36 protein-coding genes (1 of these 36 running past the window's edge) are annotated in these 57,671 nt (G+C 35.7%); 33 read left to right on the top strand and 3 right to left on the bottom strand.

Annotation, left to right across the window (positions count from 1 at the left end):
* From EAH81_RS19375 to EAH81_RS19240, 29 genes are all read left to right on the top strand, one after another.
* Positions 1-364, top strand: the end of a protein-coding gene (locus tag EAH81_RS19375) for an FG-GAP-like repeat-containing protein (RefSeq protein WP_140510259.1). Its footprint begins 6,074 nt before the window's first position; the window shows 364 of its 6,438 coding nt (coding positions 6,075-6,438); its start codon lies off the left edge, out of view; its stop codon occupies positions 362-364.
* A gap of 6 nt (positions 365-370) precedes the next feature.
* Entirely contained in the window at positions 371-1,090 is a 720-nt protein-coding gene (locus EAH81_RS19370; protein WP_140510257.1) for a hypothetical protein, read from the top strand.
* Positions 1,091-1,196: 106 nt separating this feature from the next.
* Positions 1,197-1,766 carry a zinc ribbon domain-containing protein gene (locus tag EAH81_RS19365; protein WP_140510255.1) on the top strand — a complete coding sequence of 190 codons (570 nt, stop codon included), beginning with the start codon at positions 1,197-1,199 and terminating at the stop codon, positions 1,764-1,766.
* A 226-nt stretch (positions 1,767-1,992) separates the two neighbouring features.
* Positions 1,993-2,889, top strand: a complete 897-nt coding sequence (locus EAH81_RS19360; RefSeq protein WP_140510252.1) for a hypothetical protein — start codon at positions 1,993-1,995, stop codon at positions 2,887-2,889.
* Between the two features lie 200 nt (positions 2,890-3,089).
* Positions 3,090-3,461, top strand: coding sequence for a hypothetical protein (locus tag EAH81_RS19355; protein ID WP_140510250.1), 372 nt, complete (start codon positions 3,090-3,092; stop codon positions 3,459-3,461).
* Positions 3,462-3,691: 230 nt separating this feature from the next.
* Positions 3,692-3,877 carry a hypothetical protein gene (locus EAH81_RS19350; RefSeq protein ID WP_140510248.1) on the top strand — a complete coding sequence of 62 codons (186 nt, stop codon included), beginning with the start codon at positions 3,692-3,694 and terminating at the stop codon, positions 3,875-3,877.
* A gap of 500 nt (positions 3,878-4,377) precedes the next feature.
* Entirely contained in the window at positions 4,378-5,277 is a 900-nt protein-coding gene (locus EAH81_RS19345) for a hypothetical protein (protein WP_140510246.1), read from the top strand.
* A gap of 3 nt (positions 5,278-5,280) precedes the next feature.
* Positions 5,281-6,192 carry a hypothetical protein gene (locus tag EAH81_RS19340; protein WP_140510244.1) on the top strand — a complete coding sequence of 304 codons (912 nt, stop codon included), beginning with the start codon at positions 5,281-5,283 and terminating at the stop codon, positions 6,190-6,192.
* 87 nt (positions 6,193-6,279) lie between these two features.
* Entirely contained in the window at positions 6,280-7,272 is a 993-nt protein-coding gene (locus tag EAH81_RS19335; protein ID WP_140510241.1) for a hypothetical protein, read from the top strand.
* Positions 7,273-7,280: 8 nt separating this feature from the next.
* On the top strand, positions 7,281-8,057 hold the full coding sequence (locus EAH81_RS27705; protein ID WP_194150830.1) for a hypothetical protein: 777 nt from the start codon (positions 7,281-7,283) through the stop codon (positions 8,055-8,057).
* Between the two features lies 1 nt (position 8,058).
* A complete protein-coding gene (locus tag EAH81_RS19325) occupies positions 8,059-8,961 on the top strand; it encodes a hypothetical protein (RefSeq protein ID WP_140510239.1) in 903 nt (300 codons plus the stop codon).
* 303 nt (positions 8,962-9,264) lie between these two features.
* Complete coding sequence (locus EAH81_RS19320) at positions 9,265-12,108, top strand: TonB-dependent receptor (protein WP_140510237.1); 2,844 nt, start codon at positions 9,265-9,267, stop codon at positions 12,106-12,108.
* Between the two features lie 85 nt (positions 12,109-12,193).
* Complete coding sequence (locus tag EAH81_RS19315) at positions 12,194-13,723, top strand: SGNH/GDSL hydrolase family protein (RefSeq protein WP_140510234.1); 1,530 nt, start codon at positions 12,194-12,196, stop codon at positions 13,721-13,723.
* A gap of 234 nt (positions 13,724-13,957) precedes the next feature.
* Complete coding sequence (gene atpD / locus EAH81_RS19310) at positions 13,958-15,469, top strand: F0F1 ATP synthase subunit beta (RefSeq protein ID WP_140510232.1); 1,512 nt, start codon at positions 13,958-13,960, stop codon at positions 15,467-15,469.
* A gap of 70 nt (positions 15,470-15,539) precedes the next feature.
* Positions 15,540-15,821 carry a F0F1 ATP synthase subunit epsilon gene (locus tag EAH81_RS19305; RefSeq protein WP_140510230.1) on the top strand — a complete coding sequence of 94 codons (282 nt, stop codon included), beginning with the start codon at positions 15,540-15,542 and terminating at the stop codon, positions 15,819-15,821.
* A gap of 198 nt (positions 15,822-16,019) precedes the next feature.
* Entirely contained in the window at positions 16,020-16,304 is a 285-nt protein-coding gene (locus EAH81_RS19300; protein WP_140510227.1) for a hypothetical protein, read from the top strand.
* A 294-nt stretch (positions 16,305-16,598) separates the two neighbouring features.
* Positions 16,599-16,883, top strand: a complete 285-nt coding sequence (locus EAH81_RS19295; protein ID WP_140510225.1) for a hypothetical protein — start codon at positions 16,599-16,601, stop codon at positions 16,881-16,883.
* Positions 16,884-16,919: 36 nt separating this feature from the next.
* Positions 16,920-17,204 carry a hypothetical protein gene (locus tag EAH81_RS19290; protein WP_140510222.1) on the top strand — a complete coding sequence of 95 codons (285 nt, stop codon included), beginning with the start codon at positions 16,920-16,922 and terminating at the stop codon, positions 17,202-17,204.
* A 223-nt stretch (positions 17,205-17,427) separates the two neighbouring features.
* The gene (locus EAH81_RS19285; protein ID WP_140510220.1) at positions 17,428-18,066 is read left to right on the top strand and encodes an NAD(P)H-binding protein; all 639 of its coding nucleotides are present in this window, start codon (positions 17,428-17,430) and stop codon (positions 18,064-18,066) included.
* Between the two features lie 77 nt (positions 18,067-18,143).
* Complete coding sequence (locus tag EAH81_RS19280) at positions 18,144-19,280, top strand: aminotransferase class I/II-fold pyridoxal phosphate-dependent enzyme (RefSeq protein WP_140510217.1); 1,137 nt, start codon at positions 18,144-18,146, stop codon at positions 19,278-19,280.
* Positions 19,281-19,320: 40 nt separating this feature from the next.
* Positions 19,321-19,659, top strand: coding sequence for a GxxExxY protein (locus tag EAH81_RS19275; RefSeq protein WP_241676599.1), 339 nt, complete (start codon positions 19,321-19,323; stop codon positions 19,657-19,659).
* Complete coding sequence (locus EAH81_RS27880) at positions 19,604-19,726, top strand: hypothetical protein (RefSeq protein WP_241676598.1); 123 nt, start codon at positions 19,604-19,606, stop codon at positions 19,724-19,726. Before EAH81_RS19275 ends, EAH81_RS27880 begins: the two co-directional genes overlap by 56 nt.
* A 165-nt stretch (positions 19,727-19,891) precedes the next feature.
* Positions 19,892-20,089, top strand: coding sequence for a hypothetical protein (locus EAH81_RS19270; protein ID WP_140510214.1), 198 nt, complete (start codon positions 19,892-19,894; stop codon positions 20,087-20,089).
* A gap of 88 nt (positions 20,090-20,177) precedes the next feature.
* Positions 20,178-21,041 (top strand): TraB/GumN family protein, encoded by an 864-nt coding sequence (locus EAH81_RS19265; protein WP_140510212.1) that lies wholly within the window; start codon positions 20,178-20,180, stop codon positions 21,039-21,041.
* Between the two features lie 7 nt (positions 21,042-21,048).
* A complete protein-coding gene (locus tag EAH81_RS19260) occupies positions 21,049-21,552 on the top strand; it encodes an RNA polymerase sigma factor (RefSeq protein ID WP_140510210.1) in 504 nt (167 codons plus the stop codon).
* Entirely contained in the window at positions 21,542-22,156 is a 615-nt protein-coding gene (locus tag EAH81_RS19255) for a hypothetical protein (RefSeq protein WP_140510208.1), read from the top strand. Before EAH81_RS19260 ends, EAH81_RS19255 begins: the two co-directional genes overlap by 11 nt.
* A gap of 180 nt (positions 22,157-22,336) precedes the next feature.
* Positions 22,337-22,954 carry a dethiobiotin synthase gene (gene bioD, locus EAH81_RS19250; protein ID WP_140510206.1) on the top strand — a complete coding sequence of 206 codons (618 nt, stop codon included), beginning with the start codon at positions 22,337-22,339 and terminating at the stop codon, positions 22,952-22,954.
* Positions 22,955-22,988: 34 nt separating this feature from the next.
* Complete coding sequence (gene bioA, locus EAH81_RS19245; protein WP_140510204.1) at positions 22,989-24,260, top strand: adenosylmethionine--8-amino-7-oxononanoate transaminase; 1,272 nt, start codon at positions 22,989-22,991, stop codon at positions 24,258-24,260.
* Between the two features lie 120 nt (positions 24,261-24,380).
* The gene (locus tag EAH81_RS19240; RefSeq protein ID WP_140510202.1) at positions 24,381-25,550 is read left to right on the top strand and encodes a beta-ketoacyl synthase N-terminal-like domain-containing protein; all 1,170 of its coding nucleotides are present in this window, start codon (positions 24,381-24,383) and stop codon (positions 25,548-25,550) included.
* 98 nt (positions 25,551-25,648) lie between these two features.
* On the opposite strand, the gene EAH81_RS19235 is transcribed toward EAH81_RS19240, so the two are convergent.
* The 3 genes from EAH81_RS19235 to EAH81_RS19225 all read right to left on the bottom strand — a co-directional run bounded on the left by EAH81_RS19235 (position 25,649) and on the right by EAH81_RS19225 (position 34,071).
* Positions 25,649-28,744 carry a T9SS sorting signal type C domain-containing protein gene (locus EAH81_RS19235; protein ID WP_140510200.1) on the bottom strand — a complete coding sequence of 1,032 codons (3,096 nt, stop codon included), beginning with the start codon at positions 28,742-28,744 and terminating at the stop codon, positions 25,649-25,651.
* 175 nt (positions 28,745-28,919) lie between these two features.
* Positions 28,920-33,146 (bottom strand): Ig-like domain-containing protein, encoded by a 4,227-nt coding sequence (locus EAH81_RS19230; protein WP_140510197.1) that lies wholly within the window; start codon positions 33,144-33,146, stop codon positions 28,920-28,922.
* A gap of 451 nt (positions 33,147-33,597) precedes the next feature.
* Complete coding sequence (locus EAH81_RS19225; RefSeq protein WP_140510195.1) at positions 33,598-34,071, bottom strand: regulatory protein RecX; 474 nt, start codon at positions 34,069-34,071, stop codon at positions 33,598-33,600.
* 285 nt (positions 34,072-34,356) lie between these two features.
* Here EAH81_RS19225 and EAH81_RS19220 point away from each other — a divergent pair, with 285 nt between their 5' ends.
* The 4 genes from EAH81_RS19220 to EAH81_RS19205 form a co-directional block, all read left to right on the top strand.
* Entirely contained in the window at positions 34,357-42,828 is an 8,472-nt protein-coding gene (locus EAH81_RS19220) for a T9SS sorting signal type C domain-containing protein (protein WP_140510194.1), read from the top strand.
* A 182-nt stretch (positions 42,829-43,010) separates the two neighbouring features.
* Positions 43,011-46,874, top strand: coding sequence for a T9SS sorting signal type C domain-containing protein (locus tag EAH81_RS19215; protein ID WP_241676597.1), 3,864 nt, complete (start codon positions 43,011-43,013; stop codon positions 46,872-46,874).
* A 599-nt stretch (positions 46,875-47,473) separates the two neighbouring features.
* On the top strand, positions 47,474-52,873 hold the full coding sequence (locus EAH81_RS19210) for a T9SS sorting signal type C domain-containing protein (protein ID WP_140510192.1): 5,400 nt from the start codon (positions 47,474-47,476) through the stop codon (positions 52,871-52,873).
* A gap of 481 nt (positions 52,874-53,354) precedes the next feature.
* Positions 53,355-57,671: beta strand repeat-containing protein (locus EAH81_RS19205; RefSeq protein ID WP_410501112.1), on the top strand; the 4,317-nt coding region annotated here is incomplete at its 3' end.

The following is a 57,671-nucleotide window of genomic DNA, read 5'->3' as shown; positions in this document are numbered from 1 at the left end:
GACACAGCAGGAGCCAATTAATATGAGTAGCACGGCTGTGGCTGATGCTCCAATTGAATTTAAAACGTCATCTATATCAATGGCTCCAAGTAGAAATTATTCAATATTTGACGCTGAGGGGGAATTATTTAAATTTGGAGTTACAGATGCAAACTTTAACAGAATGAATCAGTCTTTAAAAATGGCTGGAGAAGGAGCTACTGCTAAATTCTCAGATGTATTACCAAAATTTCAGGCTCACATAAATGAAACTTATATGCGTAGTTTGCATTTTAATAGTACTAAAGTTTGGGATATAAATGGTATGAGATATCCATATCCTAGAAATTTTGACACAGGAGTAAGGATTAATCCTATAAAATAAATATAAATGAAAAAATTAGTAATAGAAAGAACATTACTTAGATTTAATGATGGTATTGATGCGATAAATTTATTAAATGATAGATTTAATTTTTTAGCCATATTATTAAATCGTTTATTAAGTGAAAAGTATAATGGTAAAAAAATAAAGTTTTTAAACATTTTCTTTTATGAGACTTCTGAAAAACTTTTGAAAGCTTATGGTAAAGAATATTTTTTGCATTATTATGGAGGGCAGTTTACATATAAAAAAGTTATCGACTATGATTATTTTTATAGTTTATCTTTTAATGATCAAAAAATCTTTATTTGGGAAAAAGCATGCGAGATGCTTCAATTTGCGGGAAAGGAACTTAAAAATGAAAGTTTGTTAATTTCAAGTGAATATGCTTATAATAAAGGACTAGAAATGAATTTAAATGCTGATTACAGAATGATTGAAAATGATGTTGTTTTATTTGAAGAAAATTACAAAGCGGCTGTTTGGGTTAATTTTTTAGATAATAAAATGGAAGCAAATTTTACTCTAGAAAAAGACAACAATATTGTTCTGAAAAAAATTATTGATCAAGTACCAAATGGTAATGTTTTTTTTCTAACAATGTTTAAAAAAATTGAGCAAAAAGATAGTGATACTATTATCATAAAAGGTTTAAAAGATGCGGACTATTTGCCATTGGAAATAAATTTTACAAAAGATAACGGAAAAATCATATCTAAAAATTAGTAAAAGCAATTTTTTTTCGCCTACCCTTTTGATTTGTTCTCATTAAAAGCCCGACAAATACTCAATTATCATTAAAAAGATTAAAATCTTAAATCAATTAAAAAACATGAAAACAAAATGTTCAAATTGCCAAACAGAAAATGAGAATACTTCTAAATATTGTTCTATTTGTGGGTATAGATTGCCAATTTTAGAAATTGAAAATAGCGTTTCAGAGATTGAATCAAAAAAAACGAATAAGCTTAAACGGGATTTTAACTTAAAAGCAACTTTAGGTTTTGTAATTAGTTTTGTTATAGTGTTTTTTGTGACACAATCTTTATTCAAGCCATCATTTTCATTAGATAAACAACTTGTAGATGCGGCAAATGAATTAAATAAAAATTGTCCTATGAATGTTGATGCAGATACAGTTTTAGAAAACACCGTTGCAGCACCAAATAAAACTTTTCAATATAACTATCTTTTAATAAGATTGACTAAAGCTGAAATAAAAATTGATACGATCAAAAAATATCTTTTTCCGAGTATTTTAGAAAATGTAAGGAGTAATCCACAAATGAAGTCATTTAGACATAACAAAGTTACCATCAATTATAGTTATAAGGATAAAAATGGAGTATTTGTATTCGATTATATTATTAAGCCTGAAATGTATAGTGACGTTAAGGATTAAATTTATGTTGCTGTCACCGCTCCCGCACGAATTCTTTCATGTGGTTATAGAATATGTTTATAGTAGTGCAATTGATTAGTCAGGTCAAAAAAACATATTGATGATGTACGAATTTTAGAATATTTGATGTTTTGCTGTTGTGTCTAGACAAAAAGGATTCGTGTGCTAGCACGGAAAAAAACTATAAAAAGACGGGAATCCAATATACCTTTAAAATAATAAAATCATGAAGCTTAAAATAGTATGCGCTTGGAGTGTTTTGTTTCTATCAACTTTTGTATTTGGTCAGGAAAGTGATGATTATGAAAAAAGACTAAAGGCAATAAATAATCAAACTATTGCTTTTTTTAATGTAGATGGAGTTGATTTTTCAAGTCAAACATTTAGCAACGAATTTTCCGAAAAAGAATTAAAAAAACTCTATCGAAAATATTCTATAAAAGATAGTGATCTAAAAACTAAAGGTGAAACACTAGGATTTAACTATATATATATCACTAAATCTGAAAAAGTGGGTGAGGATATAAGTCAAATTAGTTCTTATTATTTTGTAGAGAATAAGCAAAAAACGATTTCGATTATTCGCTTTGGTTATTACGATGAACTTGATAAAGACTTTGAGAGAAAATATGTCACCCGAATTTTAAATGATGAAATTCCGAAAGAAGTTTATGAATCATCAGTAATCGATAGTATTGATTTTGCAGGAAGAAAAATAAAACTGGGAAATAGCTGCTATTGGACTAATGTTAATACTGTTCAATGCCCATATTATGGGGAAATGAATTGGTCTGTTCATAAGACAATCGAAAGTGCAGAAAAATCAATCAATAATCAATTGAATGTGACAAGAAGTAAAAAAGGCGGAAAGATTATTTCTGAAGAAGATGTTGAAGTAGTTTTTGAAGGAAATGATGCAAAAGCAAAAAAGATTATATATGATTTTACAGGGATGAAATCTTTACTAACCAAAATGTCAGGAGGAAAATCGCTAACGATATATTATGTGGCTACTAAGGTTCGGGGAAATTATGTGAGTTGTTGTATGAGTTTCTGGAATAATGATACATTAACAGAAAGCGGGTTGGCTCCATTATTAGAAAAAGTAATGAAGCTTAAATGATAACTAGCCCCGCTCCTGCACGAATCCTTTCGTGTGATTATGGGTTAATTATCAACAATTAATTCTAGTAGAAATTGTAAATTTCATAATCTGAGGATTGTATTTTATCAGTTTAGTTGTTGTGCCCACATGAAAGGATCGTGCGGGAGCCGGGAGTTTATCTCCCATTTACCTTAAAATTTTTTAAAGATTAGCGTATTATGTTAGAACAAATAATTTTGAATTATAAAAAGTTTGCTGATTGTCTAATCAAAGAAGTTGATTATTTTAATTTCAAATCAAATGATGATCAACGTAGTATTGAAATTACCATGAGTTGTCTAAACTTTCAGAATGAAAACAAAAAGGAAATAATAAAAGTAATTTTTAAGGGTCTAAAATTGTTGAAATTCATTCGAGTAAATGACTATCCAAGTTTATTCTTAGATGAAGTTTATATTAGTAATGAAAATGGCTTAATAACCTTTGATTTTTTTCCAATAGGCTATGTTGATTATCTTGAGGAGAACCCTAATTCAACCTTTATTATTAGATGTAAAGAAGTATTGTATGAAGTTTTGTTAAGGGATTAGTTCACTGGCTCCCCTTCTGTACTCACCGCTTCGGCACGAATCCTTTCGTGTGATTATGCGTTAATTAGCAACAATTAATTCTAGCAGAAATTATAAATTTCATAATGTTGAGGATTGTATTTTATCAGTTTAGCTGTTGTGCCACACGAAAGGATTCGTGCGGGAGCGTGGGGAAAAACGAAATGGTATTTGAACCATGCAATTATTGAGAATTTAGAAATTAAAAAAACATGAAAAAGAATATAATAATTTTAATTGTATCTTCTTTAGCAGGTATATTTTGGGCAATATATTTACTTTATAATCAAAGAGGTGGTAATCTTGCTGTTAATGATTGGATGGCTCTTTGCATCACTTGTGTCTTTGTCGTCTGTCTCGGTTATTATTTTATAAATAAATGGAAAAAGAAGGGGTAGATATGATAATCCTTTCGTGTGGTTATTGGTTAATTAGCAACAATTAATTCTAGCAGAAATTATAAATTTCATTCTGAGGATTGTTATTTTACCAATTTAGCTCTTGTGTCCACACGAAAGGATTCGTGCGGGTTCGGGGAAACAAGATTAAAGAAGTATTTTCTAAATGTAAAAAAGCGAGATTCAATTCTCGCTTTTTTTATGCCTTTTTGTTTTTATTTAACTTTAAATTAAGTAAGATTAGGATTATAATTATATATTTGTAAGAAATATATTAAAATTGATATTTGTGAAAAAGATTGGCTTATTGATTTGTGTACTCGTTACTTAGAAAATGGAATGTTTTTTCTTTTGAGGCACACAAAAGAATTTTTATAAAGTCGGTAATATAAAAATATTAAAAGAGGATAACGAATTTTTTAAATCTATTCTTATAAATGATTTTGGTGTTAAGAATTAGATAAAGCAAAAGGAAGAATGAAAAAGAATAAAATAAAAATATGAAAACAAAAACTACACTATTATTAATATTTGCATTGTTTACATGTGGTATTTATAGTCAAAGTACCTTGCCAATTATAGGATTTAACGATGCAAGTAATTATACAATTGGAACATATGGAGTGACAGGTTCCTCTGGTTTAGATTTACACTGGTATGGAGGAATACGCTTTGGAGACAAAACCAGTCGTAATGTAATGGAGGTTACCAACGGAAAAGTTGAGATTACAAGCACAGCAATCGTAGGTGGAGAAACATTGTTAAAATTAAGTGTAAGCGATGCTTCTCAAGATTATCTGAAAATTGTTAATAGCACAGGTTCTAATGGGCAGTTCATACCAGCTTTACAGGGATATCATGTTAGTGATAATAGAACAGCGCTTTATTTGACAGGGAGTGTTGAGTTAGCAAATGATATAGGTGCAGATCCTATCATGGTCTTTGATTCCAGATTAAGTGATTCTTCGATAAAAAACAGGCCCCTATTTTCATGGGATTCTTACGGAAATAGAAAAATGATATTAACTTCAAATGGGAGTTTAGGTATTGGAACTACAACTACTGGAACCCATAAACTGGCAGTCGAAGGATCAATTGGAGCACGGGAAATAAAAGTACAGACTACAGGCTGGTCAGATTTTGTTTTTAAAAAAGAATATAATTTACCAACCCTTGAAGCAGTTGAAAAACATATTGCAGAAAAAGGGCATTTAAAAAACATTCCAAGTGAAGAAGAAATTTTGAAGAACGGAATTAATTTGGGAGAAATGAATGCTAAGTTGTTGCAGAAAATTGAAGAATTGACCCTTTATATGATTGAGCAGAATAAACGTATGAATAAAATAGAAATAGAGAATCAGGATTTGAAAAATAAAATGGATTCAATTATAAAATTTTAAATTATGAAAAAGATTTTAATACTGATTGTATTTGCTACACAGGCCTGTTTTGCCCAAAGTGTTTTTCCCATTAATGGAGGGAATGTTGGTATAGGAACAATAACTCCGAATTCAAAATTAAGCATTAGGTCTGGTAGGGCAGGTGTCAGTATTCATCCTGGCTCGGGCACAAATTCTTATTATGGATCTATAGCTTTTAATAGAGAATGTGTAACTGGAGAAATATTTGATAATAGTGCTTATGCGTTTCAAATAAATAATGGGGGTAATATATATGATAAGAATCTTCATTTTCAAATTTACAATGGCAATGGAGTGCAAGTAACTGGCGACGCCTTGGTAATTAATGGGGCTAGTGGAGGAAACATTGGAGTTGGAACATCAGAACCATCGGCTTTATTAGATATTTATTCACCATTACCGATCGTTGGTAGTTATGATACTCAAAAATGGTCAACAAGTAATGCGGGATATAATCTAAAACTTCAAACTATTTGGAATACTAGTGGTATTAATCAGGAGTTTATTCAACGATTTAATGGTGTTGATTATAGATCTCTTGTCTTTTATCAAGGGAATGTCGGTATTGGCACTTCAAACCCAACCAACAAGCTTGATGTAAACGGGACTATCCATTCACAAGAAGTAAAAGTAGATATGAATGGCTGGTCTGATTTTGTATTTAAAAAAGAATATAATTTACCAACCCTTGAAGAAGTAGAGAAATATATTGCAGAAAAAGGGCATTTAGAAAACATTCCAAGTGAAGAAGAAATTTTGAAGAACGGAATTAATGTGGGAGAAATGAATGCTAAGTTGTTACAGAAAATTGAAGAATTGACTTTGTATATGATTGATATGAAAAAGGAAAATGAAGAAATGAAAAGAGATATTTTAAAATTGAAACATAACTAGTTTCTGCGAAGTTTTATAGCGATAATGCTTGACGGAGTAGGTTTTAAGAAGACTTAGGACAAAAATAAAAAATAAAAATATATCATTATGAAAACAAAATTAGTGCTTTTGAGCAGCGTCTTTTTTATAACAATTAATATTTTTTCTCAGCAAGTTGGGGATGGGTATGCTCCCGTTATAAATGATTTTTCGGCACCACTTAAATCTGGAGTTTATAACGGGTTGAGTCCTTCTACAGTTGGTATGACAGCTGACAATAGTAATTTATGGCAACATTTGTTTGTAATAAGACATTCAAATACAAGTAGTAATTATCAACTTCAATTGGCGTCTTCTTTTGCTGTTAATGATCGGGTGTTTTTTAGAAAAATTACTTCCGCTACTTTGTCGTCTGTTAATGCAAATTGGGTAGAATTAGCAACTCGGGGGAAAAACAATTTTGTTGGCGATCAAAGTATCAGCGGAAATGTTGCTATCAATTCACTATCTCCATTAAATACATTTGAAGTAAAAGTACCAACAAGCACTGGTGCGTCTAGTTCAGATGGTATTGCTATACATGATGGTGCAGTTTATAGATTAGGTATTAACATTGGAGTAAATACAGATAAGGAATATTCTTATATTCAGGCTGTTAAAGGTGGCATTGGTTCGAAAAACATTATCATTAATCCCATTGGTGGGAACGTAGGTATTGGTATTACAAACCCAACAAACAAACTGGATGTAAAAGGGACTATCCATTCACAAGAGGTAAAAGTTGACATGAATAACTGGTCAGATTTTGTTTTTAAAAAAGAATACAATTTACCCACTCTTGAAGAAGTTGAAAATCATATTGCCGAAAAAGGACATTTAGAAAATATTCCAAGTGAAGAAGAAGTTTTGAAGAATGGAATTAATCTGGGAGAAATGAATGCTAAATTGTTGCAGAAAATAGAAGAATTGACTTTGTATGCGATTGAACAGTCAAAAAGAAATAATAAGCAGTCTGTACGAATTGAAAAATTGGAAAAAGAAAATGAAACTTTTAAAGATGTCTTGAGAAGACTTTCTAAAATTGAAGAAAAATTAAAATAAAAACTATCATGAAAAAAACAATATTTTTATTTATTGTACTATTTAATTCATTTTCCTACAGTCAAACTTTTGATGGGAATTTGGGTTCTAAAAGTTTAAATTGGTCAACAGAGCAAAAAGATTTTAATAGTGCTCCCAGAACTGGTGTTACTCCTATGTCCATAAAATTATGGGATAATTATAATGGATCTGGTTCTCCATCTACTTATGGGTCTTTATTAGAAATATATGGGAAATCAGCTCATTTAATTTCGCAGTTGTATTTTGATAATACTTGGAATGGCGGCAGAATAATGTATAGAACTTCTTTTTATGGGCAAACTACATGGGAAACCTGGCGTTATCTTTTGGATTCAAAGAGTGATGTAGTATCTGTGGGTAATTTGAAAATAACGGGAACAACTAATAGTTATGTTTTAAATGGTAATTTCGGAATAGGAACCATAAATCCAAAAAACAAACTGGATGTAAATGGAACAATCCATTCACAAGAGGTAAAAGTTGACATGAATGGCTGGTCAGATTTTGTTTTTAAAAAAGAATACAATTTACCTACTCTTAAAGAAGTAGAAAATCATATTGCAGAAAAAGGACATTTAGAAAACATTCCAAGTGAAAAAGAAGTTTTGAAGAATGGAATTAATCTGGGAGAAATGAATGCTAAGTTGTTGCAGAAAATAGAAGAATTGACACTTTATATGATTGAAATGAAAAAGGTAAATGAAAAGCAAGATGAAAAAATAATGATTCTGGAGAGTAGGTTATTGTCTAAAACAAAAAAATAAAATGAAAATTAGTACTACTTTAATAACACTCGCAATTGGTTTATTTAGTACAATAAATATAAAAGCTCAGACTTTAAATCCAACTTTTACTATAACAACTCCTGGTTCAGCGGATACTTTCGTTGGCGGTTATACATTCTCATATGCAAAAGCAGGAACTCCATGGAATGGTGCATTGATTAGTTTTGGAGGTGCTGGAAATAGATATGATTGTCAAATTAGTTCTGATTATGGATTAAATCGTATTTCATTTCGAAATAAAAATGGAGATTATAACATTTGGAATCCATGGATTGAATTGGCAACCAAAGGAGCAAATTCATTTATTGGAGATCAAACAATACATGGAGGTTTATTGGTAAGAAATTTGGGAAGTACCACCGCTAGTTCTGCTATAATGATTGCCCATTCAATTGCAGAGGGTGATTATGTAACCTTTGGAACATCTATAAGGTCAATCACTGAAAGTGGAAGTTCGAATGTTTATGGAATGCAATTCTTTACCCAGGAATCGTATCTAACAAGTCAAACAGAAAAGCTTAGGATTCAGGGAAATGGCAATGTTGGTATTGGTACATCAAATCCAAAAAATAAATTAGATGTAAACGGGACAATCCATTCAAAAGAAGTCATAGTTGATATGAATAACTGGTCAGATTTTGTATTTAAAAAAGAATACAATTTACCCACTCTTAAAGAAGTTGAAAATCATATCGAAGATAAGGGACATTTAGAAAATATTCCTAGTGAAGAAGAAGTTTTGAAGAATGGAATTAATCTGGGAGAAATGAATGCTAAGTTGTTGCAGAAAATAGAAGAATTGACTTTGTATATGATAAATCAAAATAAGCAAATAATTGATTTACAATACAGATTAGAAAAAATGGAAGTAAATACAAAATAGCATAACGAATGCAAAAGTGTTAAAAAAGCAAGATTTACGTCTTGCTTTTTTTTATTGTCAAATTTTTTTTCTAACCCATGTATTTTTATTAAATCCTTATTTTTTTTCTTAAAAATTATATGTATGCATAGTAATTTGGGAGTTGTGTGTTTGATGTTTGATTTTAATTTAATAAAATGAACTGACGAATAGTTAAAATACTAACTAAAAACATGATAAATATTAATTTTTTTTAACGTTTTTTTATTAATATTAAAAATATTTGTATTTTGGCTATATAAACTAACCAAAAACAAACCTAACATGAGAGTGTATTTATTAATTATGTTGTTTTTCAGCGGAATATCTTTTGCGCAGAATACAATTACCGGTTCTGTTACTGATGGTAACAAACAAGCGATTTCTGGTGCCAACATTGTTATTGTAGGAGATCGTACTGGTGCTTCTACTGACTTTGACGGAACTTTTAAGCTAACTACTTCGACTAAGCCACCATTTACAATTAAAGTATCTGCGGTTGGATTTACTTCAAAAACAGTAAACGTAACATCGGCTAACCAAAAGATAGATGTGGTTTTGAAAGATGAAGAAAACAAACTGGATGAAATTGTAGTTTCTGCTTCAAGAACTCCAGAGCGCGTTTTGGAATCCCCGGTTACAATTGAAAGAATGGGAATTCAGGATATCAAAAAAACAGCGTCGCCATCTTTTTATGATGGTATGGAAAACATGAAAGAGGTACAGATGAATACGAGTAGTATGACTTTTAAATCTGTTAATACCAGAGGATTCGCTACTGTGGCAAATACTCGTTTTATGCAATTGGTTGACGGAATGGATAACTCATCTCCATTGTTGAATTTTGTACTTGGTAATATGATTGGGGTTTCTGAGATAGATGTGCAAAGTGTGGAACTTTTGCCTGGAGCATCATCTGCTTTATATGGAGCAAATGCTTTTAACGGAATTTTATTTATGAATAGTAAAAGTCCGTTTGTGTATCAAGGTATTTCGACCTACTTAAAAATGGGGCAAACTTCTCAGAATGCAGCCGGTAACAATATATATTATGATTTTGGAATTAGAATGGCACATGCTTTTAATAAATACATTGCCGTTAAAGCTAATTTTACTTATATGCAAGCTACGGATTGGTATGCAACGGATTATAATGATAAAACCACAGCGGGAATAGACAGAAGTAATCCAAATTATGATGGGATAAATGTTTATGGTGATGAGGTTTCGACAAATATAAAAGGTGTTGGGCAGTCTTTGGCAAGTTTGGGATTGATTCCTGCTGGAGCTGTAAACTTATTGCCGAATACTAATGTTAGCAGAACCGGATATAAAGAAACAGATCTTACAGATAATAAAGCCGGTAACACTAAAATTGACTTTTCATTTCATGGAAGACCTTTTGGGGATGAAAGACTGGAAATTATCTGGCAAAGTAAATTTGGTTTTGGTAATGCAGTTTACCAGGGAGCAAACAGATATTACCTGAATGACTTTGCAATGCAACAACATAAAATCGAAGTAAAAGGAAAAAATTTCTTCGTAAGAGGATATACAACATCAGAGGATGGAGGACATTCTTATGACATGGTATTTACAGGAATCAATGTAGATAGAAAGTGGAAAGATGATAAAACCTGGTTTGGTCAATATGCGGGAGCGTATATTCAGTCTACTTTAGGGGGTGCAACTCCGGAACAAGCACATGCGCTTGCAAGATCTACTGCTGATACAGGTCGTTTCTTGCCGGGATCGCAAGCGTTTAAAAATGCTTTTAATCAGGTAATTAATGACGAAAGTGTATTGACAGGTTCTAAACTGGTTGATAATTCAAGAATTTACCATTCAGATGCCAATTATAATTTTAGAGATATAATCAAATTTGCTGAAATTCAGGTTGGTGGATCTTTTAGATTATATGAATTGAATTCTCACGGAAGAATCTACACAGATGCAAATGGTCCAATTAATTATAATGAATATGGAGCGTATACACAATTGGCAAAAAAATTCATGGACGACAGAATGAAATTCACAGGATCTATTCGTTATGATAAATCAAAAAACTTTGACGGAAATTTTTCACCTAGATTAGCATTGGTTTATTCTGCAGGAGAAAAGAAGAATCATAATTTTAGAGGATCTTTTCAAACAGGTTTCAGAAATCCATCTACACAAGATCAGTACATTGGTTTCAATATTGGAAATGCAGTGTTGCTTGGATCTGCTCCTGATAACTTAGGAAGATTTAGTGAGACTTTTAATCTTAGTGCTGAAGGGCAATCTTATAGCGGACAAGCAACCAAAAATATGACAGGTTATGATGCTTATGATAACTCTTATATAGCAAGTTCAGTAACGGCATTTGCTGCAATGGCAGGAAGTAATCCATATGAAGCGGTTAAATTGTTGAAAAAAGCAAGAGCAAATTTGGTACAACCGGAAAAAGTAAAAGCGTTTGAATTAGGATATCGTTCTATTTTTGAAGGTACCTCAATAGATGTAAATGGATACTATAATATTTACAATGATTTTATTGGTAACCTTAATGTTATTTCTACCTATTATGGACAAGCTCAGGATAGTCCTAGTATAGGTGCGCCAGGTGGTCCTCTGCCAACAACAAATCCTGGTTTTCAATCAGTACGTGCAATTCAAAACGGAGAATACAGAGCATATCAATTATATACAAACTCAGATGTAGAAATTCATTCGCTTGGTTTTGGTATTGGACTTTCGAGAAAAATTATTGCTGATTTCGAATTGGGATTAAACTACAACTATGCTCAATTTGATTTTGATCAGGCAAAAGACCCAAGTTTTGAAGCAGGATTTAATACTCCAAAACACAGAATTAAAGCGTCTATTGGAAATGATAAATTATTTAAAAACTTCGGATTCAATGTAAGCGGAAGATGGAATAGTGAATACATGTGGCAATCTAGTTTTGCTGATGGTTTAATTAAATCAGCTACGGTAATTGATGCGCAAATTAATTATGCAGTTCCGGTAATGAAATCTGTATTCAAAATAGGAGCAGCAAATATTGGAGGAAAAGAATATATTCAGGTAATTGGTGCGGGAGCAATTGGTCAACAATATTTTGCTTCCTGGACAATTAATCCATAAGTGTACAATCTCAGATAAAACAAATAGGTTATTTACTTTTCCTTCAGAAGGATTTAGAAAGTGATAATTTTAAAATATATAAATTATGATAAAAAATTTCAAATGGCTATTATTGGTTTCGTTGACCTTTGCAGCCTGCAATAGTGATGATAATACTGCAGCAGTAGTAGATTCGTCTGATGGATTGCCTTTGACTTCCGGTTCTGCTAATTTTTCAAAATATGTTGCATTAGGAGATTCTTTTGCAGCAGGTTTTAGTGATAATGCTTTGTTTATTGCAGGGCAGGAAGGGGCTTATCCAAATGTTTTGGCACAACAATTTGCTTTAGTGGGAGGAGGAGAGTTTAAGACACCTTTTACAAATGATAATATAGGAGGATTGTTGTTGGGAGGAACTGTAATTAGCGGACCGCGTTTGTATCTAAAAGATAAGCCGATTCCTGTTACGGGAACACCAACAACCGAGGTTACAGCACACTTATCAGGGGCTTTTAATAACTTAGGAGTTCCCGGAGCCAAAAGCTATCATTTACTGGCACCTGGTTATGGTAATCCTGCCGGAGTAGTGGCGGGTACTGCAAATCCTTACTTTGCTCGTTTTGCTTCAAGTGCGACGACAACGGTTTTGGCAGATGCGCTAAGTCAAAACCCTACTTTTTTCTCTTTATGGATAGGAGGAAATGATGAGTTAGGATATGCAACATCTGGTGGAGATCCTGCAGTAAATCCATTAACGCCAACAGCAACTTTTAATGGAGCATATAATGCCTTGGTTACTCAACTTGTTGCCGGAGGTAGAAAAGGAGTTGTGGCTAATTTACCAATTGTAACCACACTTCCTTATTTCCACGTTATTGCCTATAATCAATTAACTCAGGCTGATTTGACTATTGGTGGAGTTAATTTGGTTAATACATTAAACGCTCAGCTATATGGTCCTATACATGGTGCATTGAATTTTTTAGGACAGGGTGATAGAATTAAACTTTTGTCTACGACAGGAAATAACCCCATGATTATGGTGGATGAAAATTTACAAGATCTTTCAGCAAGTTTGAAAGCGGTGTTAATGGGTGGAGGATTGGACGCTACCACTGCTACAGTATTGGGTCAGATTTTTGGAAAAGCAAGACAAACTGTGCCAACTGATTTAATTTGTTTAAGTGCTTCTGCCCGATTAGGGAAAGCGCCATCAGTTGCGATTGATGGAATTGCTTCACCATCGCCTTCTTTAGCACAATTAGGGATTACATTTCCTTTACCGGACAGATATGTTTTGTTACCTAGCGAAGTAGCAGAAATTGAAGCTGCGACTACAGCCTATAATTTAATTATAAAAACAGCTGCTGATGCGAATAATTTGGCAATTGTTGATGCTAAAACAATTATGGAGCAATTAGGAAAACCAGGCGGAATTGTTATGGATAATTTTACAATGACATCAACTTTTGTAACAGGAGGTACTTTTTCTTTAGATGGAGTTCATCCTTCGCCAAGAGGATATGCATTAATTGCAAATAAATTTATAGAAGCCATAAATTTAAAATATGGTTCGAATATAAAAGGAGTTAATCTAGGGAATTATAGAATTCTGTTTCCTGCAATATTACCGTAATGCCAATTTTTTTTAGTAAAAAAGTCACTCGTTTCTATAATGAAGTGGCTTTTTTTATTTTATAAAAAAAATGCTGTTTTCGGTATTTGAAGCCTGAGTTTTAGGAATCAAACAAAATCATAGCATTTTTTATAAAAAAAATATTGATTTTATATTTTAAAAAATTATCTTTGCGCTCTGAAAAAAGAGGTATTTTCGATAAACCTAAATAGCTATTTAATAAATACATAAGTAATGTCAAAAGTAATAGGAAAAGTTGCTCAAATCATTGGACCAGTAGTTGACGTAGTTTTCAACGGTAAGGATGTTGAACTTCCAAAAATTTATGATTCACTAGAAATCACTAAAAAAGACGGAACATTATTAGTTCTAGAAGTGCAATCTCACATTGGAGAAAACACTGTTCGTACCATTTCTATGGACTCTACAGACGGATTGTCAAGAGGATATGAAGTAGTTGGAACAGGAAATCCAATCCAAATGCCAATCGGTCCAGATGTATATGGAAGATTATTTAATGTAATTGGAGATGCAATTGATGGTTTAGGAAACTTGCCAAAAACAGGAGAAAACGGTTTGTCTATTCACAGACAAGCACCTAGATTTGAAGATTTATCAACTTCATCAGAAGTTTTATTCACAGGTATTAAAGTAATCGATTTGATTGAGCCTTATGCAAAAGGAGGTAAAATTGGATTGTTTGGTGGTGCAGGTGTTGGTAAAACAGTATTGATTCAGGAGTTGATCAACAATATCGCAAAAGGTCACGGTGGACTTTCAGTATTCGCAGGAGTAGGAGAAAGAACACGTGAAGGAAATGACTTACTTCGTGAGATGTTAGAGTCAGGAATTATTAAATACGGTGATGATTTCATGCACTCTATGGAAAATGGAGGATGGGATTTATCTAAAGTAGATATGCCAGGAATGAGAGAGTCTAAAGCTACTTTCGTTTTCGGACAAATGAATGAGCCTCCTGGAGCTCGTGCTCGTGTAGCACTTTCAGGATTATCTATCGCAGAGTATTTCCGTGATGGAGCAGGAACTGATCAGGGGAAAGACGTATTGTTTTTCGTTGATAACATCTTCCGTTTTACACAAGCAGGTTCTGAGGTATCAGCACTTTTAGGACGTATGCCTTCTGCAGTAGGATACCAACCAACTCTAGCAACAGAGATGGGAGCTATGCAAGAGCGTATTACATCTACAAACAAAGGATCTATTACATCTGTACAAGCGGTTTACGTACCTGCGGATGATTTAACGGATCCGGCACCGGCAACAACATTTGCTCACTTAGATGCAACAACAGTATTGTCTCGTAAAATTGCTGAGTTAGGTATTTATCCAGCGGTTGACCCGTTAGATTCTACTTCAAGAATTTTGACTCCTCAAATTTTAGGAGCTGAGCATTATGACTGTGCACAAAGAGTAAAAGAGATTCTTCAAAAATACAAACAATTGCAGGATATTATTGCGATCTTAGGTATGGAAGAATTATCTGAAGAAGATAAATTGTCAGTATCAAGAGCACGTCGTGTTCAACGTTTCTTATCTCAACCTTTCCACGTAGCGGAGCAATTTACAGGTATTCCTGGAGTTTTGGTTGATATTAAAGATACTATCAAAGGATTCAACATGATTATCGACGGTGAATTAGATCACCTTCCGGAAGCAGCTTTCAACTTGAAAGGTTCTATTCAGGATGCGATCGAAGCTGGAGAAAAAATGTTAGCTGAAGCATAATCTAGTTTTCAGTATTCTGTCGCGGTATTCAGTACTGAGACTGTTAACTGAGACTGTAAACTAAAAAAAGATGATTTTAGAAATAGTATCACCAGAAGCAAAATTATTTTCAGGACAAGTAACATCAGTTACATTACCCGGAGTTGATGGAAGCTTTCAAATATTGAATCACCATGCTCCTATTGTTTCTATTCTAGAAAAAGGAACTATTAAAATTGTGGCGCCAAGTTTCAATTTTTCTAAAGATATAGCGAGTAAATTCACGAAAGTAAACGACCAGACTTATACATTAGAGATCACGTCAGGTACTATCGAAATGAAAGACAATAAAATTATTGTTTTAGTTGACTAAGACAATTCTAAAATAGATTTAAAAGCCATTCGCTGCGGTGAATGGCTTTTTTTTATGCTTTAATGTTAATAGAAAAGCTTAAGTAAACTCCGGCGTAGGAAAATTAACAAAAAATGTACGAATCATACATAAATCAAACATTTTTTCTGATGTTAATCTGATATATTTGTAAGTATATTAACATTTAAAGAATTTATTATGAAAAAAGTTTTTTTTGGAATGCTGCTAATAGCATTAGGTTTTGGGACAATGTCTCTAACTACAAGTTCTGATTATGTTGCTAAAACTTCAATGCACAATCAAAAGGAAGTTGAGGTTGCAAAAGTTGTAGTAGGCCCTACGTTTACAATTCCTTGGAAAAGTTGTTGTGAATCACCGCTTACTCCTATTTATACCGACTTAGCTAAACGCGGGTATCCAAGTTCAACTAATTTTACTATTAATAGTACCACAAGTACTACTGTTACTTATACAATTTGGTAGTCGACCTATAGATAAACGTCTATGAAGTGAAAACTATTTTTTGTGAGTTTGATTTCTCAAATGTAAATTCATGATGATAAATAGACTATTACAATTTCAAAATAAAGTAAAAAGCCAAATGTTTCATTGTTTGGCTTTTTTTATGTTTTAATTTTGAATAGTAATAAGTTGATATTTAATGAACTATAAGTCAGAAAATTAACAAAAAACACATGTTTGGTATATAAATTGAACATTTTTTCTGATAATTATAAAATATATTTGTAAGTATATTAATATTTTAAATAATTTATTATGAAAAAAGTTTTTTTAGGAATGCTGCTAATGGCATTAGGTTTTGGGACAATGTCTCTAACTACAAGTTCTGATTATGTTGCTAAAACTTCAATAAATAATCAAAAAGAAGTTGAAGTTGCAAAAATTGCATTTGGTCCTACATACACCATTCCCTGGAATAGTTGCTGCGAGTCACCTATTTTTACTATTGAGCGTGATATTGTGGCACGTGGGCTGCCAACGACTACTAACTTTATAATTACAAGTACAACAAGTACTACTGTAACTTACAGAATTTTTTAATTTGCCCAAAGTATATTAACACTTAAAGAATTTACTATGAAAAAAGTTATTTTTGGAATGCTATTATTAGCATTAGGTTTTGGGACAATGTCCCTAACGACAAGTTCTGATTATGTTGCTAAAACTTCAATGAACAATCAAAAAGAAGTTGAAGTTTCAGATGTTGCATTTGGTCCTACGTACACCTGTTCCTGGAATAGCTGTTGCGAATCGCCAATTACTGCTGTTGAACGCGATCTCACCAGACGTGGACTTCCAGTTACAACTAATTACAATTTTAATAGTACAACAAGCACTTCTGTGACGTACACACTTTACTAATCTGTTTAGATATAAATAAAGTGTTTATTTCATCAAAATAAATTTAAAAGCTATTCGCTAAGGTGAATAGCTTTTTTTTATTTTATTCTTTTTACATTTGGACTATTAGAATCTCTTTATAAAATAGTAATCATTAAATAAAAGTTCAGTAAGCTTTTATTATTTCGTTTTATCGACCTGATAAAGCGCAATGTATCTATGTCAAATTTTATAAAGAATACAAATGAAAAATATAAATAAAGTAGCCGTTTTAGGCGGTGGTGGAAGAACTGGAAATTATCTTGTAAACCAGTTATTGAAAAAAGGATTTAGCATAAAACTTCTGCTACGAAATCCCGAAAATTTTACCATTCAAAGTTCACAAATCGAAATCATTAAAGGAGACGCACTTGATCTCGAATCCATAAAATTATTGCTTCAGGATTGTGAGGCGGTAATTAGCACAATTGGTCAAAGAAAAGAAGAACCTCTTGTAGCAAGTTTGGCAACACAGAATATATTGGAAGTAATGTATGATTTTCAAATTGAACGTTACGTTTTATTGGCCGGACTAAACATTGATACTCCATTTGATAAAAAAAGTACCAAAACGCAAATGGCTACCGATTGGATGAAAACCAATTTTCCGATAATTCAGGAAGATCGTCAAAAAGCTTATGATTTTTTGACGGCAAGTAATGTCAACTGGACTCAGGTTCGGGTTCCTTTTATTGAATTTACGGATCATAAAGCTGAGATTTCTGTTAGTGTCGAAGATTGTTTGGGCGAAAGAATTAGCGCGCACGATATTGCACGTTTTATGATTTCTGAAATGATTGATTCTAATTTCGGTAAACAATCACCATTTATAAGTACAATTTAAAGCTTTAATAAAGAACAGCGGGTGATATCAAACCCGCTGTTTATTTAATTTGACTTCAATTTCATAACTTTGCTTTTATGAAATTACCGGAAAACCTGATTCAAAAGCTCGAAAATAGAAAGCAAAATAACTCGTTAAGACAATTGCCAAGTTTTAATAATCTTGTCGATTTTTCTTCAAACGATTATATTGGATTTTCAAAATCTGAAGCTGTTTTCAAACAAGCACATCATTATCTAATCGAAAATGATATTATTCAAAATGGCGCAACAGGTTCGAGATTAATTTCGGGAAATCATTCTTTGTATCAAATTGCCGAAACTTTTATTGCGCAATTTCACGACGCTGAATCTGCTTTAATTTTTAATTCGGGTTATGATGCCAATGTTGGTTTTTTTAGCGCTTTACCGCAACGAAACGACGTTATTTTGTATGATGAATTGAGTCACGCTTCAATTCGGGACGGAATCGTAATGTCGAACGCAAAATCATATAAATTCAACCATAATGATTTTGAAGATTTAGAACGTCTTATTATAAAATTTCCAAACACAACCATTTATATTGTTACCGAAACTGTTTTTTCTATGGATGGAGATTGTCCAAATATGGAAGAATTAGTAGAATTGTCTGAAAAATACAATTGTTATTTAGTCGTTGACGAGGCGCATACTTTGGGAGTTTTTGGAGAAAAAGGAGAAGGTTTGACGCAATATTTACAATTGCATAATCGAATATTCGCAAGAATCATGACCTTCGGAAAAGGTTTGGGCTGTCATGGAGCAGCAGTTTTAGGAAGTTTAGAATTAAAACAATATTTAATAAACTTTGCCAGAAGTTTTATTTATACCACAGGATTATCTCCACACTCCGTTTCCACGATTTTAACAGCTTATCATCAGCTTGAAATTGAACGCGAAACGATCGAAAAACTGCGTCAGAATATTGTACTTTTTAATCAGCAGAAAAATTTATTAGGATTAAAGCCAATGTTCGTTCGAAGCAAATCGGCAATACAATCTGCCATTATTCCGGGTAACGAAAATGTAAAACGTTTAGCCCAGCAACTACAAGATAAAGGTTATGATGTAAAGGCAATACTTTCGCCTACAGTTCCGGAAGGACAAGAACGTTTGCGTTTTTGTATCCACAGTTATAACTCAAAAGAAGAAATTAATCAGATCTTAGAATTGTTAAGAGACTTTGTCTTTTAACCACCGATTGAACGGATTAAACGGGTTGATGCGGATGATTATGACTGATTTACTACATAAAGAAATATCGAAACCTATTTTGGAAATATTTTACGACGTTTATTATCAGCTTGGTTATGGGTTTCTTGAAAAAGTATATCAAAATGCAATGTATCTTGAACTGATTGAACAAGGTTATAAAGTAGAGGCGCAAAAACAAATAAAAGTTTATTATAAAAATAAATTAGTTGGTGAATTTTATGCTGACTTGTTAGTTGAAGACTCCATAATTCTAGAACTTAAAGCTTGTGAGTGTTTAGTAAAATACCCATGTTGCACAATTAATGAATTATTTAAAATCAACACAAATAGAAGTGGGATTGGTGTTGAATTTTGGTGAAACTCCGGATTTTAAAAGATTAGTTTATACAAATAACAGAAAGTTAAATATAAAAAATCTGCGTTGATCGGTTTAATCCGTTCGATCCGTGAGCCATATAAATATTATTTTCAAAAAAATTACAGCCGTTAAGCCCTTTGTTTTCTCACTTCTTTAAAAAATTTTAATTTTTTTTGTAACGTTTTGATTCTTTGATTACTTACGAGCCGTAATCAAATAAACCAAAATAATTATGAAAACAATTTCAACTTCAGTTATCGAAAAAATATTCAATTTTGTATTTGTCACTGTAGCTTGTGCAGGACTTGGATATTCTTTAATGAATCAATTTATTTTAAACCATCCTAACAAAGATTTGCTTCTCGTTATGATCTGTCTGTTTTTTGCTTCAATAGCTTCCTGGCAGAGAAAAAAATACAGCAAAGAATAATTTATAATCAATCATCAATCAAATTACAACAATCAATCAGAAATAAAAGTCAATCAAATTATCATCAATCAATTAATCAATCAACAAAATGAAAAATTTATTTACAGTAGCAATAGTAGCAATCGCATTCGTTTTTAGCAGCAAAACACAAGCGCAGACAAAATCTCCAAAACTTGAAAATTCACTTCTTTGGGAAGTATCAGGAAACGGATTATCGAAGCCTTCTTATTTATATGGAACGATTCATATGATTTGTGCAGGAGATTTTTTTCTTTCGGAAAAAACAAAAAAAGCATTTGATGTATCTGATAAATTAGTTCTGGAAATTAATTTTAATGATCCCAAAGAAATGACAGATATGCAGCAAATGGCAATGGGAAAAGTACCTTTGAGTAAAAGTTTAACTCCGGAACAATTGTCTAAATTAGATGCAATATTGAAAAAATCTGCAGGAATGACCATCCAACAAGTAGATGCTTTTAGTTTAGCGACCGTGATGAGTTTGATTTCGATGAAAACCTTTGGCTGTGCAGATTTGAAGTTTTATGAAATGGATTTTATTGAAAGCGCAAAAAAGCGTAATGAACAAGTTGGAGGATTAGAAACTGTAAAATCACAACTTAAAACTTTAGAAGATGCCTATTCAGATTCAGAGATGATCGCAATGTTAGAAGAATCTGATGCAGAAGAAACGAAACAATTGATTGTAGATTACAAACAGGAAAATTTAGAAAGTTTATATAAAAATACCACTGCCGAAAATGTAATGAATGAAAAGGCTAAGAAATATATGCTTGACGAAAGAAATGTAAATTGGGCAAAAGCTTTACCGGATATGATGAAAAAAGAAAGCTTGTTTGTAGCAGTTGGATCTGCACATTTGGCGGGTGATTTAGGAGTAATTAATTTATTGAGAAAAGCAGGATATACAGTAAAACCAATAATGAACTAGTATTGTTTTGAAAGAAAAAGAGCAGGAATTTTTAAATCGGATCGAAAAGCACAAAGGAATCTTGTATAAAGTTTCTAAGATGTATATGGATAATCATGATGATCAGCAAGATTTGTTTCAGGAGATTATTTGTCAGCTCTGGAAGTCGTATGATTCTTTTAGAAATGAAAGTCAGTTTTCGACCTGGATGTATCGCGTTGCCGTAAATACCGCCATAGTTTTCCTGAGGAAAGAAAAACGAAAGGTGGATAAATACGAAATCGCTTCAGAAAACATTAAGGAAGATGAAGGTGACTCGCATATAAAAGAAAGCCAGATTGATCACTTTTATAAAGCGGTTCAAAAGTTGGAAAAAATAGATAAAGCAATTATTTTTTATCAACTCGAAGGTTTCTCACATAAAGAAATAGGAGACAATCTTGGAATTTCTGAAGGAAACGCCAGAGTGAAATTGAATAGAGCAAAAGAAAAATTAAAAGAAATTATTAAAAATCAAGGATATGGATTTTAACGATATACAAAACGCATGGAATAACGAGGAGACTAACAATGTCGTTCTTCCCAACAATTTAGAAAAAATACAAGCAGCAAATACACCATTAGATAAGATTAGAAAAAATCTTAAAAAGGAATTTATTTATCAAATTTTTTCAATCATCTTCATGGGATTTATTCCAATGTTTTATGATTTTCCTCCAAAAATGACAACTTTGTATTATTTACTTTATAGTCTTTTTGTGGCAGTTTGCATTTATTATTTGGCAAAATTCTATTTCTTTTTCAAGAGATTGAGTTCAATAACCTTAAAAACAAAAGACAATTTATACGAAACTTACTTTGACATAAGACTTAATATGGAGTTATATAAAACCTTTGGATTTGCTTTAACGCCTTTTTTAATCCTTTATTTAATAGGTTTTCTGTACTTAAAGTTTTCTAATGCTCCGGGCTTTCTGTCAAATGATTTTACAAATTATCAATTAGGTGCACTATTTTCGATTGTGGTTTTTACGATGCTTTTTATGGGAATCGCACTAGAATGGTGGGTTCATAAATTTTATGGGAAGTTTGCCAGAGAAATCAAGAAAGTTATAGACGAATTAAAAGAAGAATAATAAAAAACAATAAACCCATCGTAATGATGGGTTTTGTTTTTATTGGTATTTTTGCATCATGGCTCGCAGATAAAACGAATACTAGAAATTTACGCGGATTATCAAGTCGCCATGTAAAATGAAAAATTAAAAAAATCCGCGATAATCGGTTTAATCCATGTTATCCGCGGTCTATTAATTATGAAATTATTTATAACAGGAATTTCTACCGATGTTGGTAAAACAATTACTTCTGCGATTGTCGTTGAAGCTCTGGAAGCTGATTATTGGAAACCTATTCAAGCTGGAGATTTAGACAATTCTGATAGTCACAAAATCAAATCTAAAATCTCCAATCTCCAATCTAAAATTTTCGAAAACGCTTACAAACTAAATACGCCTGCAAGTCCGCATTTAGCTGCAGAAATTGACGGAATTACAATTGATTTAAAACAAATTATTGAACCGGAAACTGATAATCATTTAGTAATCGAAGGCGCGGGAGGAATTTTTGTTCCGTTGAACGAAAGTGATACTATTATAGATTTGATCCAGCCGGATTATAAGGTAATTGTAGTTTCAAGGCATTATTTAGGAAGTATCAATCATACTTTATTGACGATTGAAGCAATTCGAAACCGTGGTTTTGAAGTTGCGGGAATTATCTTTAGCGGAAGCGAAAACAAATCAACAGAAAATTTAATTCTGAATAAAACTGGAATAAAATGCATTGGAAGAATTGACGAAGAACCGTATTTCGATCAAAATGTAATTCGTGAATACGCAGATTTATTTCGGGATAATCTTCTAGCATTATAAGAATCTAAAATCAGAAATCTACAATATATCTCAGATGACTTTAACAGAAAAAGACAGCCTATATTTATGGCATCCTTATACACAACACAAAACGTCACAAACTCCAATTGCAATTTCAAGAGGTGAAGGCGCATTACTTTGGGACGAAAATAACAAAGAATATATTGACGCGATTGCATCTTGGTGGGTAAATCCGTTTGGGCACAGTAATAAAATTATTGCCGATGCGATTTACAAACAATTAACCACTTTAGAGCATGTTTTGTTTGGAGGTTTTACACATGAACCTGCAATAAAAGTCGCCGAAAAATTGATTGAAATTTTGCCTAAGAATCAGCAAAAAATATTCTTTTCGGATAATGGTTCTACAGCTGTCGAAGTAGCACTAAAAGTAGCGCTGCAGTATTTTTTCAATAAAAATGAAAAGCGAACTACCATTATTGCTTTTGAAAATGCTTTTCATGGTGACACTTTTGCGGCTATGGCAGCAAGCGGAATCTCCTTTTATACGCAGGCTTTTCAGGGAATGTTTATTGATGTGGTTAGAATTCCGGTTCCGGTAAAAGGGCAGGAACAAGAAAGTTTTGAAGCGCTGCGAAATGTAATTCAAAATCATAATTGTGCCGGATTTATTTTTGAACCTTTGGTACAAGGAGCGGCTGGAATGGTAATGTATGAACCGGAAGCTTTAGCAAAACTAATCCAGATTTGTAAAGAACATAATGTTTTAACCATTGCCGATGAAGTAATGACAGGTTTTGGTAAAACAGGAAAAACCTTCGCAATGGATTATGTGACTGAAGTACCAGACATGATGTGTTTGTCTAAAGCCTTAACAGGAGGAACAATTCCAATGGCGATTACGACTTTCACGCAAGAGGTTTTTGATGCTTTTTATGATGATGATATTAATAAAGCATTATTTCACGGACATACGTTTACCGCAAATCCTACTGGTTGTGCGGCAGCTTTGGCAAGTATAGATTTATTGCAAACGCAGGAAATGCAAGCTAATATCGAAAGAATTCATAAAAGCCATTTGAACTTTCAAAAGAAAATTGAAAAGCACTCAAAGGTAATTACCGCAAGAACTTTGGGCGTTATTTTTGCAGTTGAAATAAAATCAGATTCTGAAGAAAGTTATTATGGATCAATGCGAACAAAACTCTATAATTTCTTTATTGACAAAGGGGTTATTTTGAGACCGGTTGGGAATATAGTTTACATTCTCCCACCGTATATCATGACAGACGAACAGCTTCAAAAAGTCTATAAAACAATTGAAGAAGCTATAGAAATGGTTTAATTTTGCTTTGCCCACGGATAATACGGATTAAACAGGTTTACACCGATTTTAATAATTATCAGCGAAAATCAGCTTAATCCGTGTCATCCGTGGTCTATTTTTTTTACTAAATAAAATATTTTGAATACACAAAAAATCTCGATAACGGCTTTTTCTTCTATTTCTCCTTTGGGAAATACTAAAGAAGAAGTTTGGGGAAAATATCTCGACAATAAACATTGTTTTTCTAAACGATTTTTAGATCAACAAGATACTTCCGTTGCTGCATTGGATGCTGATTCGAAGCAAATTATTGCTGAACTTAGGGAATCAGATCCTAAATATAAATTTTTAGATGATTCGGTTTTGTTTGCTTTGGCAGCTTCTCGAAAAGCTGTCGAACAAGCGGGATGGAAATCAAATGATGTTTTTGGAATTAATATTGGTTCTTCCCGAGGAGCTACAGATTTATTCGAGAAACATTATAAGGAATATATTGATACCGGAAAGGCACAGACTTTGGCATCGCCAACAACGACTTTAGGAAATATTTCGTCATGGATTGCGCACGATTTACAAAGTGTTGGCCCTGAGATTTCGCATTCGATTACTTGCTCAACGGCACTTCATGCTTTATTGAATGGATTTGCATGGTTGAAATCCGGAATGGCAGATAAGTTTTTGGTTGGTGGAAGTGAAGCTCCTTTAACAGATTTTACGATTGCGCAAATGCGTGCCTTAAAGATATATTCGCGGATTAATCAAACTGAAGAAGCATGGCCAAATCTGGCTTTTGATTTTGAGAAAACACAAAATACAATGATTCTGGGCGAAGGTGCCGCAGTTTGTTGTTTGGAAGCGGGTGAGAAAGAAAATGCAATTGCTTATATAACAGGTGTTGGATATGCAACAGAAATTCTGGAACACAATATCTCGATTTCAGCTGAAGCGGATTGTTTTCAGAAATCAATGAAAATGGCCTTGAAAGACGAAAATTTAGAGGATGTTGATGTGATCGTAATGCACGCTCCGGGAACGATAAAAGGCGATTTGACAGAATTACGCGCTATTCAAAAAGTCTTTGGTTCTAATGTGCCATTATTGACGACTAACAAATGGAAAATTGGACACACTTTTGGAGCTTCGGGAATATTGAGTTTGGAACTTGCTCTTTTGATGATGCAAAACGACACTTTTATTGGAGTGCCATTTGGAGAACAGCAAAATCAATCTAAACCGATTAAAAAAGTACTAATAAATGCTGTTGGATTTGGAGGAAATGCCGTGAGTATTTTAATCGAAAAAGCATAATTTATTTCGTCTTTAATAAAAAATAAAAAATCCATTCTGTGAAAAACGGAATGGATTTTTTATTTTGTAGAGATGCTTAATTGCGCAATCTTTTAGTACTATTGAAAAATTATTTTCTTAGTTACAACATAGTTATTGTCCAAAGTTACTTTTACCAATAATACCTGATTGCTCGATTGTAAGTTTGGTATTTGCAATTCGGCCACTCCAATTTTCTTTTTATTATAAAGAAGTTTTCCTGAGATATCATAAATAGTAACTTCTTTAATAGTTTCTGTAGTTGCTGTTACTTTTATGATTTTATCTTTTATCGAAATCAAAACATCGTCTTGCGTGCTTTCAAAATCTCCTGTTCCAAGGGTTTTCTTTGTGTAAGCAATTGTAAAACGATCCACAAAAGTTCCAATTGCAGTTGTAAACGTATAATTTGCTGCTCGTAAATCTGTTACAGTTCCGGTTGTTTTATCTTCTAAGTAAATCGCCTGATTGTCAAACAATCCATCAGCGTGATCGATGGCAATCGTGAAATCACCTGCAACTGTTGTTTTGTATCCTAACGGAATACGGTCAGAATCCTCAAACGGTAAAGCACGTCCCTGAATGCTTAATTTTTGAGAATCATTAATACTGTATAAATCTATAAAACTGTTACCATTCATCGTGGTGGCATCATAGTTAATATCCCAGGTATTCGTCGCGCCTTCGATATAACTTATCAAGGCTTGCTTGAAAGCTCCTTTAGCATTCGTAAGATTTAACCATAAACGATTTTTTTCTAATTCTTTTGAGTTTGTTGTTTTGAAAAACTGATTGTTGCTTCCGCTTATTCTCATGTCATTTGTAAACTTAACAGAGCCGGGCCCGGAAGCTTTCATAAAGAAAGATTGACAAGCCGCTATTTTTCCTGATGGTGGATCTTCGTGAGATCCGTCAGGTAGTTTTGCGCCTGTTGCAGTTGATCCAGATAAAGTGTACACCGCATAATCATTACTGGTATAATCATAAGTCCCACCAGCAGAAGGTGTACCACTTGGAGGAGAATTGTGTGTCCAAAAATATAACGCACCAACATCTACGGATGGCGAGGCAAGATGATTGATATTAATAAATTTATCAGCATCTATTGCTGATGGATAAGGATTTCCTATCAAACTCCATTTTGTAGCATAAATTTGAACAGAATAATCTCCGTTATTAGGAACCCCTGTAAAAACTGCCGGGTAAACTACAGCATTAGTAAGTGAAAAAGTTTGCGGCGCTCTTACTGTATATCCAACGGCAGGAACCATAACTCGTGTTCCGTTTAAACTAATATCCCATGCCGATGCTTGTGAATTATAACTGTTGTATTTGTCTAACAAGGTGTCTGGGGATAATTTGTGAAGTGTATAAGGCTGAGCAGTATTTGTTATTGGAGTTGACCAATAAGTAAAATCGTAGCGGCGAACCAAATCTGTATTACGTTGATAAATGATGTTACCGGTGTTTAAATTACTAGTACCATTAGTTTGTAATAAACTTGAATTGTTCTGAAATGTCAGAGATCCTCCAGACACAACATTAAGTGCATTTTTTATGTTTAAAGTACGTCCTGCAGGAACAATTATGTTAACTCCTGAATTAATAGTGCAGGAACACGCTTCTATATCTGCTGTTATTGTAAATGGTCCGGCAAACACAGCACTTTTAGTTGCATTTGGATCGCCCGTAGACCATGCGGTTCCATCCCAGGTTGTAGAAGATTGATTTGTAATCGTAACTTCAGCGCTTGATGGCGACATAAAGCAAGTGTTATAAACTTTATAAGTATATTTTCCAACTGGAATTCCTGTAAGTGTAATTGATATTCCTGTACCCACAGTTTTAACTGCTCCCGGAGTTCTTTCAACAGTCCAGTTTCCGCTAGGGGGCAAGTCAGTTAATGTAATAGTTCCCAAAGTGGTACAGGTGGTATTTGTAAAAGCACTTATCGTTGGCGGCGTTAACAAAAATATTGCTGCAGGTGTATTATTAAATTCAACTGTGTTTAATGATGGATCGACTCCGGTAACTTTTCCTGTATTTATGATTTTTCCTGCTGCAACATCTGCGGCTGTAATAGTATAAACTCCTGTTAGAGTAGTTTTTGCACCAACTGCGAGAGATGCAATAGGATTTCCGGATATTGTTATTCCTGTTAAGGCATCCGTAACTTTAATATCAGTTATAGGAACTTCTCCCGTGTTGGTTACTTCAAAAGTGTAGTTTATTTTATCTCCAACTTTTCCACAAGAGTTTAATGTACCTTTTGTAACTAAAGTTAGCTCAGGTATTTTTAAGGAATTGGTATTAAAAGCTATAAAAGCACAATCAGAACTTCCGGAAAAAGTAATAACAAAACGATCTACACTTGCAGCGTTCGCTGCTGTAATACCAAATTCGCTGGTTTCAATTGCTAACATTCGAATGTCTCTGGTTGCAGCAGGTGTAAAAGCTCTGGCGGCATTATCGGCTCTGAATAAATCCAGACTATAAGTTCCTATAGCTGACATTGAACCAAAATTTGTAGATAAGGCGTGACCGACAACATTATTGTCTTTGTCTACAAATTTGAAAACATCTGCGGTACCTCCCGGATCTGCTACCTGAGTTACAATTAAATCAGGAATATTGTCGCCAAGACCATTAATGTTCAGGTTGTTTGTACCCACTTTAAATTCGGCTGAACCTGCTTTTATATTGGCAATACCGGTTCCAAGTGTCAAACCGTTAATACCGTCAGTAAGTCGGGAAGCAAGTTCGGCGCCTGTTGAAGTTGCTCCGGCAAGCGGCGGAATCAATTTTGTGATCGCGTCGTCTCCGTCTATTTTTGAGCCTTGTAAAAAATACATATTAGCAGGGTCCAGACCTAAAGTTTGAATTTTTAATGCTCTAAATTTTTGAGGACTATAAGTAATTGGTTTTCCATTTAGAATAGCATCATTTACACCTGTCGAGTATGTTTTGTTATTCCATTCAAAAGCCAGTAAATTGTTTTCAGTGTCTGGTCTGTTTCCAACACCAGTTAAGCCATTTGATTTCCAATAGCCGTTCCAGTCCGTATATATTGTTGTTATTTTGGTTTGACTCGACATCTTAAAAGAAATCAATAAAAAAAGCAATACTATTTTCGATATAAAAAAGGTATGATTGGGTAATAGTGATTTATGGGACATGGGGTGGGTTGGTTTTTTTCTTAAGATTGGTTATAGATTTAGAGCTATCCTTTTAGTAGATTTTTAAATGATTGATATTTTTTAATACTTAGAATTCGGTTTTAGCGTTTGTATTACACATAAAAATCCGGCAGCTTTCACTGTCGGATTTTACATATAATAATTGTAGGTTTAATTAAAATATGATTTTTTTAGTTACAACATAATCATTGTCCAGAGTTACTTTTACCAATAATACCTGATCGCTTGATTGTAGGTTTGGTATTTGCAATTCGGCCACTCCAACTTTCTTTTTATTGTAAAGAAGTTTTCCTGAGATGTCATAAATAGTAACTTCTTTAATAGTTTCTTTAGTTGCTGTTACTTTGATGATTTTATCTTTTATCGAAATCAAAACATTGTCTTGAGTGTTTTCAAAATCTCCTGTTCCAAGTGTTTTCTTTGTGTAAGCAATTGTAAAACGATCAACGAAAGTTCCAATTGCAGTTGTAAACGTATAATTGCCAGCTCTCAAATCTGTAACAGTACCAGTTGTTTTATCTTCTAAGTAAATCGCCTGATTGTCAAACAATCCATCAGCGTGATCGATGGCAATCGTGAAATCACCTGCAACTGTTGTTTTGTATCCTAACGGAATTCGGTCAGAATCTTCAAATGGTAAAGCACGTCCCTGAATGCTTAATTTTTGAGAATCATTAATACTGTATAAGTCTATAAAGCTGTTGCCATTCATTGTAGTGGCATCATAGTTAATATCCCAGGTATTCGTTGCACCTTCGATATAACCTATTAAAGTCTGTTTGAAAGCTCCTTTAGCATTCGTAAGATTTAACCATAAACGGTTTTTTTCTAATTCTTTTGAGTTTGTTGTTTTGAAAAACTGATTGTTGCTTCCGCTTATTCTCATATCATTTGTAAACTTAACAGAGTCAGGTCCTGAAGCTTTCATAAAGAAAGATTGACAAGCTGCAATTTTTCCTGTTGGTGCAGGTTCGTAAGTTCCGTCCGGTCGTTTTGCGCCCGTTGATGTTGATCCTGATAAGGTGAAGACAGCATAATCATTACTAGTGTAATCATAAGTACCACCAGCCGAAGGCGTGTTACTTGGAGGTGTATTATGGGTCCAAAAGTATAATGCTCCAACATCTATAGATGGAGAGGCAAAATGATTAATATTAATAAATTTTTCTGCATCTATTGCCGATGGATATGGGTTACCAATTAAACTCCATTTTGTAGCATAAAGAGCAACAGAATAATCTCCATTATTAGGAATCCCTGTAAAAACTGCCGGGTAAACTGCAGCATTAGTAATTGAAAAAGTTTGTGGCGCTCTCACAGTATATCCTACAGCAGGAACCATAACTCGTGTTCCGTTTAAACTAATGTCCCATGCCGATGCTTGTGCGTCATAGCTATTATATTTATCCAGTAATGTGTTTGGTGACAAGTCATGAAGTGTGTAAGGCTTAGCAGGATTTGTTATTGGAGTTGACCAATAGGTAAAATCATAACGACGAACCAAATCTGTATTTCTTTTTACCTGAAAAGAATCAGAATCACCTTGATAAGCATTTGCAGCTGTGCTGGTTTGCAATAATGAAGCTCCGTCTTCGAGTACAAGTTTTCCACCGCTTAATACATTGATATTTTGGTTAACAGTTAATGTTTTGTTAGAAGCTACGGTAAGAATTACATTTTGATTAATCGTACAAGAACAAACCTGAATATCGTTGCTTAAAGTTGTACTTGCTGTTATTTTTATAGAAGTTGTATTTGGCGAAATAGTTCCCGTGCCACTATATTCTGTTGGAGTATCTATAAAATTAAGAGCAATGTTAGCATCACCTCCATCTTCCCTAAGGCGTACTTCTACTGTAGAATTTTCGTTTAGAAAATATAAAGTACCTGGATTTACCGTTACGTTTCCATTGCTGTAACCATTTTGTGTAAAAATGTCAACTCCGTCAATGAAGACTTTTGCAACATCATCACAATTTGGCAGTACAAGTTCATAACGACCGCATGGAAAGCCTTTACGTTTATAAGTAATCGTAAAATTGTCTATAGGCATTGGTGCTCCTTGCCAACCGGAATAATAGGAAGGTGATTTTGTTTTATTCCAAAAAGCTTGACTGTCAAAGTTTAAATTTGGGTCAACATACATTCCTGCGAAACTCGAAGCTTGTAAATTGATATCTGGTAAATTGAAACCGTAAACATTCCATTTGTTAATTCCAAACGGAAGCGAGGCATTAGTTGCTATTACAGCGCCATGCGAAAAAGATACTCTTGCGATTCCACCCTTTTCATAATACTCAAGTATAAAATTATGCGTTCCGGCTGTTAAAGGAACTTGGGCTGTATAAACAATATAACCATGGTCGGTCCATGAATTTGTTGGCGAAAGAGTAACTAAGTTGTTGTCAATATATAATCTAACACCATCATCTCCTCCTACTGTAAAATTATAAGTATCAGCTGTTGTGGTGGTTTGCATTAAATAACGTACCATGAAATTTTCTGCCGGTATCGGACCACAAAAATTATCAGGGGCAACAGTTGCGTCACCTGTTATTGTTCCATATTGTACATCTCTTTCAAAATTTGGATTTTCATAAACCGTTCCAACGTATGTAGTTGGTGCAGGTGTGTCGGTATAAGTATAAACATATCCATTCCAGCGATTTATTCCCGGTGTTGGAGTAGCAGCACATGGTGGAGGCGTAACAGTTATATAAACAATCGCCGATGAATAAGCGCTTCCGTTATAAAGAGTATATACAAATGATGTCTCACCGGAAAAACCAGTAGTTGGGGTGAAAGTTATATTATTAAGACCATTAACTGTAGCAACACCATTTGAAGACTGTGTTGATATAGTCATACTTTGTAACGGAATTGATCCTATGATGTCATTGTCCAAAACAGGAATTGTTACTGCTTGATTTGCTGGTGTAGTTGCGGTATCGTAGTTAGCGGTTAAGGTATTTGTGCTTGAAACAATACCAGTAATTGTTGGGCCCAGATCTCCTCCGTTGTCATTTACAAGATAGTAATCTGAGTAATATTGATCATTGTCATAAACATAGATTCTGATATAGAATATCTGATTTTGTGTTGCTGTAATGCCTGGAGGGAAATTGGCAGTTACTGTTGTTTGAGTATTTAATACGGCAGTAGTTTCGGCAATTAGACTCGTTCCGTTTGATGGAAAAGCTGCGTCTAAAGAATATCGAACCTGATATTTTTTTGGACCAGCATTATTTGAAGATGTTGAATTGTAGGTAAATTTAAATTGCGTAAGGTCTATTTTATATCCTGTTTTTGGACTAACACTTACCTGAATATATTTGGAGTAATCTAATACGGTTGGAGATCCATTGACTCTAAAGCCACTATTTACCGCACCAAAAGTCATAGTGTTGTTTGCTGTGATGTCTGCAGCAATGATATTAGAATCTGAAACCGCAGCGGTAGCTTTTGGAGTAGATCCGGATCCGTTCCAAATTACCAAACTTGGAGTAATATCATCTACAGTTACAAATACAGTTCCTGTGGATGATTTAGTTGAATTGGAAATAGTGTATTTAAAAGAAGTTTGTCCTGTAAAATTGTTTCCGGGATTAAAAGTCAATGATTTATCCGGATTTACAGTTACTGTACCTTGTCCTGTTGCTGGTTGATTTGCTATCGTAATATTGTTAATAGCGCTGGCGCCAGCTGTATCGTTATTTAAAACGCCAATTGTGATTGCTGTATTTTTTTTGGTAGTTACATTGTCATCATTAGCATTAATATCAGTTGCATCATATGTTAAAACTGTACCAGTAATTGTAGGTGTTGTGTTTCCGGTTTGAGTAGTGGTATTTGAATTGGCTAAAAAGATTGGAGCATTAAGATCTCCATATACCATTACTTTATAACCATAAATCCTTATGGTTAGTGTTTCGCCTTGCGTCAAAGTTAAATTAGCCAGACTTAATGATTTGTTTATTTTTCCTGTAGTAGTTGCCTCATCTATTAAGAGATAGCTTGTTGCAAAGTTATCTTTGGAATATCGTACTTGGTATCTTTGTACATCAACATGAGATTCACCATTGTAAGTGAAATTGAAAGAACCTAATTTAAGTTTGTATCCTGTTTTAGCACTTACTGCTACTTGAAAATACTTATTGTCATCTTTAACGAAGGTAGTAGGCCATCGGGTTCCTTTAAAACCTTCATTCGGTAAAACTTGCAAAGTTGAGTTTGGTCCTGATGTAATTTGGGCTGCCGAAACTGCAGCTGCAGAAGCTACGATTGTCCCGGTAGCATCGCTTGGTCCATTCCATTTTACAAGAGCAGTTTGAGAAAATCCAAAAAAGGGTAACAATAAAAATAAAAGTAGAGTTTTCTTCATGTTAAATGTTTTCTATCAGATTGTTATGTTGGCGGAGGATTTTTTTTGCCAACGCAAAGATAGATACATCTACGTGTTAGAAATATATAGGGTTTTTAGAAGGGCTATATAATCGATGAAGTGTTAAAATAATCGATGAAATGCATGATAAAATTTATCAAACTGTGTTATTTCCTATAAATAACGATTTTTAAATATAAGAAAAATCGTAAAATAAGCTTTTAAAATGGATGTTTTTCGATTGTTTAATTAAAAAAAAGCGATTTATGGTGTAGAATATGCAAAAAACGCAAAGATTTGGATAGATGATTTTTCTGATAAAAGCAACTATTTGGATTCATGTCCAAAGAAATTATTTTTGATATATGATTTTGAATTTCAAAAAGTTGTTTTTTCTTTTTTAGCTTCTGAATTTGTTATCTCTCAAAATTGCTAAAAATTTAAAGTTTTGCTATGAGTTTTGTTCCAATTCTTTTACTCGATCATAAACCAAAAAGCTTTCATAACCACGTCTTAACATATAATCGCAGAATTTTTTTCTTTTCTTAAGAGTATCTTTTTCTCGTAAATTCTCCCAGCATCTTTCAGACAACTGCTGAAATGTAATGTCATATTCTTCGGATGAAATTTCTTTTAAGGCTATTGTAATGTTAGTCGAAGAAATTTGTCTTGCTTTTAGTTCATTTGTTATTCTGATAGTCCCCCATTGTTTAATTCTGTGTTTTCCTCTGGCAAAACTACAGGCAAAACGAGTTTCGTTCAAAAAACCACTTTCAATTAGCTGAACCACAACCACTTCAATCTCATCACTGGTCATTTTTAAACTGTATAATTTCGAAACCACCTCTGCGTGACAGCGCTCCTGATAGGCACAAAAGTGCTCGAGTTTAAGTAAAGCTTCTTTGGGAGTGTAGGTCAGTTTCATGTGTTTTTTCTTTCTTTTTAACTATTTGTGCTAAAAATAGTCATTTAGTTGTTAAAATTATATGCGTTTTTTTCGTTTTTCCTAAAAATAAAACTCGCTAAAATGTTGTGTGTGTGCGGAATTATAATATTTTTGCACGTGATTCTTAGAAGTTTTAATCTGTCTATAAAACAGGATTTTAGCTTTAATTTTTCAGTTTAAAAGCCAAATTTAAAGTATTGTATTAAAAACGCAGTACTGTTTTATTTCTTTTAACGCCAAAAACAAATTTAATACCACGCCTATATGATTCGAAAATTACTTACGAATAAAAAATTATTATTAAGTCTTGTATTGTTTTTTACTTTTTTTATAAATTATGGACAATCAGCCAGCAGTTATTGTTTTTTAGCAAAACCAGGAAGCTATACGGCTTTAACGGGGACTACCAACGTTCCGGGATTAAGTGCTACAGATGATGAGGCAATCTCTACTCCAATCACCCTGCCTTTTAATTTTACATTTGGAGGATCGGCATATAATCAAGTTAAAGTTTCAAGCAATGGTTGGCTTACTTTTGGATCTACAACAAATGCTGCTTATAGTAATACATCGGCAAATGCAGGATCATCTAAACCTATTTTATTTCCTTTATGGGATGATTTACAGAACAGAACGATTCCGAGGTATGTTGTTAGCGGATCTGCTCCAAATAGAGTTTTTAAGCTTGAATGGTCGCAACAAAAGTGGGATTTTAATGCGAATAATGATGTTATTTCTTTTCAGGTATGGCTTTATGAAACTACTAATGTAATTGAGTATTATTATAACAGAGGAGGAACAGCTGTAAATAATGGATCTGCTTCTATAGGGATTTATGACTCGAATGATACTTATTTGACTTTAAATAATTCATCAGCTACACCAACTGCACAGCCGTCAACTTTTACTACAAATATTAGTACTAAACCAGTAAATGGTCAGATTTATAGCTTTACTCCGTCAGTACCTGCTTCGCAAGCAGGACCTGATCAATATAGCAATAATCCAGTTACATTAGCAGCCAATGCTCCGGGAACGGGTAACACAGGAACATGGTCAATAGCGAGTGGTCCAAATACTTCAACAAGTCAGTTTACCACAGGAGGTACTACAAGCCCAACGGCTACATTTACACCTTCCGGATCAGGAACATGGGCGTTGAATTGGACAATAAGTAATGGTTGCGGAACATCAACAGATCAGATTCTTATTACGAATTGTTCGGGGAATTTAATTACTAATGGTGATTTTAGTACTTTACCTGCTGGTTCGAGTTGGACAGCTGCTACTGCAAAAAATAATGGTATTGAGATTAATCAGGAAACTACCTATTTTTCTACAACCAATGGTGATTATACAGCAGAATTAGATAGCCAGGCATCATTAAGACAAGGTCCTATAACAGTTATTCCAGGTCTTACTTATAAAGTAAGTTTTCTTTATGCTAAAAGACCAGGAACTCCTGAAACCAATTCGGCGGTTGATTTTAGAGTATTTGAAGGGGCTACTGTCACAGCATCAGGAAATACAAGTACTAGCAGTACTACAGTTCCTCAAATGGGGTCTTTTACGTTTACACCAACTAGTTCTTCCATATATGTTGAATTTTATAACAACACAGCATTGACAACATATGGAACGATTATAGATAATATAGTTTTGCTTCCAGGTACTCAAGATGTTCCTGTTGCCACAACAATACCGAAAGGTGTTTATAAAACACTTACTTCTTGTGTAGGTACATCAATTGGATTGGATGTTGATAATGTTACAGATCCAAGTATAACTTATTCATGGAGTGTAGTTTCAGGTCTAACTACAGGAGTGACATATACCCCATCTGCTAATGTTAAAAACCCTACAATAACATTTTCAACAAGTGGACTTAGGGAATTTAGAGTAGTCGCAAGCAAGGGAGGGTGCTCGGGAGCTCCTTCTTCAACATTTGTAAAAGTTCTTGATCTTCCGACAGTTTATAATGTTACCGGAGGAGGACCATATTGTTCCGGTGGTACCGGAGTTTTAGTAGGTCTGGATGGTTCGGATGCGGTTAGTTCGACTTCAAATATTAGCTATCAGTTGCAAAGAGACGGAGTCGATGTTGCGGGTGCTGTTGTTACGGGAACAGGGTCTGCGATTAGTTTTGGTCTTCAAACGGTAGCGGGTACATACACAGTGGTTGCTAAAAATACTTTAGTTAGTACTGCATGTTCTTCAAACATGAATGGTTCTCCAGTTATATCAATAAGTACTCCACCAACCGTAAGTATCACAGGTAGTAGCAATATTTGTGTGAATGGTACAACTAAATTATCTCCTACAACTGGAGGTACATGGGTAAGTAACAATCCTTCGATTGCTTCTGTAACGAATGGTGGTGATATATTAGGTTTAGCAACAGGAACCGCTACATTTACTTTTACGAACACGGCTGCACCTAATTGCTCAGCAATTACTGCAGTAGTAAACGTTTCATCATCAACTATTGTTTTTGATTCTTCAACTACTTATATTATTCCTGCAGGAGTAACAAATATACAAGTGGAATGTTGGGGAGCCGGCGGCGGCGGCGGCGGTTCTTCTAATAACCCATCGGCTGGTGGCGGAGGAGCTGGAGGTTCTTATGTTAAAAACTTATCATTTACAGTTACACCTAATTCTACATATACAATTAATGTTGGTACTGGAGGTACTGTTTCTACAACTGGTACTGGAGGAACTGGTGGATCATCTTGGTTTGGTTCAACGACAACAATTTTGGCTGTAGGTGGTAGAGGTGGAGTGGTAGGAAATAGCACAACTAATAATGGAACTGGAGGAACTGCTGTTGCAGCTGGAAATGTTGGTGGCACAGCTACTAATACATATGGTGCAGCTGGGGGTTCAGCAAATTTAACGGGTACTAATCGTATTGCAGGTAATGGAAGTGCGGGAGCTAACGGAGGTGCAATGACTGCCGGAACGACTACTAACGGTAATGGAGCAGCTGGAACTGCACCTGGCGGTGGAGGAGCAGGCGGACGTAACACAAATGGTACCTCCAGTTCTGGTGGTGTAGGTGGTATGGGTAGAGTTACCATAACCTTACCTACTCCAACAGCAAGTGCAGGAGGCAACCAGACAATATGCCAAACTGGAACTGCCTTAGTAAGTGGTGCAAGTGCAACGAATGGAACTATATTATGGTCACATAACGGTTCAGGTTCATTAAGTAATGCAACAACATTAACACCAACTTATACACCTGCATCAGGAGATGCAGGAAATACAGTTACTTTAACAATGACCGTGTCAAATGGACCTTGTTTATCAGCTACAGCGACTTATAACGTAGTTGTAACTCCAACAGTTGGTACCCCAACGGCAGTTACACCAGCAGCAACTACGATTTGTCAGGGTAGTTCAAACACTACATATACGACCTCAGCTACCAATGCTACGAGTTATACCTGGACAGTTAGTGGTTCAGGAAACACAATCTCAGGAACCGGAACTACTGGAACGGTTACTTGGGCTGCGGGATTCTCAGGTTCGGCAACTATAAGTGTTGTAGCTAATGGTTGTGGTACTTCATCAACAGTTTCAACAACAGTTAATGTAACTACAACAGTTGGTACTCCAACGGCAGTTACACCAGCAGCAACTACGATTTGTCAGGGTAGTTCAAACACTACATATACGACTTCGGCTACCAATGCTACGAGTTATACCTGGACAGTTAGTGGTTCAGGAAACACAATCTCAGGAACCGGAACTACTGGAACGGTTACTTGGGCTGCGGGATTCTCAGGTTCGGCAACTATAAGTGTTGTAGCTAATGGTTGTGGTACTTCATCAACAGTTTCAACAACAGTTAATGTAACTCCAACAGTTGGTACTCCAACGGCAGTTACACCAGCAGCAACTACGATTTGTCAGGGTAGTTCAAACACTACATATACGACTTCGGCTACCAATGCTACGAGTTATACCTGGACAGTTAGCGGTTCAGGAAACACAATCTCTGGAACCGGAACTACTGGAACGGTTACTTGGGCTGCGGGATTTTCAGGTTCGGCAACTATAAGTGTTGTCGCGAATGGTTGTGGTACTTCATCAACGGTTTCAACAACAGTTAATGTAACTCCAACAGTTGGTACTCCAACGGCAGTTACACCAGCAGCAACTACGATTTGTCAGGGTAGTTCAAACACTACATATACGACTTCAGCTACCAATGCTACGAGTTATACCTGGACAGTTAGTGGTTCAGGAAACACAATCTCTGGAACCGGAACTACTGGAACGGTTACTTGGGCGGCAGGATTTTCAGGTTTGGCAACTATAAGCGTCAAAGCTAATGGTTGTGGTACTTCATCAACAGTTTCAACAACAGTTACTGTAACTCCAACAGTTGGTACACCAACGGCAGTTACACCAGCAGCAACTACGATTTGTCAGGGTAGTTCAAACACTACATATACGACCTCAGCTACCAATGCTACGAGTTATACCTGGACAGTTAGTGGTTCAGGAAACACAATCTCTGGAACCGGAACTACTGGAACGGTTACTTGGGCTGCGGGATTCTCAGGTTCGGCAACTATAAGTGTTGTCGCGAACGGTTGTGGTACTTCATCAACAGTTTCAACAACAGTTACTGTAACTCCAACAGTTGGTACCCCAACGGCAATTACACCCGCAACAACTACAATTTGTCAGGGTAGTTCAAACACTACATATACGACCTCAGCTACCAATGCTACGAGTTATACCTGGACAGTTAGTGGTTCAGGAAATACAATCTCAGGAGCCGGAACTACAGGAACGGTTACTTGGGCTGCGGGATTCTCAGGTTCGGCAACTATAAGTGTTGTCGCGAATGGTTGTGGTACTTCATCAACAGTTTCAACAACAGTTACTGTAACTCCAACAGTTGGTACGCCAACGGCAGTCACACCCGCAGCAACTACAATTTGTCAGGGTAGTTCAAATACTACATATACGACTTCAGCTACCAATGCTACCAGCTATACCTGGACTGTTACGGGTGCTGGGAATACAATCTCTGGAACCGGAACTACTGGAACGGTTACTTGGGCTGCGGGATTCTCAGGTTCGGCAACTATAAGCGTCAAAGCTAATGGTTGTAGTAGTTCATCAACAGTTTCAACAACAGTTACTGTAACTCCAACAGTTGGTACGCCAACGGCAGTTACACCCGCAACAACTACGATTTGTCAGGGTAGTTCAAACACTACATATACGACCTCAGCTACCAATGCTACGAGTTATACCTGGACAATTAGTGGTTCAGGAAATACAATCTCTGGAACCGGAACTACGGGAACGGTTACTTGGGCTGCGGGCTTCTCAGGTTCGGCAACTATAAGTGTTGTCGCGAATGGTTGTGGTACTTCATCAACAGTTTCAACAACAGTTACTGTAACTCCAACAGTTGGTACCCCAACGGCAGTCACACCCGCAGCAACTACAATTTGTCAGGGTAGTTCAAATACTACATATACGACTTCTGCTACCAATGCGACCAGCTATACCTGGACTGTTACGGGTGCTGGGAATACAATCTCTGGAACCGGAACTACTGGAACGGTTACTTGGGCTGCGGGATTTTCAGGTTCGGCAACTATAAGTGTTGTAGCTAATGGTTGTGGTACTTCATCAACGGTTTCAACAACAGTTAATGTAACTCCAACAGTTGGTACACCAACGGCAGTTACACCAGCAGCAACTACGATTTGTCAGGGTAGTTCAAACACTACATATACGACCTCAGCTACCAATGCTACGAGTTATACCTGGACAATTAGTGGTTCAGGAAATACAATCTCTGGAACCGGAACTACTGGAACGGTTACTTGGGCTGCGGGATTTTCAGGTTCGGCAACTATAAGTGTTGTCGCGAATGGTTGTGGTACTTCATCAACGGTTTCAACAACAGTTAATGTAACTCCAACAGTTGGTACACCAACGGCAGTTACACCAGCAGCAACTACGATTTGTCAGGGTAGTTCAAACACTACATATACGACCTCAGCTACCAATGCGACCAGTTATACTTGGACTGTTACGGGCGCTGGGAATACAATCTCAGGAACCGGAACAACAGGAACTGTTACTTGGGCTGCAGGATTCTCAGGTTCGGCAACTATAAGTGTCAAAGCTAATGGTTGTAGTAGTTCATCAACAGTTTCAACAACAGTTACTGTAACCCCAAATTTATCAGCAGTTGCAATCACACCAACAGGTGGTCAGGCATTATGTTTAATAAGTTCAGGGACACTTTTGACAGTAGCAGAAACGGGTGGTGGTACAATAACTCCTCGTCAGTGGGGTAAACGCTCGGTTACTGGAGGAACAATTACACCTATTGCATCAGCAACAGCAGTAACTTTTACTCCAACAGGAGCAAATTTAGGAGTTGGAAACTGGCTTATAGTTTGTACTTCAACACCATCATGCGGAAGTCCAATTGTTTCTAACGAAGTATCAGTAACAGTTTCCCCAGATCTTGCCGCAAGCGTTAGTATTGCTGCTTCACCTTCCGGAGCAATTTGTGCGGGAACATCGGTAACTTTTACAGCGACTGCAACCAATGGCGGAACTACTCCAACATATCAATGGTTTAATGGATTAACGCAGGTTGGAACAGGCTCGACTTACAGCAGCAGTACTTTAGCTAATAATGATGCTATTAAAGTTGTAATGACTTCGAATGCCAGTCCTTGTTTGACAGGAAGTCCAGCTACTTCGAATACAATAACAATGACTGTAAATGCATTACCATCGACTCCAATTACAGGAACGGTAACACAACCAACATGTGCTTCATCGATAGGTAAAATCCCATTGAGTAATTTACCTTCTGGTACATGGACAATTACACAAGGTGGGTCATTTCCGGGTATTACCTATACTGGTACAGGATCAACATATAACGTAGATAATCTTGCTCCTGGTAACTATACTTTTACCGTTCAGGGTGCAACTAATACTTGTAGTTCTTTGGCTTCTGCCAATGTGGTTATTAATACTGCTTCTTCTAAAACTTGGACAGGAATCAAAGACAGCAATTGGAGCGATCCTGCAAACTGGAATCCTTCGACAGCAGTACCAACACCAACAGATTGTGTTGTAATACCAGATGTAGCGACCGTGCCTCATGCTCCGGCGATTACAGGTATTGGAGTTGTTGCCAACGCCTATACACTTAACGTAAACAGTAATGCTTCATTGACAGTAAACAGCAAAAACACACTAAAAGTAGTGGGTATTGTAACAGTTGCTACTTCCGGATCTTTGATTTTTCAGAATGATGCCAGTTTAGTACAAACAACAAATGCTGTCAATATTGGAAACATTATATATAACAGAGATACAGAACCAGTTCGTCGTTATGATTTTACATATTGGTCAACACCAATAGTAAATAGTGCTCAGCCTTATACGCTTCATGATTTGTCACCAAATACATTACTGGATAAATACAACAGTTATGATGCACAAGCATCAGCGTGGGACATTAGTTTAAACGGAACGCGAGTAATGGTTCCTGCTGTAGGATATACAGTGAGAGCGCCACAAACTTTTTCACTAACTAATGCTGCAGTTTATCCGGCAGTTTTTACAGGAGTTCCAAATAACGGAGATTATTCTGTTCCAATTTATGCTACAAAATGGAGTTTAGTAGGGAACCCTTATCCATCAGCAATAGATGCCGACGAATTGATTAATATTAATCATCTTGCCACTCCATCTGTAGATGTAGGATCACTATATTTCTGGACACATAACTCTCCTCCAAGTAATACACCATCTGTAGGTGGTACTTATGATTATACCAGTAATGATTATGCGGTTTATAACTTAACAGGATCAACAGGAACAGGTGCAAAACTTCCTGACGGATCTTTCGGACCACCGCCAACAGGAGAAATAGCGGCTTGTCAATCTTTCTTTATGAAAGCTTCCATATCAGGAAATGTTCAGTTCACAAATGGTATGAGAATCGACGGAAGAAATGATCAATTCTATAAAACAAAAAAATCAAATGCTATAGAGAAAAATCGTTTATGGTTAAATTTTACTAATGCTAAAGGAGCTTTTAAACAAGCTTTGGTAGGATATATAGAAGGTGCAACAAATGACTGGGATGTTAACTATGATGCTACTTCAATGAATGGTAATAGTTTTATAGACTTCTATAGTATTAATGAAGCGCTAAAATTAAGTATTCAAGGACGAGCTATACCGTTTGTAGATAGTGATAGAGTTCCGTTAGGATACAAAACAACAGTTGCCGGTGATTTTACAATCGCTATTGATCACGCTGATGGTTTATTCAATAATCAGGCAATTTATTTAGAAGATAAAGTAACAGGTACTGTCATAGATTTAAGAGCAGCAAATTATACGTTTACAACTGCGATAGGAACTTTTGTGGATCGTTTTACAATTGCTTATACAAAGAAAACGCTTGGAACAGGAGATTTTGAAAATCTTGAAAATAGTGTTTTTGTTTCCATAAAAGATAAAACAATCAAAGTAACCGCTACTAAAGAAACTATCAAAGAAGTAACTATTTACGATATTAACGGACAACTTCTTTATAATAAAAAGAAAGTTGGAACGGCTGAATTGCAAATACCAAATTTACAATCAAGCAATCAGGTTTTATTAGTAAAAGTTACTTTGGAAAATGATTTTACAACAACCAAAAAAATCATATTTCAATAAATGATTATAAAGATTTAATACGTCTTTACTATTTTAAATAAAAAAATCCATTCCGTTTTTCGGAATGGATTTTTTTATTTATGAATAACAAATATCACCTAAAGTGGGTATTGCAACTTTCCTAAAAGAGCTTTACATTTCGGTTTATTCTTACAAATAATAATAACCTGAAATTTTAGATTTTGATTAGAAAGATAGTATGCTCCTTAATTTTAATTAGTTCAACATTTAGCCCACACCTTTATGCGCAACAGGGTAAAGTGGATATTGCTTTTAACACATTTGATAATGGATTAAGTGGAGATGGTTTCGACAATACAATTCGGACTTTGTCGTTGCAGTCAAATGAAAATCTTATCGTTGGAGGAGATTATTTAAGCCTTAACGGAATACCAAGCGCTTACCTAACCCGATTAAAACCTGATGGCACAATAGACGAAAGTTTTGCTGCAGGAACAGGATTTAATGGTAAAATATATACAACGCTCATTCAGCCTGACGGAAAAATAATAGTTGGAGGTAGTTTTACATCTTATAATGATAATAGTTCAGGAAGACTTATTCGCTTAAATGAAGACGGAACACCTGATAATACATTCACTACCTCTATAGGAGCGTCAACAGGTATTATTTATAATATTTGCCCACAATCAGATGGTAAAATTATTATTGTCGGGAGTTTTGCAAAATACAACAATGTTACTGTAAACAGAATTGCACGTTTGCTGTCCAATGGAGCCTTAGATTCAACTTTTATTACGGGTATAGGTTCGTCTGTAATTATCACAAATGCCAGAGTTTTGCCAAACGGAAAAATTCTGATCTCGGGAAATTTCACCTCATTTAATGGGGTTCTGATCAATAAAATTGCCCGTTTAAATCCTGACGGAAGTACAGACACAACTTTTAATATAGGAACTGGTTTTAACGATGATGTGAATGCTATAGCGGTTCAGGATGATGGAAAAATTATACTGGGCGGAAGTTTTACAACATATAATGACGTTACCGCAAATAGAATTATTCGCATAAATGAAAACGGTAGTATAGACAATAGTTTTCTTTCCGGTTCCGGCATAAACGGAGGCGTTGTGCAAATAATTAAGACAAATTCTTTGGGACAAATAATGGTAGGAGGATCTTTTACAGGTTCATATAATGGAGATGATATTAATAGAGTATTTCTTTTAAATCCTGATGGAACTTTAAAAACAGATTTTGATATGGGTTCAGGACCGGGTTCAGCTTCTGTTTTTGCATTAACCAATGATTTAGATGGATCTTGGTATATAGGAGGTTCTTTTTTAACTTTTGATGGACAAAATCAAGGGCGATTGGTAAAAGTTGCTTCAGATGGAGAACAAGATAGCAGTTATTTGTCAGCACGAGTTGGTTTTGATAATTCAGTTTTAAGGATTTTGCCATTAGAAAATAGTAAAGCAATGATCTTTGGAAATTTTACCAGGTTTAATGGTAATTCCGCTTTTAGAATTGTCAGACTTTTAGAAAATGGATTTTCTGATCCATCCTTTAATTCCGGTAAATCCGGAGCAAATAACCTCATTAAATCAGCCGTATTACAATCAGATGGAAAAATTGTAGTTGGAGGAAATTTTACAAAATATAATGATGTTCTTACCAATCGGATTGTTCGAATATTTCCTGATGGAACCCTTGATAATACCTTTAATATTGGTTCAGGATTCAATAGCCAAATATATGCAATGGCAATTCAGTTAGATGGAAAAGTAATCGTAGCCGGAAATTTTACTACGTATAATGGTTCAACAGGCGCGGGAAGAATAGTTAGATTATTATCAGATGGTTCTCGCGATAATAGTTTTAATGCTGGTCTTGGTGCTGATGCTATTATTGAAGCTGTTTTAATTCAGCCTGACGGAAAAATTTTGGCAGCGGGAAGATTTAATAGTTTTAATGGAAATACTTTTGGTCGTTTGGTCCGATTGAATTCAAACGGAAGTATTGATTTCGGTTTTAATATTGGTAATGGTTTTGATAAAAATGTATATGCAATCGCACTACAATCTGATGGAAAAATAATTGTTGGAGGTTCTTTTTTAACGTATAATGGAGTCTCGCAAAAACGAATTCTTCGGCTAAATTCTAATGGAGATTTAGACACAACATTTGAATCAGATATTGGTTTTAGTAAAGGAGAAGTTCGGAGTATTTTAGTTCAGCCGGATGACAGAATTTTAGTTGGAGGAACTTTCTCCGGAACGTATAAAAATCTACTTTCTCAACGCTTAATACGATTGTTAAAAACAGGAAGTTATGATAATTCTTTTAATGCTCCATTAAATAATACCCTTTTTACGATGAGTTTTACATCGGATTACAGACTATTAATTGGAGGAAACTTTAATTCGGTTTCAGGGATTTCCAAACATAGAATTGCGCGTTTGAAACTCTGTCTGGATTCAACAACCTGGAATGGCACTTCCTGGGATAACGGACTTCCGTCGGGAGGAAAAGAAGTGTTTTTTAAAGAAAGCTTTCCTTCTTTGACCACGACAAATGTTTGCAGTTGTTCTATTGACGAGGGGAAAACTGTAACACTCTTAAATGGAAATACTTTTGGGATTGAATTTTCGTATTTAGGTTTAGGAACTTTAGTATTAGAAGATTCTGCGAGTTTATATCAATCAGATGATGATATGATAAATACCGGAATCATTCATTTTAAGAGAAAGACAAACCCAGTCGGGAGATATGATTTTACGTATTGGTCTTCTCCTGTCGAAAATCAAAAACTGATCGATGTTTCTCCAAATACTTTAATTGATAAATATGAATCGTATGATAGCTTAACAAAAAGCTGGAAGATTGAACAACCTTCACATAGTATGATTGTTGGAAAAGGATATATTATTAGAGCGCCACAGGACTTTTCTATTACGGAGCGATCTGTTTTTGAAGCTACTTTTAAAGGAATTCCAAACAATGGAAAAATTGAAGTTAATTTAGGTGGGACTGGCAGTTATAACTTAGTTGGAAACCCTTATCCGTCGGCGGTTGATGCAAACATTTTTTTGACTAATAATACTTTAAAAATAAAAGGAGCGCTTTATTTCTGGACGCACAATACACCTATAACCAATTATAAATACACAGCTGACGATTATGCTACTTATAATTTGCTTGGAGGTGTTGGAACTGCTGCAACAAATTTAGGTATTAATAATACTGAGCCAAAAGGGACAATTGCAGCGGGACAATCTTTTTTTCTACAAAGTAAAGATTTAGGAATTGCTGCCTTTACAAACCAAATGAGAATTATTGGTAAAAATTCAAGTTTTTTTAAACCTGCAAATAATTATAAAGTCCCAAGTGAAAGCAAAGTCGAAAAACACAGAATTTGGCTGAATCTGAGAAATAATGATGGTGCTTTTAAACAAATCCTGCTAGGTTATATAAAAGGAGCGACAAACGGACTTGATGATAATTATGATGCGGAGAATTTGAACGGAAATCAATTTATAGATTTTTATAGTATTATCGAAAACAAGAAACTTGTAATCCAGGGACGAGCTTTGCCTTTTACAGAAAAGGATTCTATTGTTTTAGGTTTTAAAGCAGGAATCGAAGGTAATTTTAATTTTAGCATTGACCATAAAGATGCAGTTTTTGAAGAAATAGATGTTTTTATAGAAGATACCGATTTGAAAACTATTCATAATTTAAACGAATCTCCATATCAGTTTAATGCGCTAAAAGGCACTTTTAATGATCGTTTTATCTTGAGGTTTACTAATAATAATAAAAAATTAGGCGTTGATAATTTTGAGTATAGAAATAATGATGTTGTAATTTGGAAAAAAGATAAAGCGATTTTTATTACTGCTGCTGATCAGAATATTAGTGAAGTTGCTGTTTTTGATATTTCGGGAAAAACGATTTATAAAAAAGATAAAATTGACTCTGCTAAATTATCTATTCAAAATGTGTTTTCAGGACGTCAAATTTTACTTGTAAAAGTGACTTTGGAAAATGGGCATTCGATGACAAAAAAAGTTCCGTTTTAAGAAGATGTTTTTCAAAATATTTAAGATCCATTTGTTTGCTTACAAGTGGATTTTTTTGTGCAATAATTTTGAGTTTAACTCATTCTTAGACGTTTTTTGAGATTAAATTGCCCTCACTTTTTTCAAATAAGGGAATTAAGCCGTAAAAAGTCAGAATAAGGATTTTATTTATTTGGATGAGTTACATTATTTAAATGATGAACTGCATTAAAAAAATATCTTTATGAGAAATTACTTAAAAATTAGTAGGAATTGAATTATAATTAGCTGTTTTATAGTTAGTTAATTAATATTTTGTAAATTGTTAGTACCCTTTTTTACAATGATTTATACCATTACATTTTGCCGAAATTGCTTTCAAAAGTATTAAAAATGTAAAAAGATTATCCTTTTTTATTGCCCTTCTACCTGCTTAAAAATACTGATTGTTTCATTTAAATACCACATTAAATAAACAAAAAAGTATGTCGTAGTCATTTCTTTTTTAGAGGAATTTTTCGAGAACTTTTTATTGTTCTGATTCGAAATTGCGGTATTTAAATAGTTTAAAAATGATTTTCATCTGAATCTGATTTTTTAATGATTTAAAACGCCATAATATGAAAAAATCTTTACTTATTCCGTTATTGGTTTGTTTCCCTGTTTTTTTCTATGCACAAACTACAACTACATTTTCGGTTGCCGGTTCACAAACATTTGTTAGTCCTGCAGGAATAACTTTAATTGATGTAAAGGCTTGGGGATCCGGTGGGGCTGGAGGCAGCTCGACTAATCCTGGTTTTAATGGTGCAAGAGGTGGTTCCGGAGGAGGAGCTGGTGCATTTGCAAGTAATTCTTTAACCATAACTTCAGGAGCTTTGTTGACGGTGGTCGTTGGAGCCGGAGGAAAAGGAGTTTCAGGTGCAAATGGAAATTCCGGAGGTTTCTCTGCCATAACAGGATTTGCGCTTAAAGCAGATGGCGGTAAAGCAGGTCTTTTAAATAATGGGAACAATCCTGTAGGAGGTCTTGGAGGAGCTATTGCAGCATCTGTCGGGACAACAATTATTGCAGGAGCTCCGGGTCTTGCGGGAGAATTCGGTTTCACTGATGATACCGGATCCGTTATTAGCTCAGGAGCTGGTGGAAATGCAGCCAATGGTGGAGGAACAGGAGGTATAGCAATTACAGGTGCTTTTGTTACAGCTGTTGGTAATGCTGGTAATGCACCGGGAGGTGGCGGTAGCGGAGGTAGATCTTCTTTGTTCCAATCCAGTCAAAAGGGAGGAGATGGGGGAGATGGAAAAATAATAATTTCTTATAATTGTCCCACTTATAGTTTATCGGGTACGACCGCATCTGCAGTAAATGTTTGTTCCGGAAGCTCTTCTGAAATTACTCTGACAGGTAATTTGCCTATGGGTCTATATAAAGTTTCTTATGAAATACAAGGAGTAGCACAAACGCCTGCAGCAATGAGCGTTGCAACAGCGGGTACAGGAACTTTTATCGCCAGTGGTTTTACAGCTGTTGGTTCCAAGTTTGTAAAGGTCACAGGTTTAACATCAGGATCAAGTACTGTGGCTTCTGAAAATTGTACTTCACCAATTACAATAAATAATTTAGCAACAGTTATAGTAAATTCATCAGGAACTGCTCCGGTAGCTTTGGCAGGTACAGGCGCAACCTGTACTCAGATTACGGCTAATTGGCAAGCAGTGTCGGGAGCAGCTTATTACGAATTAGATGTTTCTACAGACAATACTTTTGCCACTTTTGTTACAGGTTTTAGTGCACGTAATGTTGGAAATGTACTTACGTTTAACGTAACTGGTTTGGTAAATGATACTTATTATTATAGAGTGAGAGCTTATAATGGAACTTGTGTCAGTGCTAATTCTAATGTTATAACATACGCAACGACGGTAGCTCCGACCGTGCCAAACGCATTGGCTGGTTCTGGAAAAACATGCTCACAAATTACAGCAAATTGGGGATCAGTATCCAATGCAACAAGTTACATAATTGATGTTTCAACGCAAACAGGCGCCAATTTTAATGCTAATATATTGGGAAGCTACAATAATTTAAACGTTGGAAATGTCACAACAAAAGATATAACGGGATTATCTGTTAATACGAATTATTACTATAGAGTTAGAGCGGCAAACAGTTGTGCAACCAGCGCAAGTTCGTCTGTTATAACTTATAGTACTTCAGTGAATGCAGCTGCGGGAATTCCTGCAACTCCAACTGCTAATGCAGGTACAGGTCAGACATGTTCTCAATTTACAGCAAATTGGTCCGCAGCTCTAAGAGCAACAAGTTATATTATAGATGTTTCGACTCAAACAGGCGGCGCTTTCAACTCAAATATATTGACAGCATATAATGGTTTAAATGTTGGAAATGTACTGAGTTTTGATGTAACGGGACTAAATGCCAGTACAACCTATTATTACAGAGTCAGAGCTACCAATACTTGTGGTACAAGTGCTAATTCATCGGTGATTCTTTATGGTACTACAAATGGAGGTACAGGAACTCCCAGCATTCCTACAGCCAATGCAGGAACAGGACAAACTTGCACTCAATTTACAGCAAATTGGTCAGTGGCCAGTCGTGCGACAAGTTACATAATTGATGTTTCGACCCAAACAGGAGCTAATTTTAATAGTAACATATTAGCTCTTTATAATAATTTGAATGTTGGTAATGTACTAACAAAAAACATTACGGGATTATCAACAAATACTACCTATTACTATAGAATTCGAGCAACAAATAATTGTGGTACGAGTACATCTTCTTTAGTAATAAGTTCTGCGACATTAACTGTCCCTGGAATTCCTTCTATTTCACCATCGGCGACTACAATTTGTCAGACAGACGGTGTAAATCTTTCTGTAAATTCTCCTAACGCTGCATATACTTATATTTGGTCTACGGGAGAAACCGGAACAATTATATTTGCTGCCGCAGCCGGTAGTTACACGGTTAAAGCGGTTAATTCCGGAGGATGTACAAGTGCAAATTCTTCGGCATCAGTGGTGACTATCGAAGGGTTGCCAACTGCAGTTGCAGGAGGAAGTACAACAATATGTTCTAATCAATCCGTAACCGTAACAGGTGCATCTGCGACAAATGGAACTATAAAATGGACTTTTAGCGGTGGCGCAGGTACATTGACAAATGATACTTCATTGACGCCCACCTATACTCCTGCTTTGGGTGGAGCTGCGAGAACGGTTATTTTAACCATGACGGTTACAAGTATTAACTCTTGTCAACCCCAAATTGCAACGGCATCATATACGATCAATATCCAAGCGGCTCCTACGGTATCTATTTCCGGTTCGAAAAGCACTTGTTCAAACGGATCGGTCACATTGGCTTCGGGTGAGGCAAATGCTTCAAACGGAACTATTTTGTGGACACATGATGGAGCCGGAATAATTTCCGCAGGAGCGACAACATTAACTCCTACATATACAGCCGCTCCTGCAGATGCCGGAAAACAAGTCACATTGACAATGACTGTAACCGCTTCACCATCTTGTTCTCTTCCGTATACAGTAACAGATATTTATCCGGTTATTGTAAGCGCAGAAAATACAGTTACTGCAGCTTCTTCATCTCCCATATTGTGTATAAATACTCTGATGCCCAATATTACACATACCACTACCGGAGCAACGGGAATTAATGCACCGGTAAATCTTCCAACGGGAGTTTCTGCAAGTTGGGCATCCAATACAATTACTATAAGTGGTACTCCAACACAATCCGGAACCTTTAATTATACTATTCCATTAACAGGAGGTTGCAGTTTAATCAAAGCAATTGGAACAATTGTTGTAAATCTGAACACAGTTGGAGCAGCATCAATATCTCCAACAATCTGTTCTTCGACCCTAATGCCAAGTATTACTCATACCACCAACGGAGCAACGGGAATAGGAACGACAGTTAATTTGCCAACAGGAGTTTCTGCAAATTGGGCATCCAATACAATAACAATAAGTGGAACACCAACACAATCGGGAACCTTTCATTATAGTATTCCGTTATCCGGAGGTTGCGGGGTTGTTAATGCTACCGGAACTATAACCGTTAATCCTTTGCCAGCAACGCCAATATCCGGAACAATTATACAACCTACCTGTAGTAATCCAACCGGAAGTATCCTGTTAAGCGGTTTACTTTCTACACCAACATGGATTATTACTCAAAACGGTACGGTATTCAAAACGTATTCGGCATCGGGAACCAGTTATACAATTTCTAATTTAATACCCGGGAATTATATTTTTACAATAGAAGATGGTGTCAATTGTCCTTCGTCACCAACTATAAGTTTGGAGGTTAAAGCACCTGTTACAAATATTTGGGGCGGAACAGTTTGGTCAAAAGGAGGTACTCCCATAGCTACGGACGCGATTGAATTTGCTGCGGATTACCAATCAACAGGAGATTTGAAGGTATGTTCCTGTAAAGTTGATTCCGGAAAAAATGTGACAATAAAATCAGGACATACTTTAACAATTGAAAATGCACTAAATGTTGATTCTGCAGTTGGAACCAATCTGATATTTGAGAATAATGCCAGTTTAGTACAAACAACAAATGCTGTCAATACAGGAAACATTATTTATCACAGAGATACAGAACCTGTTCGTCGTTACGACTTTACATATTGGTCAACACCAATAACAAACAGCGTTCAGCCTTATACGCTTCATGACTTGTCACCAAATACATTATTAGACAAGTACAACAGCTATAATTCACAAGCATCTGCTTGGGATATTAGTTTAAACGGAACACGGGTAATGGTTCCTGCTGTAGGTTATACAATAAGAGCGCCACAAACTTTTTCAATTACTAATGCTGTAGTTTATCCTGCAGTTTTTACAGGTGTTCCGAATAATGGAGATTATTCGGTTCAAATTTATGCTACAAAATGGAGTTTGATAGGAAATCCATATCCATCAGCAATAGATGCAGAGGAATTGATTAATAGTAATCATCTCGCTACACCATCTGTAGATGTTGGAGCACTATATTTTTGGACACACAATTCTCCTCCAAGCAATACACCATCGACAGGTGGTACGTACGATTATACGGCTAATGATTATGCAGTTTTTAGTTTGTCCGGATCCATTGCAACAGGGGCGAGATTGCCTGACGGAACATTTGAACCGCCACCAACACCCAAAATAGCGGCTTGCCAGTCATTCTTTATGCTGGCTTCAGGACCAGGAATGGTTAAGTTCACAAACGACATGCGAATAGGCGGAAACAACGATCAATTTTTTAAAACAATAAAAACAAGATCCATAGAAAAAAACCGTTTATGGTTGAATTTTACTAATACGCAGGGAGCTTTCAAACAGGCTTTAGTAGGTTATATCGAAGGAGCATCAAATAGTTGGGATGTAAATTATGATGCGACTACAATGAACAGCAATAGTTTTGTAGACTTTTACAGTATTAATGAAGGGCAAAAATTAACCGTTCAGGGGCGTGCTCTGCCATTTCAAGATACAGATCGCATTCCGTTAGGATATAAAACAACAGTTGCAGGTGACTTTACTATTGCAATCGATCACGTTGACGGTTTATTTAATAGTCAGCCCATTTATTTAGAAGATAAAACGACAGGTATTCTCACAGATTTAAAGACAAGCAATTATACCTTTACAACTGCGATAGGAACTTTTGTCGATCGTTTTACAATTGCTTATACTAAGAAAACCCTTGGAACAGGAGACTTTGATAATATTGCAAATGATATTCGTGTTGCTGTAAAAGATAAAATTATAAAAGTAACCTCAAGCAAAGAAGCACTTAGAGAAGTGGTACTTTTTGATGTTTCGGGAAAAATGATTTATCATAAAAATAAAATAACAAATACCGAATTGGTGATCTCAAATTTGCAATCCGGAAATCAGGTTTTGTTGTTTAAGATTGTTTTAGATAATGGATATTCGACCTCCGGAAAGATTATATTTTAACTTAAATATTTTAAAAAATCAAGAATCCATTCCTTTTTTAGGAATGGATTTTTTTTGCGTGCTACTGTAACCTGCTTATTTTCTTAATATTAACATACTTTTCCTAAAACAAGATATTAGCGATTCATTATGTTAAAATACAATTCTTTAAGTTAAAATGTTTTTACGATGTAAATAAAATCGTACCTTGTTGTAGGTTTTCGTCGACGAACATACATAAAAGCCAGTTGTACTACCATTTTATTGCCTACCTCTTAAAACTAAAATCATTTTTTTAGTTTTTTATTCGCCTAAATACTGATTGTTAATTTTAAATACCATTAAATAAACAAAAAAGTACTTAACGTTTATTTCTACATTTCTTTCTGGGTTTCAGAGCGTTTTTTAGCGCTCCTGTTTCGCTTATATGGTATTTAAAAATTTTTAAAAGGATTCTTAATTTAATTAAGGATTTGTTTTTTAATTGTTTAAAAGCCTTCTTATGAAAAAAATCTTACTTAGTTTTTTGATTTTTCTTCCATTTCAAATGGAATGTCTGTTTCTAAATGAGCAAAATAAAAAAAGACTTGTGCTTACAAAGTTTAAACTAATTTTAGTTTTATCTTTTGTGTGTACGTCATTATGGGCTCAACCACCACATATATTTACAGCCGATGGCACAGTAGTAATTCCGGCAGGAATTTCTAGTATGGATATTCAGGCATGGGGTGCCGGTGGTGCCGGTGGTGGTGCGGGTAATTCTGGTTTACTTAACGGAAGAAGCGCAGGCGGAGGAGGCGGTGCAGCATATGCACATGGTCTTATAACAGTTAATCCATTATCAGGAACACCTTTAAATATTAAAGTCGCTGCAGCAAATACAGGAACAACGGCTACAGGAACAACAGGAGGCAGCTCAACAGTACAAGGTTTTGAAGCAGTTATTTTAGCGGTTGGTGGAGGAGGTGGTACAGCCAATACAGCAGGCGGTACACCATCTGGTGGAGCAGGCGGATTAGGGAGTGCTTCAATTGGTTCAATTTCAACAGCCTCAGGTTTAGCGGGAGGAAGTGGAAATACTATTGTACTAGGTATAACGCTTACATCTGGTGCTGGAGGAAATGCAGGTGGTACTGGCGGAGGTATTGGAGGGGCGGCTCTTTCTACATTATTATTAGGTACCGGACCAGGAAATACCGGAGGAGCACCTGGCGGTGGCGGTAGTGGTGGATTGCAAACTGCACTAAGTTCCCCACAGTTGGGTGGTACAGGTGCCCACGGACAAGTGATTGTCACTTATACTTGTCCCATTTATAATATTACAGGAATATCGGCAGCGAATGTTTGTATCACATCACCAACATCATTAGTTACAGTAACAGCCAGTGCGGCATCTTTACCTGTTGGTATTTATACCGTAACATATAGTCGCGGTACTCCGGCAGCTACGGGATTGCTCGCAACAATGACAGTTAGCACAGCAGGTACAGGAACTTTTACAGCTAGTGGTTTAACAACTGCCGGTACTAGTTCAATTGCAGTTACAGCCTTAACCTCCGGAGTTTGTGTTTCTCCTATTTCTGGAATTACAACAAACGTAACAATTTCACCAGCAACAGTACAAGGATCAGTTGGTGGCGGTACTACAATTTGCAATGGAGCAACAAGTGCACTTTTATCATTAACAGGAAATGTAGGTTCAGTTGTAAGATGGGAATCTTCCGTAACTCCGTTTTCAACGTGGATACCTATCGCAAGTACAGCAGGAATTACAACATATACATCAGGGGCACTTACTCAAACTACACAATTTAGAGCAGTGGTACAAAGCGGTACGTGTACTGCATCAAACTCTGCGGCAACTACTGTAACCGTTAACCCTTTGCCACAAGGAAGCTTGACTGCCAATGGCCCTTTTTGCACCACTGGCGCGGGACAATTGGTCTTTACTGCTACAGCTGGAACAGGACCTTATACCGTAATTTACAATGACGGAACAGCAAATCGTACAGCAAACAGTGTAGTTAGCGGGACAGCATTTGCAACAGCGATTACCCCAGTTTTAAGCACGACAACTTATACCTTAGTTTCGGTTACAGACACCAATACCACTTGTGTAAGAAGTTCCGGTTTTACAGGAAATACAGCAACAATAACTGTAAACCCATTACCACAAGGAAGCTTATCTGCCAATGGACCTTTTTGCACCACTGGCGCGGGACAATTGGTCTTTACTGCTACAGCGGGCACAGGACCTTATACCATAATTTACAATGATGGAACAGCAAATCGTACAGCAAACAGTGTAGTAAGCGGGACAGCTTTTGCAACAGCGATTACCCCAGTTTTAAGCACAACAACTTATACTTTAGTTTCGGTTACCGATACCAATACTACTTGTATCAGAAGTTCCGGTTTCACAACAAGTTCAGCAACTATAACCGTCAACCCAATACCACAAGGAAGTTTGTCTGCCAATGGACCTTTTTGTGCCACTGGCGCCGGACAATTAGTATTTACTGCTACAGTCGGCACAGGTCCTTATACCATAGTTTATAATGACGGAACAGCAAATCGCACCGCAAATAGTGTAGTCAGCGGAACAGCATTTGCAACAGCGATTACCCCAGTTTTAAGCACGACCACTTACACCTTAGTTTCAGTTACCGACACCAATACTACTTGTATCAGAAGTTCCGGTTTTACCGGAGGCACGGCAACAATAACTGTTCGACCGCTACCACAAGGAAGCTTGTCAGCGAATGGACCTTTCTGCACAACTGGCGCGGGACAATTGGTCTTTACTGCTACAGCTGGAACAGGTCCTTATACCATAGTTTACAATGACGGAACAGCAAATCGCACTGCAAATAGTGTAGTCAGCGGGACAGCATTTGCAACATCGGTTACCCCGGTTTTAAGCACGACAACTTATACCTTAGTTTCTGTTACCGATACAAATACGACTTGTATCAGAAGTTCCGGTTTTACTGGAGGCACGGCAACAATAACGGTTAATCCATTACCACAAGGAAGCTTGTCTGCCAACGGACCTTTCTGCACCACTGGCGCAGGACAATTGGTGTTTACTGCTACAGCCGGAACAGGTCCTTATACCGTAATTTACAATGACGGAACAGCAAATCGTACCGCAAATAGTGTAGTCAGCGGGACAGCATTTGCAACATCGGTTACCCCGGTTTTAAGCACGACAACTTATACGTTAGTTTCGGTTACCGATACAAATACGACTTGTATCAGAAGTTCCGGTTTTACGGGAAGTGCAGCAACAATAACCGTCAACCCATTACCACAAGGAAGTTTGTCAGCGAATGGACCTTTTTGCACCACTGGCGCCGGACAATTGGTGTTTACTGCTACATCCGGAACAGGGCCTTATACCGTAATTTACAATGACGGAACCGCAAATCGTACCGCAAATAGTGTCGTCAGCGGGACACCTTTTACAACATCGGTTACCCCGGTTTTAAGCACGACCACTTATACCTTAGTTTCGGTTACAGACACCAATACCACTTGTGTAAGAAGTTCCGGTTTCACCACAGGAACTGCAACAATAACCGTAAATCCATTACCACAAGGAAGCTTGTCTGCCAACGGACCTTTTTGCACCACTGGCGCAGGACAATTGGTCTTTACAGCTACAGCTGGAACAGGACCTTATACCGTAATTTACAATGACGGAACAGCAAATCGTACAGCAAACAGTGTAGTTAGCGGGACAGCATTTGCAACAGCGATTACCCCGGTTTTAAGCACGACAACTTATACCTTAGTTTCAGTTACCGACACCAATACCACTTGTGTAAGAAGTTCCGGTTTTACAGGAAATACAGCAACAATAACTGTAAACCCATTACCACAAGGAAGCTTATCTGCCAATGGACCTTTTTGCACCACTGGTGCCGGACAATTGGTCTTTACTGCTACAGCCGGCACAGGTCCTTATACCGTAATTTACAATGATGGAACAGCAAATCGTACCGCAAACAGTGTAGTTAGTGGGACAGCTTTTGCAACAGCGATTAACCCGGTTTTAAGCACGACCACTTATACTTTAGTTTCGGTTACCGATACCAATACTACTTGTATCAGAAGTTCCGGTTTCACAACAAGTTCAGCAACTATAACCGTCAACCCAATACCTCAAGGAAGTTTGTCAGCGAATGGACCTTTTTGCACCACTGGTGCCGGACAATTGGTCTTTACTGCTACATCCGGAACAGGGCCTTATACCGTAATTTACAATGACGGAACCGCAAATCGTACCGCAAACAGTGTCGTCAGCGGGACACCTTTTACAACATCGGTTACCCCGGTTTTAAGCACGACAACTTATACGTTAGTTTCGGTTACCGATACCAATACCACTTGTATCAGAAGTTCCGGTTTCACAACAAGTTCAGCAACTATAACCGTCAACCCAATACCACAAGGAAGTTTGTCAGCCAATGGACCTTTTTGCACCACTGGCGCGGGACAATTGGTCTTTACTGCTACAGCCGGAACAGGATCTTATACCGTAATTTACAATGATGGAACAGCAAATCGTACCGCAAATAGTGTAGTCAGCGGGACAGCTTTTGCAACATCGGTTACCCCGGTTTTAAGCACGACAACTTATACCTTAGTTTCTGTTACCGATACAAATACGACTTGTATCAGAAGTTCCGGTTTTACTGGAGGCACGGCAACAATAACGGTTAATCCATTACCACAAGGAAGCTTGTCTGCCAACGGACCTTTCTGCACCACTGGCGCAGGACAATTGGTGTTTACTGCTACAGCCGGAACAGGT

The sequence above is a fragment of the Flavobacterium pectinovorum genome, from assembly GCF_006438875.1.
Taxonomy (GTDB): Bacteria; Bacteroidota; Bacteroidia; order Flavobacteriales; family Flavobacteriaceae; genus Flavobacterium; species Flavobacterium pectinovorum_A.
Note: the sequence above shows the minus strand (reverse complement) of the source record. Positions and strands in the feature narration are given on the sequence as shown.

What these genes read in the sequence shown, in the direction of transcription:
- EAH81_RS19370 (WP_140510257.1), top strand. Translation starts at nt 371, where the DNA reads ATGAAAAAATTAGTAATAGAAAGAACATTACTTAGATTTAATGATGGT.
- EAH81_RS19365 (WP_140510255.1), top strand. Translation starts at nt 1,197, where the DNA reads ATGAAAACAAAATGTTCAAATTGCCAAACAGAAAATGAGAATACTTCT.
- EAH81_RS19360 (WP_140510252.1), top strand. Translation starts at nt 1,993, where the DNA reads ATGAAGCTTAAAATAGTATGCGCTTGGAGTGTTTTGTTTCTATCAACT.
- EAH81_RS19355 (WP_140510250.1), top strand. Translation starts at nt 3,090, where the DNA reads ATGTTAGAACAAATAATTTTGAATTATAAAAAGTTTGCTGATTGTCTA.
- EAH81_RS19350 (WP_140510248.1), top strand. Translation starts at nt 3,692, where the DNA reads ATGAAAAAGAATATAATAATTTTAATTGTATCTTCTTTAGCAGGTATA.
- EAH81_RS19345 (WP_140510246.1), top strand. Translation starts at nt 4,378, where the DNA reads ATGAAAACAAAAACTACACTATTATTAATATTTGCATTGTTTACATGT.
- EAH81_RS19340 (WP_140510244.1), top strand. Translation starts at nt 5,281, where the DNA reads ATGAAAAAGATTTTAATACTGATTGTATTTGCTACACAGGCCTGTTTT.
- EAH81_RS19335 (WP_140510241.1), top strand. Translation starts at nt 6,280, where the DNA reads ATGAAAACAAAATTAGTGCTTTTGAGCAGCGTCTTTTTTATAACAATT.
- EAH81_RS27705 (WP_194150830.1), top strand. Translation starts at nt 7,281, where the DNA reads ATGAAAAAAACAATATTTTTATTTATTGTACTATTTAATTCATTTTCC.
- EAH81_RS19325 (WP_140510239.1), top strand. Translation starts at nt 8,059, where the DNA reads ATGAAAATTAGTACTACTTTAATAACACTCGCAATTGGTTTATTTAGT.
- EAH81_RS19320 (WP_140510237.1), top strand. Translation starts at nt 9,265, where the DNA reads ATGAGAGTGTATTTATTAATTATGTTGTTTTTCAGCGGAATATCTTTT.
- EAH81_RS19315 (WP_140510234.1), top strand. Translation starts at nt 12,194, where the DNA reads ATGATAAAAAATTTCAAATGGCTATTATTGGTTTCGTTGACCTTTGCA.
- atpD (WP_140510232.1), top strand. Translation starts at nt 13,958, where the DNA reads ATGTCAAAAGTAATAGGAAAAGTTGCTCAAATCATTGGACCAGTAGTT.
- EAH81_RS19305 (WP_140510230.1), top strand. Translation starts at nt 15,540, where the DNA reads ATGATTTTAGAAATAGTATCACCAGAAGCAAAATTATTTTCAGGACAA.
- EAH81_RS19300 (WP_140510227.1), top strand. Translation starts at nt 16,020, where the DNA reads ATGAAAAAAGTTTTTTTTGGAATGCTGCTAATAGCATTAGGTTTTGGG.
- EAH81_RS19295 (WP_140510225.1), top strand. Translation starts at nt 16,599, where the DNA reads ATGAAAAAAGTTTTTTTAGGAATGCTGCTAATGGCATTAGGTTTTGGG.
- EAH81_RS19290 (WP_140510222.1), top strand. Translation starts at nt 16,920, where the DNA reads ATGAAAAAAGTTATTTTTGGAATGCTATTATTAGCATTAGGTTTTGGG.
- EAH81_RS19285 (WP_140510220.1), top strand. Translation starts at nt 17,428, where the DNA reads ATGAAAAATATAAATAAAGTAGCCGTTTTAGGCGGTGGTGGAAGAACT.
- EAH81_RS19280 (WP_140510217.1), top strand. Translation starts at nt 18,144, where the DNA reads ATGAAATTACCGGAAAACCTGATTCAAAAGCTCGAAAATAGAAAGCAA.
- EAH81_RS19275 (WP_241676599.1), top strand. Translation starts at nt 19,321, where the DNA reads ATGACTGATTTACTACATAAAGAAATATCGAAACCTATTTTGGAAATA.
- EAH81_RS27880 (WP_241676598.1), top strand. Translation starts at nt 19,604, where the DNA reads ATGAATTATTTAAAATCAACACAAATAGAAGTGGGATTGGTGTTGAAT.
- EAH81_RS19270 (WP_140510214.1), top strand. Translation starts at nt 19,892, where the DNA reads ATGAAAACAATTTCAACTTCAGTTATCGAAAAAATATTCAATTTTGTA.
- EAH81_RS19265 (WP_140510212.1), top strand. Translation starts at nt 20,178, where the DNA reads ATGAAAAATTTATTTACAGTAGCAATAGTAGCAATCGCATTCGTTTTT.
- EAH81_RS19255 (WP_140510208.1), top strand. Translation starts at nt 21,542, where the DNA reads ATGGATTTTAACGATATACAAAACGCATGGAATAACGAGGAGACTAAC.
- bioD (WP_140510206.1), top strand. Translation starts at nt 22,337, where the DNA reads ATGAAATTATTTATAACAGGAATTTCTACCGATGTTGGTAAAACAATT.
- bioA (WP_140510204.1), top strand. Translation starts at nt 22,989, where the DNA reads ATGACTTTAACAGAAAAAGACAGCCTATATTTATGGCATCCTTATACA.
- EAH81_RS19235 (WP_140510200.1), bottom strand. Translation starts at nt 28,744, where the DNA reads ATGTCCCATAAATCACTATTACCCAATCATACCTTTTTTATATCGAAA.
- EAH81_RS19230 (WP_140510197.1), bottom strand. Translation starts at nt 33,146, where the DNA reads ATGAAGAAAACTCTACTTTTATTTTTATTGTTACCCTTTTTTGGATTT.
- EAH81_RS19225 (WP_140510195.1), bottom strand. Translation starts at nt 34,071, where the DNA reads ATGAAACTGACCTACACTCCCAAAGAAGCTTTACTTAAACTCGAGCAC.
- EAH81_RS19220 (WP_140510194.1), top strand. Translation starts at nt 34,357, where the DNA reads ATGATTCGAAAATTACTTACGAATAAAAAATTATTATTAAGTCTTGTA.
- EAH81_RS19210 (WP_140510192.1), top strand. Translation starts at nt 47,474, where the DNA reads ATGAAAAAATCTTTACTTATTCCGTTATTGGTTTGTTTCCCTGTTTTT.